Here is a 57,201-nt window from a genome sequence, read left to right on the forward strand (position 1 = left end):
AAGGGGACGGGGACGGGATCGTCGCTCTGGTGGAGGAGGCGCTGGGTGAAGGCCTTTCGGCCATGGAGGTCGGCAACGAAGGGCTCCTCCCCGGCCTGGAAGAGGTCGGCCGCCGCTTCGGCAGCAACCGCGTCTTTCTGCCCCAGGTCATGCTTTCGGCCGAAACCATGCAGGCTGCCTTCGCCCGACTCAAGGAGGAGATGCAGGGGGAGACTGCCGCCAGGCTGGGCAGGATCCTCATGGCCACCGTGGAGGGGGATATTCACGACATCGGCAAGAACATCGTCTGCATCCTCCTGGAGAACCACGGTTTCGAGGTAATCGATCTGGGGAAGAACGTGCCGGCTTCGCGCATCATTGAGGAGGCCAGGGCGCGCGAGGTCGACGCCGTAGGACTCTCGGCCCTGATGACCACGACGCTTAACCAGATGGAGATAACAATTGCACGGCTCAGGGAGGCCGGAATCAAGGTCTTCACCATGGTCGGAGGGGCGGTGGTCAATCAGGAATACGCCGATTCCATCGGCGCCGACCTGTACGCCGCCGACGCCCTGGAAGCGGTGGCCAAGGTGAAGGAGATGTTCCGCCAAAAGACGGAATAGGTGCTTGCGCCGTTTGGCGGAAGTGTGCTAACAATAGCGGCCGTTGTACATTTTTCCCGAGAGTTGGACATGGTTGTCGGATTCAATCACAATTTTCGCTATAAAGGCGAAATATACCACGTCCAGACCGAGGACAGCGGCCGAAAGAGCCCTCACATCATAACCCTCCTCTATAAAGGCGGAAACATTCTCGCCTCCAGGAAGACCTCCTACGCCGACATCTGCAAGATCGACAACCTGGATCAGGTCGTCGAAGAGTTGATGAAAGAGCAGCACAAGGAGATGTTGCGCAGGCTCAAGAGCGGAGAATTCGACGCTCTCATCGAGAGCAGAAAAGCCGGCGCAGTTGCACCGGAAAAGGCTGCCGAAGCGGCGACAGTCCCTGCTCCCGAGCCCCCATCGGCGCCGCCAGCAAAGGAGGCGCCGATCAAACCCGCCGCCTCTTCCCCCGCCGCGGCCTCCGAGCCACGCAGGAAAGCAGCTTTTGAATCCAGTCTGGACGAAATCATTCTCTCCTACCTGGTCGGGGATGACGACGATAAAGATATCTGAGGTTACTGAAAAAATTTACAAGGAGTACCTGCAGCATGCTGACTGAACAGACGATCCGGGAGCTTGAGCAGACCGCCCGGCACCTGCGCATTGAAATTCTCAAGATGCTCAATGCCGCTAAATCAGGGCACACGGGCGGCAGCCTCTCGGCCATCGACGTATTGACGGTCCTCTACTTTCACAAGATGCGCCATGACCCGAGCAATCCTGCCTGGGAGGAAAGGGACAGGTTCGTCCTCTCCAAGGGGCATGCGGCGCCGGCCCTTTACGCCTGTCTTGCCGAAGCCGGATACTTCTCCCGCGACGACCTCAAGACTCTGCGTCGGCTGGGCAGCCACCTGCAGGGTCATCCCGATATGAACAAGACCCCCGGAGTGGAGGTCTGCACCGGCTCACTTGGCCAGGGGCTCTCACAGGCCGTGGGACTTGCCCTGGCCGCCCGCCTCTCGGGCAAAAGTTCCCGGACCTACTGCGTGCTTGGCGACGGAGAAGTGCAGGAGGGGCAGATCTGGGAGGCCGCCATGGCCGCCGCCCACTACCATCTGGACAGTCTTTGCGTCATTCTCGACCAGAACGGCCTCCAGATCGACGGCGAGGTCGAGAAGGTGATGAACGTCGGGCCTCTGGGTCCCAAGTTTCTCGCCTACAACTGGCATGTCCTGGAGGTGGACGGGCATGACATCCAGGCGATCTGTCGGGCTCTTGACGATGCCGAGCGAACCGAAGGTCAGCCGACCATGATCATTGCCCGCACCGTCAAAGGAAAGGGTGTCCCCTTCTTCGAGCACAAGGCCAGCTATCACGGGGTTCCGCCAAGCGATGAAGAGCTCGGTCAGGCCCTGGAGCACCTGGGGCATTCGTGAAAAATCGTCCTTTGTCCTTTGTCATTGGTCATTTGTAAAGGCTTTAACCAAGGGCAAATCAGGGACAAAGCATCCGAAATTTACTCCTTTGATCATTTTCATGGGTTTTCGCGTTTGCCAATGACAAATGACCAAGGACCAATGACGAGGTTTTAAAAAATGATTGCGACACGAGACGCCTACGGCAAGGTGCTGGTCGAGCTGGGCCGGGAGAATTCAAAAGTGGTGGCTCTGGATGCGGACCTCTCCGGATCGACCAAGACCGGACTGTTCGCCAGAGAGTTCCCCGAACGGTTCTTCAATGCCGGCATCGCCGAGGCGAACATGGTCGGAATGGCGGCGGGGCTTGCTGCGGGGGGGATGATCCCTTTCGCTTCGACCTTTGCCGTTTTCGCCGCGGGCCGGGCCTTCGAACAGATCCGCCAGTCCCTGGCCTATCCGAAAATGAACGTCAAAATAGTGGCCACCCACGGCGGAATCACGGTCGGCGAGGACGGCGGTTCTCATCAGTCGATTGAAGACCTGGCGATCATGCGCGCCCTCCCCAACATGACCGTGCTGTGCCCCGCCGACGGCCCTGAAACGGCAGCGGCAATCCGGGCCGTCACCGCCTTCCGGGGGCCCGTTTATATCCGTCTGGGCCGCTCCAAGGTTCCCGTGGTTTTCGAGCAGGGCTGCGACTTCGAAATCGGCCGCGGCGCTACCGTCAGGGAGGGGAGCGATATGACCTTCATTACCACCGGACTGATGACCGCCCAGGCTCTGGAAGCCGCTGAGATACTGGCGGAAGAGAGGATTTCCGCCCGCGTCGTTCATCTCGGGAGCATCAAGCCTCTCGACGTGGATCTGGTCCTGAGGGCCGCCCGGGAAACCGGGGCCGTGGTCACGGCCGAAGAGCATTCCGTCGTCGGGGGCCTTGGGGGGGCGGTGTGCGAAGTTCTTTCCGAGGGGTACCCCGTACCGGTGGAACGCGTCGGACTGCGCGACGTCTTCGGCCAGTCCGGAACCGCCGAAGAACTGCTGGCCCACTACGGGCTCACTCCCGCCCATCTCGTGGAAGCCGCCGAAAGAGTGTTGAAAAGGAAATAACAGGTGAAAGGAAAAAGGTTAAAGGTAAAAGGGCGGACCTTGAACCTTGAACCTTGAACCTTGTGCCTGCCAGTGGAGGTCCGTTGTTCTTCAAGAGCCTCATCAGTCGGGTCATCATTCTCAATATCCTCCTGCTGACGATCGTCATCGGGACCTTTACGCTTTTCCATATCCGCAGGGAGCAGAAGCATCTTGTCTCGGCTACCCGGGAGAATGCCGAGCTGTTGCTGGCCACCATCGAAAATTCGATCTTTAATTCCATGCGGGTCGGCAACAGCGAGAATGTCCAGAAGATTCTGGAGATGGTGGGGCGCAGTCCGGGTCTCACCAATATCCGCATTTTTCATCCCGACGGAACTATCCTTAAATCGGCTCATCCTCAGGAGATCGGCCATCTTCTCAATACCTATGATCTGGCGTTGTTCCAGAATGGCCGCCGAGATGGCATATTCCGGGCAAACGGAGAGGAGGTCCTTGGGATCATCAGGCCCATCGTCTCGGACAGGCGTTGTTTTTTATGTCACGGGGCCGGCCAAAAAGTCATCGGCGTATTGAACCTCAACTTCTCCCTCGCCGAGACTTCCCGAAAACTGCGCGACTCCTCCCTGGCCTTCATGCTCTCCACTGCTTTAATCATCATACTGCTGTCGGCGGGGGTCTCATTTATCCTCCTGCGCTTCGTCAAACGTCCCATTCAGAATATCTCCGACAAAATGGCCCAGGTGGAAGAGGGGGACCTCTCGGTGCGCCTCATCCCCCTGTATTCGGATGAAGTCGGCAGTCTGATGAGCAGTTTCAATTCCATGGTGGTCAATCTGGAAAAAGCCAAGCAAGAGCTCCAGCAATGCCATTATCAGCAGATGGAGCGGGCTGATCGCCTGGCCTCGGTGGGGGAGATGGCGACCGGTCTCGCCCACGAGATCAAGAACCCCCTGGCCGGGATCAGCGGCGCCATTTCCGTGCTGGCCGACGATTTTGCCGAAACCGATCCACGCAAGGAAATCGTCCGGCAGGTGCTCGAACAGATCAAACGACTGGACAAGACCGCCACCGATCTTCTCTTTTTCGGTCGGCCGGGCACGCCGGAACTTGCCTTTACGGACATCAATGCGCTGGTGCAGAAGACCCTCTTCTTTGTATCGCAGCATCCGGAGGCCAAAAACATCCATTACCACACGGAACTGACCCGCGACTTGCCGGCGATCTGGGTGGATGAGAAGCAGATTCAGCAGGTTCTGCTCAATATCATCATTAATGCCGTGCAGGTGATGACGGGCGGCGGCACGCTGACCATTCAGACCGAAGCCCGGGCCCATGGGGGAAGGAACTGGGTCGGGGTATTGGTCACGGATACCGGAAAGGGCATAGCGCCTGAGGAACTGGATAGAATTTTCGTTCCCTTCCATACGACCAAAACCCAGGGAACGGGGCTCGGGCTCCCCATCTGTCGGCAGCTCATGGAGCAGCATCACGGAACTATCGAGGTCGAAAGTCGTCTGGGCGAAGGAACGACATTCATCATCGAGTTGCCCGTAGCTGATGGGCGGCCCATTTAACGGGAAAGAGGACGACGGTGCGCAAACATAAGATTCTCGTAGTCGACGACGAACAACTCATCCGCTGGTCTTTGGAACAAAGTCTCAAAAAACAAGGCTATGAGGTGACCACTGCCGCTTCCGGCGAAGATGCCCTGAGGGTCCTGAGGGAGGAAACTCCGGATCTGATGCTTCTGGATATTCAGCTTCCCGGCATGAACGGCATGGATGTCCTGGAAAAGGTCAAGGACCTGGAAGAGGACATCATCGTGATCATGCTCACGGCTCTGGGAGTCCTGGAAACCGCGGTGAAGGCCATGCGCATGGGGGCCTACGACTACATCAACAAACCGTTCAACCTGGACGAGCTGGCCATTGTCATTAAAAAGGCCCTGGAGACCGGCGAGCTCAAAAGAGAAGTGGCTCAGCTTCGTTCCGAGCAGTCCCGCAATTACGGCATCTCCAAGATAATCGGCGTCAGCCGGCATATGAAAAACGTGCTTTCGATGGTGGAGAAGGTTGCCAGAAGCGACGCCAGCACCGTTCTGATTCAAGGAGAAAGCGGCACCGGCAAGGAGCTGATCGCCAAGGCCATCCATTACGAGAGCTCCCGGGCCGACAAGCCCTTCATGGCCATCAATTGTGCCGCGGTTCCCGAAACACTGCTCGAGAGCGAACTGATGGGGCATGAGAAGGGAGCCTTCACCGACGCCAAGATGCTGAAGAAAGGCCTCTTCGAGATGGCCGACGGGGGCACCATTTTCCTGGACGAAATCGGCGACATGGATCCGGGCATGCAGGCCAAGCTGCTGCGCGTGCTTGAGGAGCGCTCCTTCCGTCGGGTGGGAGGAACCAAGGATGTCCAGGTCGACGTCCGCATCGTCTCCGCCACCAATAAGGATCTGCTCGCCGCCATCGAGGATAAGTCCTTCCGAAACGACCTCTATTACCGCATCCAGGTAATTCCCATTTTTCTTCCCCCCCTGCGGGAGCGGCGGGATGATATCATGCCCCTGGTTCAGCATTTTATCTCGCACTTCAATCGGGAATTCGGCAAGAACGTTAAGAGCGTATCCAAGATGGCGGAGAAATTTCTGGTCGAATACAACTGGCCGGGCAACATCCGCGAACTGAAAAACATCATCGAGCGTGCCATTATCCTGGAAAATGAAGAGACTATGCTGCTGGAACATCTTCCCCAGGAGATGGTGGCCAAGACCGGCGGCCCGGGCACCGGACCGCTCTCCCTCCGGCTGCCGCCGGAAGGGATCGATATCGAAGACGTGGAGAGGGAGCTCATACGCCAGTCACTGGAGGTTTCCGAAGGGAACCAGTCGAAGGCGGCCAAGAAGTTGAATCTGGGCATCGACGCCTTCCGTTACCGGATGAAGAAGTTCGGATTCTTATGATTGCCTGTCCATCGGCGGTTTTTCAGAGGCGGGGCAAATTTGCTCCGCCTTTTTTTCTTGGGGATGGGATCTTAATCAGCGAAAGACGGGTCACGATTAGAAACATTTATGGTATCATGACTGAATTCATTTGCGACTCAGGAGGCTCCATGGAAAAGATGAAAGCGAAGATCAACGGTTTTGTCATGGCCTGGGACGACGTCGGCTCTGGTCCGCCCGTTGTCCTGATCCACGGGTTTCCTCTCTGCCGCCGCATGTGGGAGCCTCAGGTTTCCGCCCTGACGGCGGCCGGCTATCGGGTCATCGCCTGCGACCTGCGGGGATTCGGAGAGAGTGAATCGGTCGGCAGCGGCCTTTCGATGGATCTGCTGGCCGATGACGTCGCCGCCCTTCTTGACCATCTGGGAATCGAGCGGGCCGTCATCGGAGGAATGTCCATGGGAGGGTATGTGCTGCTCAACCTTATCGATCGTCATCCGCAGCGGGTTGCAGCGGCCTTGTTCATGGTGACCAGGGCCGCTGCCGACGACGAGCCCGGAAAACTGCGGCGAACCTCTCTGGCCCGGGAAGTGGCAAAGGGACGACCGGAAGTCGTTACCGAGGCCTTTGAGGAGATTCTTTTCGCCTCGGATGTTCCCTCCACCCGGCCGGACCTTATCGCCCGGGTGAGAACGTGGATGGAGGCAACCGCCCCGGAAGGTCTGAAAGGGGGGCTGCTGGCAATGCGGGACCGCAGGGATTATGTCGATCTGCTGGGGAATTTCAACGTCCCATCCCTGGTGATCGGTGCGGAACGGGACCGGGCCGTCCCCCTGGAGCACTCGAGGGTTCTCGCGCAGGGGCTCCCCGCAGCACGCCTCTGCATCATCCCCGGAGCGGGACACATGGCCAATCTGGAGAATCCCGAAGCCTTCAACCGTTGCCTGCTCGATTACCTGAGGGGGGCTTGATTGACCTAATACCTTGAAATCATAATCTTCCTCTCGCCCGTTCGCTCCGCTCACTAGAGCACGCAGAGACCGCCGAGGGAACCAATCCCTGGATGGTTTCTCTGCGTCCTCTGCGGTCTCTAGCGACTGCAAGAAGCGGGCGAGAGATGCTTTTATTCATCTCAAGACCACTTCCATCCCATCGTACGCCACTTCCACCTCAACTCCGCGCTCGCGGGCGAATTCCTGGATCTGTTCCAGCACTCCTTCGTTCTCTCCGGTTACGATGCCGCTGCCGCAATGGGTGACGATCATTTTCGGCACTCCTTCCTTTCGGCACCAGGTGAGCTGTGTTCGAACCGGGGTATGGCCGAAGAGCTGATCGCCAGCCCGGCGGACCATGGATTCGCTGACCGTCGCACCGTCGCCGATATAGAGGCTGCAACCGGCCAGGGCTTTCGAGCGGTCAAGGATATAGACCAGATCGGGAACGTAGAACACCGTCCTTCGGTGCGCGACGATGCGGTACCCGACGGCCGGCGCCCGGATCGAATGCTGCACCGGAAACGCCTCGAAGAGGATGCCGGACACCTCAAAAGGAACCCGTGCCCTGATCACTCGCCGATCGGCAAGAGGGAACCTCTCCATCCGCTCCCATGATTCCGCGGTGGCATACACCGCGCAGGGGGCTCCCTCCTCGAGGCCGAAGGCGTGGTCCGGATGGGCGTGGGTAATGAGGACGGCCCCGGGCTTCAATTCGTCCAGCTTTCCGAGCCAGTCCTGGCCGCAATCGATCATGACCTTACTCCCCCGATAGGAGACGGCGAGCGAGCTGTGCATGGCGTGCCGTTCGTTTCGGGGTTCGATGTTTCCCTTTGTGCCGAGAAAGGTCAGTTTCATCCCTTTTAGCGCCCTGGGCTTCCTCTTTTTACCTGTTGAAACATAGACCTTTTCCAAAACGGAGCCCGCGGCTTTTCATGGCCGGAGGAGAAGGTAGACTTTTCGGAACGGTAAAAGTCTATCAGATCCGACGGATCGATGGAAAAACGATGAAAACTCCCATTCGGCTCACCTGGACCGTTGAAGTTGATGACGCGCTCCTGCATCCGCTGAGGGAATCCCTGGGCGCGATTTTCGGCTGCTCCGTTCAACCCGGCGGCGGCTTTACCGTGCTGCCGGAGGAGTTTCACGCCGGCCGTCGGCAGTACAGTGCTTCGGCCATCCTGCGCCGCCTGAGACCATTGCGGAAGCACGGCGAGTACCTGCTGGCGGTGACCGGAGACGACCTTTTCGCTCCAGGTCTGAATTTCGTCTTCGGTGAAGCTGACGCCAGGGCGGGCTGCGCGATCATTTCCCTGGCCAGGCTGCAGGCGCCCCGTCTCGGTTTCCCCCTGACTTCGGAACGCCTCCTGCGCCGGACTCTTATCGAGGCGGTCCACGAGGTGGGTCATCTGCAGGGCCTTGGACATTGCCCGCGGACATCCTGCGTCATGCACTTTTCCAACAGCCTGGCCGATACGGATCGAAAAACGCCCGATTTCTGTCCCTCCTGCCGGGAGGCCCTGCCGCCGTCAGGCGCCGAACTGATTTGAAAAAAACAGACGATGACCGACGACCGCATCTGCATACCCACCGCCTGGGAGACTCTCGAGCCGGAACGCCTGACCGGGACCATCCTGGTCATCGGCGCCTCCGACCGGGGAAAGAGCACCCTGGTGCGCTGGCTCGTGGAAAAGCTGCTGCGACGGCAGCCAAAGGTGGGATGGCTCGACGGTGACATCGGCCAGAGTACCCTGGGCGTTCCGTCGACCATGAACCTGGCGGTGCTGAAGCAGTTTGACCCCAATCCGCCGCAGCGGCAGGGAACGTTCTTTGTCGGCTCCACCTCGCCGCGCGGGCACATGCTTCCGACTCTGGTGGGAGTTGAGCTTCTGAACGAACTGGCCCTGAAGAAGGGTGCCGCAGCCGTGGTCATCGATACCACCGGGCTGGTGGCGGAGGACGCCGGAGGCGGCGCGCTGAAGCAGTGGAAAATCGAACTGCTGCGCCCTGACACCGTCATTGCCCTGCAACGCGACGGCGAGTTGGAGCATCTTCTGGCTCCTATGCGACGCGAGCGGCGTTTTACTCTTCACGAAATTCCAGTGGCCCAAGGAGTCGTGGCAAGATCCGCCGAGGAGCGGGCGGGACGCCGCCGTCTGTTGTTCCGCCGCTATTTCGAAAAGTCCCAGACTATGCAAATCGACCCCGCGCACATTCCGGTTTACGGGGGAGAGACGTGTCGCCCGGGTCGGCTTGCGGCTTTCCACGACGGCAGGGGATTGACTCTGGCGCTGGGGACGATAGCGGCGACAAAGACGGGAGGTCTTGAGATCCTGACTCCCCTGGACGACTTATCGGAGGTGGCCGGCCTCCGCCTGGGGTCGATTCTGCTCGATCCGGCAACAGGAAATGAGTTCCAATAGCAGTCGCCGGAGAACGAAGGATCCCTTCTGTCAATTGCGGCGAGGAGAGGCGGGTAAAAAAATGCCCCGCAATCAGGAGGGAGCGATCACGGGGCCAAAAAACTTTACCCTTGGGCTGAAGCCCTGTCCTTATCCGGCCGGGCGCCTCAGGCGGTGCGGGACGGCTAACGTCTTTCGAAAGTCAGGCAGTCCGGTTGATCTTCCTTCATTCCGACGTGAATATTGGAAGCCGTGCATTCGTAATCCTCGTTGTAGCTGCATTCATAGGACTTGCAGGCTCCCACTCCAGCAGTCACTTCCTTGACCCCGCCGTGCGTGGATGATTCGAAGAAGGTGTCGCATACGGGCTCATCGGGATCTTCCCCGATGGTGATCGCCATTGCGTGGCAGGCTTTGTTGGTATTGTAGGCGCAGTCGGCTACCGAGCAATCCATTACTTTGGGCATTTTCATGGCCATGTCTATTGCCTCCTTTTTTGTTGGTTGAAAAGAAGTCGCGTGTAGATATGAAACTAACAGCCAGGGGGGTGGTGTCAAGACGGGGAGGCGAATTTTTCCAAAGCCGGCTCGGGGGAGTCAAGAGGGGCATGGAGGAGCACAAGAAAAGAAAAGGGCGGCGCCTTTGGCGCCGCCCTTTTCTTCGGAGAGGAGGAAAGTGCGAAGGTGGTTGGGGTTCAGCCGAAGACCCCACGGAGTCAATGTTTAATATGCATCGATCCGTTGCAGGTTTTCGACGAGCCTTCATGGGAACTTCCGCCGCAGCAGCCGCCATCGGAGGAGCAGCCGCAGCTGCCGCCGCTTTTGCTCTTGGAAAATTTTCGATAGAGGTAGAAAATCGCGGCTGCGACGATGCCGATAGTGATGAACGTATCCAGAAAACCCATACGGCTCTCCTGTCGGAAAGGTTGAAATTCAGGGCTAAATCAGGAACAGAGTTCCGAACTGGTAAACCCCCACCGCGATGACGAAGCCGAGGGTCGTATTGAAGCAGGTGGAGAACAGGGCCCAGCGCCAGGAGGACTCCTTGGCCATGGTCACCACGGTGACGAAGCAGGGCGCGTAGAGGAGCACGAAGACGATCAGGGCGAGGGCGGTGAATTTATTCCAGGTGGGATCGGAGGCGATCCGCCTGGACAGGGAATCCGATGCCTCGGGATCGACTTCTCCCAGGGAATAGGCGGTGCCGAAGGTCGCAACGATGACCTCCTTGGCCGCAAAGCCGCCGACCAGGGCGATGTTGGTGCGCCAGTCGAATCCGGCCAGCTGGCTGATAGGCTCGAACATGGTCCCGATGCGGCCGGCCAACGAATGGCGCAGGGCGGCCTGCCCCTGCAGGTTGTCGATTTCGGTCAGCAGCGTTTCCTGCTGCTCTTCGGTCTGCACCGAAGCCGCGATTGTCTGCCGCTGTGCTTCGAAGCCGGCGACCTCCTCTTCGGAGAGGCCGGGGAAGGTCATGGCCGCCCAGAGCAGGATCGAAACGGCCAGGATCACCGTCCCCGCTTTTTTGATGTACTGCCAGGCCCGCTCCCAGGTATGGGTCAGCACGCCCCGGAGGGTCGGCATGCGGTAGGGGGGCAGTTCCATGACGAAGGGGGTGGGATCGCCCTTGATGATGGTCGAGCGCACCAGCTTGGAGACGAGAAGGGCCATGGCCCAGGCGAAGAGGGTGATCGAGAACATCACCTGCGCCTCGTTCTCGGAGAAGAACGCCGCCACCAGCAGGAGGAAGACGGGCAGCTTGGCGCCGCAGGGCATGAAGGGGGCGGTCAGCAGGGTCGCCAGCTTCTCCTTGGGACTGCGCAGGGTGCGGGTTGCCATCAGTCCCGGGACGGCGCATCCTCCCATGATTCCGCCGGAGACGATGAAGGGCATGGCCGAGCAGCCGTGCAGGCCGAAGATACGCAGCACCCGGTCGAGCATGTAGGCGACGCGTGCCATGTAGCCGGAATCCTCGAGGAAGGAGATCATCAGGAACATGATGGCGATCAGGGGGACGAATCCCAGGACGCCGCCGACGCCGTCGATGATTCCCGAGACCACCAGCGACTGCACGAGCCCTGCGGGAATGATCGCAGTAGCCGTGTCGCCGAGCCAGCCGAAGAAGGTCTCCAGCCACCCCATCGGGATCTCCCCGACGGTAAAGGTGATCTGGAACATGGCGTAGAGGACGCCGATCATGATCGCCGGACCGAGGAGACGGTTGGTCAGCACGTCATCGAGTCTGGAACTGAAATCGATGCGCTCCTGCTGCGTCTTTTCGTGGACGATGATGTCCTGCTTCAGGATCGAATTGATGAGGCCATAGCGGTAGTCGGCGATGATCGCATCGGGACTCGTATTGAGGGTCTTGCGGCAGTGCTCCCGGGTTTTCTCGACGCACCGCTCGAGCGCCTCGGCGGGGCCGCCGATCGCCTTTCCCGCCTTCATCACGTCCTCGTCCGCTTCCAGGTACTTGAGGGCTATCCAGCGGGCCGGGTACCGCTCGGTCATGAAGTCCGTGGCCTCGATCTTCTCGACCATCTCGGCCAGGGCGGGATCGAGGTCGGGGCCGTAGGAGATCTCGAGAGGCTCCCATTTGCCTCCCCTTTCCCGGGCGTGGGCGAGAGCCTTCTCGATCAGCTCCTTCTTGCCGGTGCCTGAGCGGGCGACGGTTTCTACCACGGGGCAGCCGAGAAGGTTGGACAGGCGGATGCGGTCGATGCGAAGCCCCTGCTTCCTGGCCTCGTCCATCATGTTGAGAGAGAGGAGGACGGGGATGCCGAGTTCGAAAAACTGCACCGCCAGGTAGAGGTGGCGCTCCAGCCGGGTCGCGTCGACGATGTCGACGACGATGTCCGGGCGCTCGTCCACCAGGACCTTGCGCGCCACCAGTTCCTCCTCCGAATAGGCCGAGAGGGAATAGCAGCCGGGCAGGTCGATGATGTTGACTTTCATGTCCTCGACATTGACCGTTCCCTCCTTTCGCTCCACGGTGATGCCGGGATAATTGCCGACCCGCTGGCGCGCGCCGGTGATGGCGTTGAACAGGGTCGTCTTTCCGGAGTTGGGATTTCCCGCCAGGGCGATCGTTGCCGTGCCGCTCATTTGTTTTCCTCCATTTTCTCGATCATGATGCAGTCCGCCTCGTTGTTACGCAAGGTGAGCGTGAAATCACGCAGGCGCACGGCGACCGGGTCCTTAAGAGGAGCCCGGCCGATCACCTTCACCTCGGTTCCGGGAACCAGACCCATGTCGCGGAGCCGCCGGCTGATTTCCCCGCTGGCATCTATCGATGTGATGCGGGCTTTTTCGTTCACTCCCAGCGTCCGTAAAGAACTTGGCATGACCTTCACTCCTTCAGTATGAGAATGTACTGAAATTCAATTGATCTGATACGATTTTGAAAATCGATGTCAGTATAGCGAGCGGGCTGGCGAAGTCAAGGGAAAAGTGATATTCGTTTTCACTTGCATGTTCTTCATATATCTTTTGGAACTGGAGAGGCAAGCATAAAGGAGGGGAATGTGTGAAGAGATCAGGGGCAGGAGGCGTCAGCTTGTCGACGAATTGAGGATGCAGAAAGGCGATAAGCCCCGCCGATAGAGGACGTTTGGTGTCAGGATTGACTTTCTGCCATTCTCACGTATCCTCACCCTCGAAACTGTCCGAGAGTCACGTCTCAACCTTGCCAGGCGTCTTGGATCACAGGAGATTGTACTGCTCTTTCAGGAGGAAAAATCCATGAAATTTATACTCGTTCTCCTCCTTAATCTCTTCCTCGTCCTCCCCGCCCTGGCCGCATCCCCCGTCTGGGAGGTGAAGTCGGGCGACTCTGTCGTCTATCTGGGGGGGACCTGCCACGTCCTGCGCGACAGCGATTTCCCTCTGCCGGCCGGATTCGACCTTGCTTACCGGCAATCGTCGGCGATCGTCTTTGAGACCGATATTGGTGAACTGGAGAATCCGGTATTCCAGCAGAAGATGATGTCCGAGCTGTTCTACCGGGATGGTCGATCGCTCCCCGATGATCTTTCGCCGCAGGCCTATCAGGCGCTGAAGAGCTATTGCGAGCAAACGGGCCTACCCGTGTCGGCTCTGCACCCGATGAAGCCGGCCATGGTTGCCCTGACCCTCGTTGCCTACGAGCTGCAAAAGCTCGGCTTCACACAGGCCGGCGTCGACCAGTTCTTCTACGCCAAGGCGAAGGAAGACGGGAAGAGGATCGAGGGGCTGGAGACGACCGACGAACAGCTCGGCTTTCTTGCCGTGCTGGGTAAGGGGATGGAGGACGAGCTGATCGAGCAGTCCCTCGCCGAACTCAGCCGGACGGGCGCGATCTTCGAGGACCTCATCGGGGCGTGGAAAAGAGGGGACGAGAAGGAAATGAGCCGGTTCCTGGTGGAGTCAACCCGGAATGAATTTCCGGAGATCTACCAGACCCTGTTCGTCACCCGGAATGCGAAATGGCTCCCCCGGATCGAGAAGTTTCTCCACACGCCGGAGAAGGAGCTGGTGCTGGTGGGTGCCGGCCATCTGGTCAATAGTGAGGGCCTGATCGAATCCCTGAGGAAGAGAGGGTATGAGGTGAAACAGCTCGATTAAAGGTCGGCGGGACGGGACTCTGATAGCTTTTGGTAAAAAGAGGGCATTCCCAAGTCGGGAATGCCCTTCACTTTTTACGCGGTACGGCTGGTGATTTCCAGGAGGTGGTACCCGAACTGGGTCTTGACCGGGCCATGGACTTTGTTCAGTTCGCCGGAAAAGACCACCTGATCGAATTCCCGGACCATTTGCCCCGGCCCGAAGGAGCCGAGATCGCCGCCCTCACGGCCGGAAGGGCAGGAGGAGTGCTTCTTCGCCACCTCGGCGAAATCGGCTCCCCCTTCAATTTCAGCTTTCAGCTTCAGGCATTCCGCTTCGGTCGCTACCAGGATGTGGCGGGCAGTTGCTCTAGCCATTCGTTCTCTCCAATTCAAGATTTTTTTGTGGGACTGGCTCTGTGGTGACCGCCACTATAACAGGCCACCGTCCCTTGGATCAACCGTCCTCTGGCGACTGGGCGTTTTATAGGGGCAGTTTATAGGATGTTTGAAAGGGAGTCCTCGGTCATTTATCCTTGGGCAGGCGCTCCGGACTTCCAATGGCCGTGGCGCCGGCGGCTTTGGCCACCCCTTTGAGCATGCCGTCGAAAACGAGATTGTGGAAAGGGGTGACGCTCCACCAGTAGAACAGCCCCGCAAGCCCGCGGGGCAGAAAAAGGGCGGTCTGCCGCAGTTCGCTCCCCCCTTCGGGCCGTTCCTCCACCGCAAGTTCCAGCACAGCCTGCCCGGGCAGCTTCATCTCCGCAACCAGGAGCAGCCGGTGGGGGCGCTCCACCGCCACCACCCGCCAGAAGTCCAGGGCATCTCCGGGGTAAAGTTCGGCGCCGCTGCGACGCCCCCGGAGCAGGCCGACGCCGCCCACCATCTGATCGAGGAATCCGCGCAGTGCCCAGAGCCAGTTGGCATGGTACCAGCCGGTCTTGCCGCCGATGCGGACAATGGCCGGCCAGACCTGCTCCGGAGTGGCATCCAGAAGGAGGCGGCGGGAGTCGGTATAGACGGTTCCTCCGGCCCATGCCGGGTCGCCGGGGATGGACCACTCGGCCGGAGGGACGATGCCGCCGTCGCTCCAGGAGCTCTCCACATCCTGTTGACGCTGCCGATCCAGGGCCCGGCGGATTGCCTCGCGGCAGCTGAAAAGATCCTGGGGGATGAGCTGGCGGATGCGGGTTTCCCGGCAGACGACCCGATTGCGCAGCCCCTCGGCCAGGGGACGTGCCAGGGATGGGGGTACCGGCGTCACCAGATGGATCCAAAGGGCGCTGAGACGGGGCGTGAGGAACGGCACCGGGATGATCAGCCGTCGCCCCAGCCCCGCCTCCTCCGCATAAAGGTCCATCAACTGCCGGTAGGTAACGATCTCTTCCTGTCCGATGTCGTAGGTCTGGCCGACCGTCTGCGGACATTCCAGGCACCCTGTGAGGTATCCGAGGACATTGCGCACTCCGATGGGCTGACAGGGGGTGTGCACCCAGAGGGGTGTGACGATCACCGGCAAGTGCTCCACCAGGTAGCGCAGAATCTCGAACGAGGCGCTCCCCGAACCGATAATCATTGCCGCCCGAAGCACGGTAACCGGTACCGGACCCTGTCGGAGAATGTGCGCGACCTCCGCCCGCGAATGCAGGTGATGGCTGAGGCTTTCTTCCTCTTCGCCGAGGCCGCCGAGATAAATGATCCGTTCCATCCCTGCCGATTCGGCGGCCTTGACCATATTGCTGGCCGCACGACGGTCCGTGCGGGCGAAGTCATCGATATCCGGATGCATCGAGTGAACGAGATAATAGGCCGCCCAGCAACCCCGCGAGGCCTGCATCAGGGAATCCGGGTCGCTGACATCGCCGCGGACGATCTCGAGGCCGGGATTCTTCGCCCAGGGCCGCCCTCTCAGTTTCGCCGGATTGCGGGCCAGCGCCCGTACCCGGTAACCATTTTCCAGCAGGCGGGGCACCAGCCGCCCGCCGATATAACCGGTAGCCCCGACCACCAGGATCGGTTCCGGTCGTTTCCATGAAATCATTATTTCTCCCCAGCAGGCAGGCAGGCTACACTGCTGATCGCTGTCCCGAAAAAGTTTGGTTTAAGACATGGGGCGGGTCGCAGGAAATTGTTTGCGAGAGTCCAGTATAGACCGGGGGAGGTTTCCGGATGAAGTTTTATTTTAGTGCTGGAATCGGCAGGAGGGGGCGAATGTTCATGCAAACTTAAGTGCTTGTTTATTGGTATTAAAACTTTTGTCGGAAGGAAAAAAATATTGAATAAGTGAAGGGTTGCCATGTATGGTATGGGACAATGCTAACTAAAAATCCTCACATATTATTAGTCGAAGACTCGGAAATTCACGCCGAACTGATCCGGGAATCCTTGCTTTCCCGGACCCCGAGCATCCGTCTGAGCATTGTCTCCACCCTGGCGCTGGCGCGGGCCTTTCTGGCGGAGAATCTTCCCGACCTGGCCCTGATCGACCTCATGCTTCCCGACGGCAAGGGGACGGAACTCCTTAGCTCCGACGGAGGGCAGGCCACCTTTCCCGCCATCCTTCTGACCTCTTCCGGAGACGAACAGACGGCCGTCGAGGCGATGAAGGCCGGCGCTCTCGATTACCTGGTGAAGAGCACGGCGACCCTGGCCGAGCTCCCCCGCATCGTCGAGCGCACCCTGCGCGAATGGGACCACGTCGTCCACCGCCGGCGGGCGGAGGCGGCCCTGAGGGAGAGCGAGGGGCGCTTCCGCTCAACTTTCGAGCAGGCGGCCGTCGGCATGGCGCATTCCGGCCTGGACGGCCGCTGGCTGCGGGTGAACCAGCGTCTCTGCGATATCCTTGGTTACCGCAAGGAGGAGTTGCTGCGCAAGACCTTCCAGGAGATCAGCCACCCCGATGACCTGACGGAGACCCTGGCGCAGGTCGAGCGGCTCTGCCGGGGCGAAATCGACTCCTACCGTATTGAGAAACGATATCTGCACCGGGCCGGGCACAGCGTCTGGGTCAACCTGACCGTGGCCCTGCAGCGGGACGCGGCGGGCGAACCCCTCTACTTTATCGCCGTCGTCGAGGACATCAGCGACCGCAAGCGGACGGATGCCGAGAAGGAGCGGCTGCTGGCAGAACTCGACGCCACCATCAATTCGATCGCCGACGGGGTGGTCATCTACGGCCCCGAGAGGACGATCGTGCGTATGAACCCGGCGGCTGAAAAAGTTTTCGGCCCTTTCGAGGAGCAGATGGGGGAGCCGCTGGCCGAACGGGTGCCCCGGCTGAGGGTGGAGACGGCCGAGGGGGCGCAGCTTGGGCTGAAGCAGACGCCGGGATGGCGGGCCTTGCAGGGAGAGACGGTGCACGGCGTCATCATGGTCCTCTATCCTCCCGGCCGTGCGGCGGTATGGGTCTCCGCCAGCGCCGCACCGATCCGTACCGGCGACGGCCGACTGCTGGGGGCGGTGACGACCTTTACCGACATCACCGCTCTGCACGAGCTGCAGCAGGACCGAGACCTCTTTCTGCACACCATTTCACACGATCTGCGGATCCCGCTGACGGTCATTCAGGGATATGGGCAACTTCTGAGTGAGACGCTCACGAGGGAGGGGATGGGTGCAAGCGCGGGTCTGATGTGTGACGAAATACTGAAGGGCGCCCTGAGGATGAAGCGGATGATCGCCGCTCTGGTCGACATGGCACGTCTCGAGGGTGGACAGCTGGAACCCAAGACAGTCGCGCTCCCCCTCGGCCCCTTCGTGCTGCAGCTGTTTGACAGGCTGAAAGGGGCCCGGTTGAAGGGTGCCCTGGATCCGGATCGCCTCACGATCACGATACCGCAGAAGCTGCCCCCTGTCATGGCCGACCCGGACCTGCTGGAGCGCATTCTCCTGAATCTCCTCACAAACGCCATGAAATATTCGCAACCCGAAACCCGGGTCAGACTTGAAGCCCGTCAGAAGGAGGATGAAATCGAAATCGTGGTGATCGATCGGGGCGTGGGAATCGCCCGGGAGGATCAGTCCCGCGTGTTCGAGCGCTTCTGCCGGCCGAAAAGCGTCCAGCGTGTGGACAGTGTCGGGCTTGGCCTCTACATCACACGGATGCTCGTAGAGGCCCAAAAAGGGCGCATACGCGTGGAGAGTGAGCCGGGCAAGGGAAGCGCTTTCTTCTTTACCCTGCCGGTTGCCTGAACTCAGCCCCCTTCCCACCGCCGCCGGAATCGGCTATCATCTCCACCTATGAAAACCCTCCTCCTTGTTCTCTACCTGCTCACCCTCGCCTCCGGTCTCCTGCTGCGCTCCCTGAACCTGCGCCATCTCAAACGGCACGGCCACCGGATTCCCCCGGGTTTCGAGGATGCGATTGACCCGGAAGTGCTGCGCCGGACCACTGACTACACCCTGGCGCAAAGCCGGGCCGTGCTGGCAGAGTCCCTTTTCGGCGGCGTCCTGCTGATCCTCTTTCTGTTCGCCGGAGGGCTTCCCTTCTACGACCGGTGGATCGGTTCGCTGACCGCCTCGTTCATCGGCGGCGGCGTCCTCTTCTTTTTCGGCCTGCACCTTGCCCAGACGGTTCTCGATATCCCCTTCAGCCTCTACCGGAACTTCCGCATCGAGAAGCGCTTCGGCTTCAACACCATGACGCTTAGGCTTTGGCTTGCCGACCTGGTGAAGTCGGCGGCCGTCTCCACGGCGCTGCTGGCCGTGCTCGCCGCCGGCGCCTTCGCCCTCATCCAGGTCAGCCCGGGGGGGTGGTGGCTGTGGGTGTGGGCTTTTTTCGCCCTGGCGACTCTTTTCCTCATGTTTCTCTCCCCCTCTGTGATCGAGCCGCTTTTTCACACCTTCGAGCCGGTGCGCAGGGAAGGGCTGGAGGAGAGAATCCGGGAGCTGATGAACCGGGCGGGGCTGAGGGTAAGTGCCGTGCTGCAGGTCGATGCCTCGCGCCGAAGCCGGCATTCCAATGCCTACTTCACCGGCATCGGCCGGGTGAAGCGGATCGTTCTTTACGACACTCTGATCGAACAGATGGAGGAGGAAGAGATACTGGCCGTCCTGGCTCACGAGGTGGGGCACTGGAAAAAGGGGCACATCCTGAAGCGGCTACTGGTTGCCGAGCTTCTTTCCCTGATCATCTTCTATCTTTCTTTCCGTCTTCTCGGCTGGGACGGACTGCCGGCCCTGCTCGGCCTGGAGGAGGCCTCCTTTTTCTCCCGCCTGGTGATCCTCAGTTTCGTCGGATCCATCGCGGCCTTTCCATTCACCCCCCTGGCCAGCTGGAGCTCCCGCCGCCACGAATGGCAGGCCGACCGTTTCGCCCGTGAACTGACCGGCCAGCCCCGGGCTCTCGCATCGGCCCTGGTCAAGCTCTCCAGGGAAAATCTCGCCAATCTTCACCCTCATCCCCTGTACGCGTGGTTTCACTATTCCCACCCACCGGTCGTGGAGCGGATTCGTTCGTTAAGTGCAGGATCCGAAAACAATTAATTAATCATTTATATTGATATGCAGGCAGAATCTGCTTGAATATTGGGAAAAAAGACGTCTCTCTGCATTGACCGCGGCAGAATTCGCCTCCTTTACCTTATTAAAACGATCGTGAAAAAGTATTGTATGCAGTACTTATTATCATGTATGTTGTCGACTATGGTGCCGAAGGCCTACAGAATTCTGCTGGTGGAGGACTCGGAAGTACATGCCGAGCTGATCCGGGAATCTCTTCTTTCCTGGAAGGCGGGCATTCGGCTCGATGTTGTCACTTCGTTGGCAGCCGCTCGGGCCTACCTGGCGGATCATGCCCCCGATTTTGCTCTGATCGATTTCATGCTTCCCGACGGCAAGGGGACGGATCTGCTCTCCCTTGAGCGCAAAAAAGGGGAGTTTCCAGCGGTCCTCCTCACCGCCAGCGGGGATGAGCAGACCGCCGTGGAGGCGATGAAGTCCGGAGCCCTCGACTACCTGGTGAAGGACGCAACCACTCTCTCCGAACTTCCCCGCATTGTCGAGCGCACCCTGCGGGAATGGAGCAACATCGTCAGCCGGAGGCAGGCCGAGGAGGCCCTGCGGCGCAGCGAGGAAAAATATCGTCGTCTGTTCGCGAACATGCGTGAGGCGGTCGCCGTCGACCGTGTCGTTTACGACGAAAACGGGCGCGTGGCCGACTGGGTCGTCACCGACCTCAATCCCGCTTACGAAAAGGTGTTCGGCATTAACCGACAGACGGCAATCGGACGGCGGGCAAGTGCGCTTTACGGTTCATTCCTCGATCTCGAGCCTCTTCTGCAAACGGTGACCAGGGTCATCGAGACGGGCAGGCCGGAGCAGTTGGAGTATTTTTACCCCCTCTCGCAAAAGCACATCCTTGTTTCCTTTTTCACCATGGGCGACGGATACTTCGCCACCCTGACCAGGGACATTACCGAGCGCCGGCACATGGAAGAAGACCTCCGCCGCCTGCTGGCCGAACAGGAGGCGACTCTTAACGCCATTGCCGATGCGGTGATCATCTATGATTCGGATGGCAGGATTCGGCACATGAATCCGGCGGCCGAAAGGCTGTTCGGCTATTCGCCGGAGGATCGCCTCATGTCGATTGCAGAGCGGATTTCCCGATTCAAGATCGAGACGCCCGACGGTCGTCCCTTCCCGCTGGAAGATCTTTTGCGTCGGGTCGTTGCCGGGGAGAGGATAAAGGGGTCGGTTCTCGCATTCCGGCGATCAGAGGGACGGGAGGTCTGGTTAAGCTGCAGCGCCGCCCCCATTTACACCGAAGACGGGCAGCGGATCGGCGTGGTGGGCACCTACACCGACATCACCTCCCTGCACGAGCTGCAGAAGGAGAGGGACCTTTATCTGCACACCATTTCCCACGACCTGCGCACCCCCCTGACGGTCGTCCAGGGTTACGGACAGCTGCTGCGCGAAGCGTTGGAGAAGGAGCGGGCCGGGGCCAGCCTGGGGATGATGTGCGACGAGGTGCTCAAAGGGACTCAGAGGATGAAGCGGATGATCGACGCTCTGGTCGATCTGGCCCGCCTGGAAGGGGGGCAGGTGGAGCCGAAGGCGTCGACACTTCTCCTCGGTTCATTTGTACAGCAGTTGGTCGTCCGGTTGGAGAGGCTCCGCCTGAAGGGTGTCCTGGACACCGGCCGCCTGACCATCGACATCCCGCCCAGCCTCCCACCTGTACTGGCCGATCCGGATCTTCTTGAGCGCATTCTCCTGAATCTCTTGACCAATGCGATGAAATACTCGGCGCCGGAAACCCCGGTGAGGCTGGAAGCCCGCCGGAATGAGGGCGAAGTCGAAATTGCCGTCATCGATCAGGGAGAGGGAATCGCTCGGAAGGATCAGCCCCACATTTTTGAGCGGTTCTACCGCCCCGGGGAGCACAGGAGGGAAGACAGCGTCGGCCTCGGTCTCTATATCACCCGCAAACTGGTCGAAGTTCATGGAGGGCGCATCTGGGTGGAAAGCGATCCGGGAAGGGGCAGCACCTTCTCCTTCACCCTGCCCGTCTCAGGCCTTGCCGTTTCTGCGAAAGAATAACCCTTCCGCTTCCGGCCAGGGATGAAAGAGCTCCCGCTCCCGGGAGGAAAGCTTTTCCTTGAGGCCGATCATCAGGGCGCCGCCGGGGCGCAAAGCCTGCCACAGCCGTTCAGCGGCAAAACGCCTCCGGTTTCCCGTGTAATAGGTGAAGGGAAGATAGCGCGCGAGCACCAGGTCCATTCCCATCGGGAGGGGATCGGTCATCAGGTTGTGCCTGAACAGGACGACCGTGTCGCGAACCTCGGGGGCGAGATGAAAAAGGTGGCCTTCCCTCCGGAAGGCGCTTTGCATGAAAGGCTCCGGAACTTCCCTCAGGGAGCTTCGGGAATACACGGCGCGCTCGGCGCGCTCCAGGGCATCCGGATCGATATCGGTGGCGAGGACCTGCAGCGAGCGGCCGGAAAGCTCAGGGGGCAGGCCGTAGAGCCAGAGCATCGCCAGGGAGTAGGGCTCCTCGCCTCCGCAGCATCCGACACTCCAGGTCTTCAGGGGCCGTTCAACCGGCATCGATTCCAGCAGCTCAGGCAGCACTCTCTGTCTCAGCAGTTCCCAGCTTTTTCGCTCCCGGAAAAAGCGGGTCACCGTAATGCGCATCAGGTCGGGCAGGGCATCCGCCTCGCGCGGGTCGGCGCGAAGCCGCCCGAGATATTCCCCGTAATCTTGTAATCCGAGCTCTTCGAGCCTTGCATTCACACCGTGCCGCGCAGCGCGGCGGCGATACTTTCTCCACTCCAGGTCGAGGGGAGGACACGCCTTTTGCAAAAAGTCATCGAAGCGCATACCGTCGGGCTTTCTGCCGAAACCAGACTGTTCTTCTATATCGTGATGGCGAAAAACACCCCTCCCGCCAGCCAGCAGTATATGGCGAAGCCGAAAAGGCGTCTCTTGCGGATCACTCCCATGAGGAGGTGGATGGAGAGCAGGCCTGTTATGAAGGCGACTCCCATACCGGCCAGGTAGAGGGGAAACTCTGAGGTGGGGATCCCGTTCAGGTCCCGGGCCGACAGGATGGCGGCGCCGAAGACCGCAGGCAGGGCCAGGAGAAAGGAGAAGCGGGCCGCGGTTTCACCGTTCACCCCCTTGAGCAGGAGGGCGGCAATGGTCGATCCGGAGCGCGAAATGCCCGGGACGATCGCCATCCCCTGCACCGTTCCCACCACCAGGGCATCTCCCCAGGTGAGACTGTCCTCCTTGCGCCCGGTGATGCGGAAGCGCTCGGAAACGAAGAGCAGGGTTCCGGTAACCAGCAGCATCAGGGAGACGGCGGGTATATTATGGAACAGCCCCTCGAAGAAGTCCCGGAAGGTGAGGCCGATGACCGCCGTGGGGATCGAACCGGCGAGCAGCAGCAGAAGAAGTCGGCGGTGCAGCGGGGCAGCCTCGTCCCTGCGAAAGGGGGAGGTGAGAATTTCGACGAGTTCCCGGCGGAAGTAAAGAACGACGGCGCCGAACGTCCCCACGTGGAGAAGCACATCGAAGAAGACGCCGGGCTGTTTGAATCCGGGAAGAAAATACTGGGCGATGGCCAGATGCCCCGAGGAGGAGACGGGGAGAAATTCAGTGAGCCCCTGCAGGGCGCCGAGGAGGATGGATTGCAAAAGTGTCATAATGCGGCCTTTGAGTAAATCAGAGGACAGATTACGGAAGACAGAGGACAGTACCTGACTGGGTTTTCCGTCCTCCGTCTTCTGTCCTCCGTCCTCATCTTCGAATTTAAAGTTCCATAATCACCGGCAGGATCAGCGGGCGGCGTTCGATGGTGCGGTTGAAGAAGCGGCGCAGGGTCTTGCGCACTTCCACCCGCAGTTCCTCCCAATCCGCCATGGCTTCCAGGCTGTGCTCGGCCAACATGGCGCGGACAGCGGCTGCTGCCTCTTCCAGATACCCCCGGCTTTCATCTTCCGGGACGAAGCCGCGGGTCAGAAGCTCCGGACCGTAGATGATCTCGCCGCTGCTCTGGTTGAGGGTGAGCAGAACGATGACCATGCCGTGGTTGGCCAGATGCCGCCGGTCCCGCAGTTCCATCATCCCTACGTCCCCGACCCCCTTGCCGTCTATAAACACCCGGCCGGTCTCCACCCGCGCTTCCCGGCGCAGGCCGTCTTTCGAGACCGTCAGGGGCATTCCGTTTTCCAGGACGGTGACGTGCGCCTCCGCCACGCCCGTTGCCCGGGCCAGCTGGGCGTGTTTGACCAGGTGGCGGAATTCGCCGTGCACGGGAACGAAATAGCGTGGCCGGGTCAGGGACAGGACCTGCCTGAGATCTTCCCGTCCGGCGTGTCCGGACACATGCACCTCGCTGGTCGTCTCGTAGAAGACCTCCGCCCCCCGGCGGTAGAGATGGTTGATGAGGTCGGAGATGGCCTTCTCGTTCCCCGGGATGAACTTGGAGGAGAGGATGACCGTGTCGCCCTCCTCGAGGCGGAGCTGGCGGTGATCGTCCATGGCGATGCGGGTCAGGGCGGAAAGGGGCTCACCCTGGCTGCCGGTAGTGATGATGAGAACCTGTCCGCGGGGCAATTCCCGCATCTGCCGCAGGTCGATCAGCGCATCGTCGGGGATGAAAAGATACCCCAGCTGCCGGGCGATGGCCACGTTCGCCACCATGCTGCGCCCATTGATCAGGATCTTGCGGCCGCAGGCCGCTGCCGCATCGACCACCTGCTGGATGCGATGGATGTTGGAGGAGAAGGTCGCCACCATCACCTGGCCGTCGCAGTGCGGCAGGATCTCTGCAAGGGCCTCCCCCACCACCTTTTCCGAAAGGGTGCGCCCCTCCTTCTCCACGTTGGTGGAATCGGAGAGGAGCAGAAGCACGCCTTCCTCTCCATAGTCCGCCAGCCGTTCCAGATCGGTGCACTGGCCGTCCACCGGAGTTGGATCCAGCTTGAAGTCGCCGGTGTGGACGATCAGCCCGGCGGGAGTGCGGATGGCCAGCCCGGTCCCGTCCACGATGGAGTGGGCTGCCCGGTAGAATTCCACGTCGAAGACTCCCAGTTGGGTCCGCCGTCGCACCTCCACCCGGTGCATCTGCGCCCGATCGTCCAGGCGGTGCTCCTCGAGCTTGTTGCGCAGCAGGCCCAGGGTCAGGCCGGTACCGTAGATGGGGGGATTGCCCAACGCCTCCAGCAGGAAGGGGATCGCTCCGATATGGTCCTCGTGCCCGTGGGTAAGCATCAGGGCGCGGATGTCCCCCTCGCGTCCGGCCAGGCAGCTGATGTCGGGGATGACCAGGTCGATCCCCAGCATGTAGGACTCGGGGAACATCAGGCCGCAGTCGATCAGGAGGATCTCCCCCCGGCACTCCAGGGCCATCATGTTCAGGCCGATCTCCCCCAGCCCCCCCAGGGGGGTGAGGCGAACAGCGTCGGGATGTAAAGGTTCCAGGTTCAAGGTCAAAGGTCCAAGATAAAAGGTTCAAGGCTTGCCCGGGCATAGCCGCAGGCGACGCCTGATTCAAGGTTCAAGATAACGCGTAACCGCCTCGGCGATCGGGCGGCGCACGGCCTCCTGGAGCTGTTCGCGACCGACAGCGGTACGGTCGGTCGTCTCTACGGCGGGGAAAATGCGGACCCGGATCTTCCCTCTCCGAATCCAGCGGCTGTTTTTGGGCATGACGTCCCCGCATCCTTCGATGGCCACCGGAACGATCGATGCACCGGCCTGCTGTGCGAGCATGAAGCCGCCCTTCTTGAAGGGGAGAATGCTGCCGTCGGGGGAGCGGGTTCCCTCGGGAAAGACGATCACCGAAGTCCCGTCGGCGATGCGCCTTGCGGCTTCCGTCATGCTGTGCAATGCCTTTTTCCGGTCGGAGCGGTCCAGGGGGATATAGCCGCTGCGGCGCATGGCGAAGCCGAAGAGGGGGATGCGGAAGAGCTCCTCCTTGGCCAGCCAGCGGAATTGAACCGGCAGTCCAGCATATAAAGCGAGAATATCAAAATTGCTCTGGTGGTTGGCCATATAGATGACGGCCCGGTTTCTCGGGATGTTCTCCTGCCCCTCGGCCTCCAGCCGCACCCCCGCCAGCATCAGACCGAGGCGGGCCCAGGTGCGGGCATAGGCATGAAGATAGTCGGGACTGATAAAGGAAAGGGGAATGCCGGTGAAGATGACGAAGAGAGTCCAAGGGATGAAGACGGCAAAAAAAAAGATGGTGCGAAACATCCGGTCAATCTCCGTAACGCATTGAATGGGCAAGTTTACGAGAGTTGAAGGCAGGGAGTCAAATCTTTTCCGGAATTTATCCTCTCTCCAGCCCCCTTGCCACGATCTTCCAGTCCCCGGAGATGATCGCCGAGGTGGCGCCGGTGCGGGAAGGACATGGTGAGGGCTCTTTTTGTGGCGGTGCGGGGGAGGAAGCAGGGGGCGGTTGAACGTGAATTTTCTTCAAATTCAATCCCCAAAATGATACTTTATGCATCAACTTTCCAGCGCCGCCAGTGGCGGCCGTACTCACCAACACCCCGACTGGAGAAGCCGCACATGCCCCGCACCTTTTCCCCATCTTTCCGCAACGCCCGGGAACTCGCCTCCCACCAGCTCAAGGGTCTGCAGTGGACGGTGCGCCACGCCTTCGAGGGTTCCTCCTTTTACCGCGAGCGGCTGGAGGAGGCCGGGATCGACCCCGAATCGATCCGCTCCCTCGACGATCTGCGCCGGCTCCCCTTCACCGACACCGACGACTTGCGCGACGGCTACCCCTTCCCTTTGCGGGCGGTCCCTTTCGAGCAGATCGTGCGCATTCACGCCTCCTCCGGCACCACAGGCAAGCGCAAGGTCCTCGCCTACACCCAGAAGGATCTCGACGACTGGACGCACTTTTTCGCCCGGGCTTATGAGATGGCCGGGGTGACCCCCCTCGACCGGGTGCAGATCGCCGTCGGCTACGGGGTGTGGACGGCGGGGATGGGGTTCCAGCTCGGCTGTGAGAAGCTCGGCGCCCTGGCGGTTCCCGCCGGTCCCGGCAACGTCGACCTGCAGATCGAGTTCCTGCTCGACTTCCAGAGCACCGTCTTCTGCTCCACCGCCTCGATGGCGCTGCTGATGGCCGAGGAAATTCACCACCGGGGAATCGCCGACCGGATCCACGTGCGCAAGGTCATCTACGGCTCCGAGCGCTCTTCGGTGTCGATGCGACAGAAGATTTCCGAACTCTTCGGAGGCGCCGAGCTCTTCGACATCCCCGGCCTCACCGAACTGTACGGTCCCGGCACCGGGATCGAGTGCCCCGATCATGACTGCATCCACTACTGGGGAGACTACTACCTGCTCGAGGTCGTCGACCCGGAGACGCTGCGGCCTCTTCCCGACGGCGAGTGGGGAGAGATGGTCGTCACCACCCTCTGCAAGGAGGCTGCGCCGCTCATCCGCTACCGCACCCGCGACATCACCCGGATCATCCCCGGCCCCTGCACCTGCGGCTCGATCCTCCCGCGCCACTCCCGCATCAAGGGGCGCAGCGACGACACTTTCAAGTTCCGCGGGGTGAACATCTACCCCTCGAGCATCGACACCATCCTCTCGCAGATCCCCGGCCTCGGCTCGGAGTACCAGGTCCACCTCTCCCGCGATGCGGAGAGCGGCCGCGATCACCTGCGGCTGGTCGTCGAACGAGGCGCGGGAATCGAACGCGGGCAGCTGCCGCAGTTGATCCAGGATACGGCGCACCTGATGAAGAAGCAGCTCATGGTCACCCCGGAAGTGGAGGTGGTGGAGTACGGCTCCTTGCCGCGCTCGGAGAAGAAAAGCAGGCGGGTCTTTGATGAACGCCTCGAAGATTCAGTTGTCTGAAGGCATCTTCATAAGTCTTCATGTTTTTTGCAAGTATCCGCTGTTATTGATTTTTATTATTTGCATGTTGACAATGACAGGGGATGTGAGGCATGCTGACCGACAGTTTCGATTTGGGAAAATGAATATTTTTTTCGGCATTTAACAGAGAAGAACAAGGGAGGCGATCCCCTATGTCCGTGAACAAAGTCATACTGGTGGGAAATCTGGGCAAGGACCCTGAACTGCGCTATACTCCTTCAGGCGCGGCGGTGGCGACTTTCTCCCTGGCCACGTCCGAGCGCTACAAGGACAAGAGCGGCGAGCAGCAGGAGAAGACCGAGTGGCACAACATCGTCGCCTGGCGGCAGCTTGCCGAGATCTGCGGCAAGTACCTGCACAAGGGGAAGCAGGTCTACATCGAAGGCCGTATTCAGACCCGCTCCTATGATGACCGCGACGGCAACAAGAAGTACATCACGGAAATTGTCGCCGATCAGATGCAGATGCTGGGTCGGGTGGGAGAGGAAAACGGAGGCTACAGCCGCCCCGCCGGCGAGTCCCGGCCGAGCCGTCCCGCCGCGCAGTCTCAGACTCGGGAGGACTATGCCGAACCGCCGTTCAATCCCGACGACGATATTCCCTTCTAAATTTCGAGCTTTTTTCACCAGATTTCCAAAGCCGCGGGTTTTCCGACCCGCGGCTTTTTTGCGGTTTTGCATGCCGAGTTTTCACGGATCAGCCGGGGCAGGGTGGCTGACCGGAAGTCGACCTCCCCTCCCTTGACCTTGGCCGTTTCAGCACTTAAGTTTATAGTGATGCGAGGCCGACCTCACCGCGCAGATGGGAGGCATCATGGAGAATACGCTGAACGAAGCCAGACGTGCCATCCGGTCCAATCCCAAACTGGTTGGCGTGGTTTCCCGAGAAGTGGAGGGGGAACTGCACCTGTTTCGGGGAGACGACTTGTTTGTCCGGCTCCTTCCCGGGGACAGGGAGGGGGCGTGGCGCATGGAATATTTCCGCAACCGGGAGAGCTGGGAATGCCTCGATTTTACCGGCACTCTGAAAGAATGCATCGAGTTCCTTTCGGAGAATGAACATTATTTATTTTGGGAAGGTTGATTCTCGGCGGATGCAAATCCGTTGCACCTCGCTGGAGATTCTGATAACTTCCAATTTTACGGTAGCGTGCGGGTGATTCGGAGTCCTTTGGTATTTCCGAAATTCTTTGGCCCCTGCCGCTTTCCATCCATTGGTTATCGAGAGGAAATTGGCGCCGGATATGCTGGATGAGCGTAGAAAACTGCTCAAGGGAGTTCTGGGCGATCCTGACGAGGGAGTGCGTTTTGCCGCTGCGGCCGCCCTGGAACACCTCGAATCCGTTCTGAGTCTGGAACAGATCCTGTCGTCCCTGAACGATGAAAACAGGGGCATCCGGGTCAGGGCGATCTATGCCCTGGAGCGTGTGGATTCGCCGAAGGTCTTCCCGCCGCTGCTGTCCGCCCTCAAGGATTCCGATGCCGACGTCCGCTCCGCCGCCGTTCAGGTGCTGGGGAAAAAGAAAAATCCCAAGATTCTCGGCAGTCTTGTCCGCCATCTCAAGGATCCCCATCCGGCGGTGCGGGTTCACGCGGCGGAAGCGCTGGGGAACTTCGCCGACCGGCGCCTCGTCCCCTACCTTGGCGCTCTGGTCACGGAGAAAGATGCGGAATTGGTCCTTAGCGCAGTCCGTTCCCTCGGGGCTATCGGTGCACCCGAGGCGGAGAAATATCTCATCAGACTGGTGAAGGATCCCCGTCCCGCCGTCCGCCGCGAGGCGGTCGGCGCTTTGGGGATTCTGTCATTGGACGGCGAGTAAGAATCGTACGTTCCAGGGAATGCAAAAAGGAAGGCCGGATCCTGTCGATCCGGCCTTCCTTTTTGCGTCAATCGAAGTAGTCGGTGATCTCGACCCCCTTCACAAAGGGATCGACTTCGGCGACGATGCGGTGGGCCTTCTTGCCGATGAGGGTGAGCCGGGCAGGTACCGCCAGCCGCTCTCCGTTTTCGTCGAAGAGGATCTTGAGCCGGACCGAGTCGGGGTCATGGGTGTCCACCCAGACGACCAGGCCGATTTCGTTGCTGTCGAGACGGACCAGACTTCCGACCGGATACGTTCCGAGGGAAGCGATGAAGTTTTCCGTGAATTGCGGATGTAGAGCGGTGCCGGTCAGTTCCCGGAGACGCTCAATGGCATTGCGGGGAGTCAACGGCCGCTGATAGGAGCGCAGGGTGGTAATGGCGTCGTAAGTGTCGGCAATAGACGTCATGGAAGTCATCGGGGAGAGCTTCTCGCCGCTGACTTCGGCGGGATAACCCGTATGGTCGTAACGAAGATGATGCCCGAGGACGATATCGATGACCTCCGGGGTCACCCCTTCCATCCCTGCGACGATATCCGCGCCGGTGCGGGGGTGACGCTTGATCTCTTCGAATTCTTCCTCGGTGAGCCGTCCCGGTTTGGTGATGATTCCCACATCAATTTTCAGCTTGCCCAGATCGTGAAGGAGGCTTCCGAAGCCGAGAACGCGAAGCTGCTCTTCGGTGAGACCGCAGGAGCGGCCCACTGCCAGGGCGATGACGGAGACATTCACCGAATGCGTAAAGGTGTAGTTGTCATAATCCTTGAGCATGGAGAGGGCAAAAAGGGCGTGGGGCTCGGACAGGGTCAGCTCCGCCATGCTCTTGACGACATTCAGCGCTTCGGTGGAGGAAGGGATTTTCCCCAGACGTACGTCCTGAAAGATCGTATCCACCACCTTGAGAGCGCGCCCGTAGACCTGTCGGGGACGCTTCTCCTCCTCTTCTTCTTCGGGCTTGACCACGGAGATATGAGACAGCTGCCGCTTGGCCAGGGTGTGTTCAAAAACCCTTCCTTTCCCTCCTCCACTCACAAGGAGGCTCAGAAGGGTCCGGAGTTCATCTTCAGCAAGTCCGAAGCGGAATTCCAGTCCGTTGATTTCCAGGTTTTTCAGGAGCTGAACGAGTTCCTCGGCGGCGGGGACGGTTTCCGTGAACAGATGATCCTCTATGAACAGCGTCCCCTCCAGGAGTCCCATCCGGATGCGGTCCTTGCCGCGCATAAAGACGCACAGATCTTCATAGAGGCTTAAAATCTGCCTCTCGACCGCCGGATGGCGCAGCGGATAGAGGCGCAACCCCTTGATGGCGCCGGTAATGCCCTGCACCACTTTCCTAGCGAGTTCCGGAACCATTTTCCCTACCTTTCCTGAGCTGTTTGAGTGCCTGGACGGCGGCCCGGGCCACTGTTTCGGAGCGGTCGTCGACTGCCTTTTCCAGATCCGGAACCGGCACCAGGCTGCCGATCTCACCCAGAGCCAGTGCGGCGGCGGTGCGCATCTCGTCATACTGGCCGCGCCGCCAGAATTTTCGCTTTTGCAAAATGGACAGAAGTATCGGCACGGCCTCTTCCGAGCCGATCTCTCCCAGGGCTTTTATCGCCTCCCTGGTGATCTCCCCGTATTTTAGCCCGGAATCGGGGCGAATGAGCAGATTGATCAGAGCCGGAACAGCGGCGGGATCTTTGATGGCCCCAAGGGAAAGGAGGGCCTGCCGGCGAAGATCCAGATCGCGCCCTTCAAGTGTCTTCAGAAGAATCCCCACGGCTCCGGCACCTCCGATGCGGGTGAGTGCCCGGATCGCTTCCCGCCGCACCCGCAGGTCCGGGTGCTCAAGCAAGAGGGTGAGATGGTCGGCGGTCTTCTGGTCGCGAATATCCCCCAGGATGCTCACGGCGTTGCGGACAACGTACCACCGCTCATCGGTGAGATATTCCACGAGAATCGGAACCGCTGCCGATCTTTGCCGGACGAGGGCTTCGGTAAGAATTCTGCGGGTCGGCGCGTCCCTTTCCGCGGCCAGGCGATCCATGAGGTAACGGATGGTTTTCCCCTTGAGAAAAGCCAGAATCTGGAGGAGGGTCTTCCGGAGATCCTGAGCCAGTCCCTTGCTGCAAAGAGCCGTCGTGAGAAAATCAAGGGTTTCCTCGGTGGTCAGCTGGTTGAGGGCATGCAGGGAGTGGACTCGGCGGGTTTCAGAGAGACGGGGATTGGAAGCATTCATGCAGAGCAGGGTATAGGCCCTTAAAACCTGCAGGCGTCCCGCGTCGGTCAGATTGGGGGGGATCAGCGGGACGAGTTCCTTAATCAACTGCTGATAGCGTTCATCATCTTTCTCCCGCCGCAGTCTTTCAAGGAGTTCTTCCAGGTTCCCGCTGACTTCGGTCAATAAGGGAGAAGGCTGCTCTTCTCCTTCCATGCCGCTCTCGGGGGCAGCCTCCTTCGCGGCTTCGATTTCGTCTTTGCGGGCGAGGACCTGCTCGAGATCAATTTCATTGACCCACAGGGTGGATATCCGCGCCTTCGAAAGAATCTCCTGTATGCCGCCGCGGGCCTGGATATCGGCCGGGGCGAGGCTGAGGCACTGGGTGAACATCCTCAGATCCTTCCGGGTAAGGTCCGGCAGTATCATGAGGCGATGAATGCGCCGGGCAAAGAGGGCGAGGGCCAGCTTCTGCAGGATGGGATTGGCTGGTGCGACCGCGTTCTCCCCCACATAAAAACCCTCCTTGCGGATTCCGAGGCTCAGGTGGGCGTTTTCCCCCAGAAGAGAGACGAAAGCCGATTGCACTTCTTTGGCGGTGGCACTGAGGGCCGGGTGCCCGGGAGGATAGAAGCGGTCGGCCTTGACCAGCTTGATGAGCCCCTTCAGGGCCTCTTCAAGCTGTCTGGTTTTCGGTTCCGCTTCTTTCACGACCAGGGTTCTCCTTGCAGGTACAGGCTTTCAACCTTCCTAAGATAACCCTTTGCGGCGCGCTTGTAAATGGCTTTCGGGCCTCATGAAATCAGTCTTTCTCCTCCTCCAGAACGCAGAACCCGCTGTCGTGCAGGCCATGATCTCGAGGCAGATACATCTCCTCCAGGACCTTGTGGAAGTTTTCGGTGACCAGCTTCCTTTTGACTTTCAGGGTCGGCGTCATTTCTTCCTTTGAGAAGTCCCGCGACAGGAGGGTGAACCGTTTTATCCGTTGAAAAGAGGGAAAACCCTCCTGTAAAGCATCGATGCGCCGCCGGATGAGCTGGAGAACCTGCGGATGATTGACCAGGTCGCAGGGGTCGAGAAAATCAATCTTCTTGTGGCGGGCATAGGATTCGAGGTTCTCCAGGTTGGGGATCAGCAGGGCGGTCAGATAGGGTTTGCGGTCTCCGTAGACCATGGCGTTTGCGAGGAATTTGTCGCTCTTGAACAGGTTCTCCAGATGCTGGGGGGCGACATTCTCGCCGCCGGCGGTGACGATCAGATCCTTCTTGCGGTCGGTGATGGCCAGAAAACCATCGGCGTCGACGATGCCCACATCACCGGTTTTGAACCATCCGTCGATGAGCGCCTCTTCCGTGGCTTCAGGGCGGCCCCAGTATCCCTGGAAAACCCCGGGACCTTTCACCAGGATTTCGCCATCTTCGGCAATGCGGACTTCGGTTCCGTCGATGGGCCGGCCGACGGTGCCCAGGCGGAGAGCCCCGGGGGAATTTGCGGCAATCACCGGGGAGGTTTCGGTCAGTCCGTATCCCTCATAAATGGGGAGCCCGGCCGCCAGGAAGAATTCGGCGACATCCTTTCCCAGGGGAGCGCCTCCGGAGATGAAGAACCGAAGGCGGCCGCCCAGATGCTCTCTCAGTGGCGCAAAGACGATGGTTCTGGCCGTTTCGGCCAGCAGGCGGTGGAGCCGCCCGGGTTCCTCGCCGGCCAGTTCCTTCCGCACCAGGGCCCGGCAGCTGTTGAGAGCGGCGAAAAAAATCTGCTTCCTGATCCAGCGCCCCGAAAGGACGCGCTCCAGGACCCGGGCATACATCTTCTCGTAGAGGCGCGGAACGCTCAACAGGATCGTGGGACGCGCTTCCGTCAGATTCACCGGCACCGAGTCGACATTTTCGGCGTAAGCGATGGCCGCTCCCTGGTAGAGCATTAAATAGTATCCAGCCATCCGTTCGAAGACGTGCGACAGGGGGAGAAAGGAAAGACATTCATCCTCCTCGCCGATATCGAAGAGGCAGCAGCAGGCCTTGATGTTGGAGATAAAGTTCCCGTGAGTGAGGGTGACCCCTTTGGGCGGACCCGTCGTCCCGGAAGTGTAGACGATGGAGGCGATGTCGTCGGGATTCCCCTGACTCAGCAGGCGATCGACCTCCGCATCCGCAACGTCCTCCGCCGATTTCAGGAATTCATCGCGGGAAAGAATCTCCGGGCTCCCTTTCTCTCCTTCCAGGAGAATGATTCTCTCCAGTTCCGGGAGCTGGTCCAGGTGGGGAAGAAGCTCTCCGACCATCAAGGGGGAATGGACGAAGAGAAAACGGCTGCCTGAATCCTTGGCGATATGCAGGAGGGTGGAGAGGCCTTCAGTGTGGTAGACGGGTACCGACACGGCTCCGCAGCTCAGGGCGCCGAGGTCGATATAGGCCCATTCGGGGCAGTTGGGCGCCATGAGCGCCACCCGCTCCCCGTGTCGCAAACCGAGGGCCAGGAGGCCCCGGGCGAAAAGGCGGACATTCTCCTCCAGCTTTTCCCAGGAAATGTCCCGGTATTCCCCTTCTTCCTTGCGGCGAAGGGCTGTCCGGCTCTTCAGCCGCCGTGCCTGATGCAGAACCATGCGGGGGAGAGTGTCACTCATAATGCCTCCAATTCCAGGAAGATGGATCGCTCTTTTTAATTATAACGTAGGATGCGTCCATCGGCTCAAAGATGAACCAGGCCAACTTTCGTATGATTCGAAAAAGATTGACAGGTCCGGGTCCGATGGGGCATTAAAGGCTCGAGAGCGCAATTGGGGAGTGAATGAATCATGATCCTTGGAGTCACCGGAGGCATCGCCTCGGGAAAAAGCACCGTCACAAAGATCTTCCGTTCCCTGGGCGCGGCGGTGGTCAGCGCCGATGAGCTGGCTCGGGAGGCGGTCCGCCCCGGCGGCGAAACCCTGCGTCTGCTGGTCGAGCGCTTCGGGGCGCGGATTCTCCTGCCGGACGGTACCCTGGACCGCAAGACTCTCGCCGCACGGATCTTTGCCGATCCACGGCAGCGGGAAGACCTGAACCGCATCACCCATCCCGCCGTGGCGGCCCTGTCGGTGGAACGTCTCGCCCAGCTGGCCGCCAGGGGCGAGCCGCTGATCGTCTATGAGGCTCCCCTGCTCTTCGAGGCAGGCGCCGAACGCCGGGTGGATGCCGTGCTGGTGGTGAGGATCGATCCCCTTCTGCAGTTGCAGCGGCTCAGGGAGCGGGACGGCATCGACGAAAAGGAGGCCAGGGACCGCGTCGCCGCCCAGATGCCTCAGGAGGAAAAGGTCGCCCGCGCCGATTACGTGATCGATAATTCCGGTTCTCCGGAAGAAACCGAGGCGCAGGTCAGGAATCTTTTTCGGCGGCTGACGCATTCCCGTTCTCCAGACAGCGGAGGAAGTCAAAGGTGAGCCGCAGGGTCTGACGCAGTCGGGGGTTCTCCCCCGTCGTGAGAATGTGCGGCACTTCCGGTCCGAAAAAATGACATTCCTTGCGCCGGCCGGGAAGAGCGTCGAAGAGTTCATAGGCGCTGTCCACCTGAATGGTCCGGTCGCCCGCCGCGCCGATCATCAGCACCGGAGCGGTCACTCTCTCCAGGTGATTCCGCACGCGGCGGATCAGCCGGTACAGCTGATAGACTCCGTTCACCGGCCTGCGGTCGTAATAGAAAGGGGCAAGCTCCCGGGGAACGAAGTGGCGCTGATAGGACCGGAAGAAGCGGACGAGGCCGGCGGCCGGAGCGAGCCGGTGGCGCAGGCGCAGATACGGGGACAGCAGGATCAGTCCCGAAATCGGCAGACGACCGGCCGCCGCCAGCAGCAGAAGCCCGCCAGTGCTCTGGCCGATGCCGTAGATCCGCAGGCCGCGTGCCGACAGCATCCGGCATCCCTCCTCAACCGTGCTCAGCCACTCTTCATAGCGGCGTCCGGCCAGATCCTCCGGAGTGGTTCCGTGCCCCGGCAGGCGCACGCCCAGGGCCGTGAAGCCCGCTTCGGCAGCGGCTTCGCCGAAAAGCCGCATCTCCCAGGGGCTCGCGGTAAAGCCGTGAACCAGAACCACTCCCGCCTTGGCCGGCTGCCGGGGCTCCATCAGGAAAGGGAGGTTTTCCTCCCGGACAACCCCGTCCCGCCTGCTCCTCTCCTGTTCGATGTCTCTACTCATTCGCAATCATCCCGATCCGCCCGCTGGGAACGCAGGGCCCGCTCCGTCATAACAAAAAAGATCCCCCTGGAAGCAGGAGGATCTTTTTGTCGATGCATACGCAGGATGGTTCCGGCTACTTGTGGAAACCCAGCCGCGTGGAAAGCTCTTCCGAGGCCTCCATGACCAGGGGAATCAGTTCCTTTTCCAGGCGCTCGTCGGGGAGTCGCATGGATGGTCCGGAGATGCTCACCGCACCGACGATGCGGCGGGTATAGTCGCGAATCGGGGCGGCGACGCAGCGTACGCCGGGATCGAGTTCCTCGTTGTCGATGGCATAGCCTTGTTCGGCCACCTGCCGGAGCTCGTTCTTGAGAGCCTGGCGGTCGGTGAAGGTGGTGGGGGTGTAGGCTTTCAGTTCCCGGGGGGAAAGGACGGCATCGATTTCCTCTTCGGACATGTAGGCCAGGTGGACCTTGCCGGAGGCGGTGCAGTAGGAAGGAAGGCGTGAACCCACCCGGGAGACGACCCGGACGGTCAGGTCGGTTTCCACGACGTCGAGGTAGACACTGTAGCCTTCCTTGAAGATCGCCACATAGGAGGTTTCGTTGCACTCCTTGACCAGCTTTTCAAGAATCGGCTTCGCCTGCCGCAACAGCCCCATCTGCTTGATGAAGGTCTGCCCCAGTTCCAGGGACTTGAGCCCGAGGCGGTAATTCTCCGTCGCCCTGTTCTGTTCGATGTACCCGCGGGATTCCAGGGTGGCCAGAAGGCGAAAGACGTTGTTCTTGTGCAGCTTGAGGCGTTTGCTGAGTTCGGTAACCCCCAGCTCGTCCACGTCGCCGTGGAACTGCTCAAGAAGGTCGAGAGCGTGAGAAACTGCCTGGATGATATACTCGGATTTCTCTTTTTTCGCCATGGTGAGTATTTCCCTCTTTCAGAGATTTCAACGCAAAAAGCATCCCTATCTTATAAAATTCTGCATAGAATGGTCAAGCAATAATGGGAAAAACCGCGCGATATGTTTATTCTTCGCTCCCGGTGCCGAGTCCGGCGGGCTTTTCGAATTGCAAAAAATATAGAATGTTGTTTTATAAAAGTCAACATGGATCGGACGTCATCCATAAGTATACGTAAATAAATACAGGAATCTTCTCCTTCGGTGGATTCAACCCCTCTCCTCCCGCCTCCTTCTCCCCATCACCTCAAGGGCCAGCGGCACGGTTGTCGCCGCGCCCACCAGCACCAGGGTCCATCCCGCCGCTTTTCTCTGTTTTCCGTTCAGGCGCTCGCCGAGCAGAAGTGCCAACCCGGCCCCGAGCATACCTCGGGTCACGGCGATCAGGCTGATCACCGGCAATGTTACCGTTACCTCGCGCATGGCTGCCTCCTTTTTTTCTGCAAGTATAAAAGGGGTGCGGCGAGTGCGAAAGGGGGGGGATGGAAATTAACTTCCGGATGCGCGGCGGCTTCGCCCGCTTCAGCCGGACCCGCATCGTTTCCTCCTCCTCATTCAGGCAGGCCGGCGAGGAATCGGCGCAGACCGTCCTTGCCCCCGCCGATCCAGGGAGCTCCGTGGGCGAGGAGGAGATGGTCGAACTCCCTCTGCAGATGGTCGGTGAAGACCCGCTTCAGGCCGCGCCTGACCTCCCCCGGATCGTGTCCCATAAGCTCGTCGGGGACGAAGCCCAGGCGGTCGCCGTAGCGCACGATGGCGTCGCCCAGGGCGAGGACTCCCTCCCCACGCGGGATGAGCAGCGCCGTCTCCTCGGGACAGAGCACCCCCACGGCGAGAGCGAGAATCCCCCCCGGCAGTTCCGTTCCGTGAGAGAAGGGCGTGACCTCCTCCCCCTTCGTAAACTCATGCAGCCCCGCCTCGTGACACCAGACCTCGGTGCCGAAGGCCTCGCGGAAGCGGCCGCTGTGGCGGTAGTGGTGGCGGTTGGTGAGGAGGGCGTGGGCCGGCCGGCCATGCTCCTCGAACCATTCGAGCCCCTCGGCCGGGACCCGCGGATCGATGAGAATGCGCGGCTCGCGGTCGGCGATGTAGCCGGAGTGGACCTCCTGGCCGATCCCCTCGTGAAAGGTGGTCCAGTGAAAAATGCCGGGCAGAATCTCCTTCATCGCAGTCTCCTTTCGGGTGTCGCTTCAAAGGAAAATCTAGTGCCGAATCGCCTTATGTCAATGGTTGGAAGACGAGCGAAAAACTGAGACCGCAGAGTTTTCAGGCTGATCAAAAATGTCCAGATGCAAGGCGGACGAAATCCTTCGGCATAAGGCGTACCTGGAAGGTACGTCGTTGACGAAGGATAAGGACAACGCCGCAGATGGGCGTTTTTCATCAGTCTGCTACCGCTTGCGGCGGAAGACGTCGGTCTTGAGGCTGGTCACCCGGTCGAGGAAGAGGAGGCCGTCGAGGTGGTCGAGTTCGTGCTGGATGGCGACCGCCTCGAAGCCGGAGGCGCGGATGACCCGCTCCCGCCCCTGGCGGTCGAGAAACTGCACCACCACGCTCTCGGCGCGGGTGACGTTGCCGGTGTAGTCGGGGACGCTCATGCACCCCTCGCGCATCGTCTCCTGTCCCTCGCGCTCGATAATCCCGGGGTTGATCATCACCAGCCGGCCGTGGTTGTTGTCCCGTCCCGGCTTGCTTCCGGAGACGTCGACCACCACCACCCGGCGGGTGATGCCGATCTGGGGCGCCGCCACTCCCACCGAATGGCCCGATGCCGTCATGGTGTCGAGGAGATCCTGGACCAGGGCGTCGGCCGCTTCATCGAGGGCCGTAACCGGCTCGCAGACGGTTTTGAGGATGGGGTCGGGGTAGAGGATGATGTCGCGGACGGCCATGTGATTACAGTTCCACCGGCGTGATGGAGCGCACCGAGATGTCGACCTGCAGCTCCTCCTTGAGCCCGTCCATGATTCCGGAGATTTCCTCCTCGCTCACCCCGGGGGGAAGAACCGCCTCGATCATCATCACGTAGACCGGCCGTTCCTCGCTGCCGACCAGCTTGGTGTTGAGGTCGGTGATGTTGACCTTGCGCTCCCCGAGTTCCCTTGTCACCCGGTAAACGATCCCCGGCTTGTCCGAGCCGTAGACAGAGATCATGCAGATCTCCCCCTCCATTTTCGGATGCTTTTCACCCCCCGGCTTGAGGGTTCGCAGAAAGACCGAAAGCCCGCTCTCCTCCAGGGGGGCGAAGGCGTCGCCGAAGCTTTCCCGGTCGGTGCGGTCGGGATGGGAAATGATCAGGATCATGGCGAACTGACCGCCGAGGATGCTGCAGCTGGAGTCGGCGATGTTGCATCCCAGCCGGTAGAGGATCTCGGTGACCTGGGAAACGATGCCGGGGCGGTCCCGGCCGATGATGGTCAGGGCAAAATGGCTCATGGGGCTCTCCTGGGCAGGGGATCGAAAGTCGGCTGCGGCGACGGTTTCAGGACAGAAACTAGCATAACGGGATCGAAAATACCAGAGACGCAAAACCTTGAGCCTGTCGCCTCGATCCTTGAACCTGCCTTTTCATTGACATCCCCCTGCCCATGAAGGTATCTTAAGGCTCATTTATTTGTGATGCAGAGGGTGGGATGAGAGTTGGGGAGAGAACGAGAAGGAATGGATGAAACCGCTTGGTGCCGCTAAGGCGCGGGCGGTTTTTTTTGTCTCACGCGGAGCCGCGGAGAGCGCGGAGGGACTATGAAGGCATTGGATGATATCACAGGGGAAATAATCGATGCCTCGATCAAACTGCACAGGAATCTAGGGCCAGGATTACTGGAGAGCGTCTATGAAACCATTCTTTCTCAGGTTTTGTTGAAACGAGGATTGGTGGTCGAGCGGCAGAAGCCGATTTGCTTCGAATACGACGGCATTCGTTTCGATGACGGTTTCCGAGTCGATCTGCTGGTGGAGGGATGCGTAGTTGTCGAATTGAAATCGGTGGAGAAAATAGCGCCGGTGCATGGTAAACAGTTGCTGACTTACCTCCGTCTTATGAATCTTCCAGTTGGGCTTCTGATCAATTTCGGAGCGACAACTCTCAAGGAAGGACTGCATCGCATTGTCAACAACCTTGATGCCTCAGTGTCTCCTGGGTTACGGGTGAACTCGTGAAGAGGTGAATCAGACTCACGCGGAGACGCGGAGATTGCGGGGAAACCATGAAAGATCTGATTGCTTCGATTTTTCTCCCTTGGGTCTCTCCGCGTCTCCGCGCCTCCGCGTGAGAAGGTCCTGTATAAATTATCCTTTTCTTTGACATGAACCGCCGTTGCGGGTACTTTAGGGCATTCTTACATTTTGATTGCTCTGGAGTGTTTCAGATGAGAGTGCTGGGGGAAAAACTGTAGAGATTGATGAGGCCGCTTGGCGCCGTGAGGTGCGGGCGGTTTTCTGTTTACAGGCGAAACGCCAAGAACAAGAAGGAGGGGGAGCAATGCTTATACCGGTAGAACGTATCGAAAAATCGATCCTGTTTCTCCGCGGCCAGAAGGTAATGCTGGATTCTGATCTGGCTGATCTCTACGGGGTGACGACCAAACGCCTGAACGAGCAGGTGCGCAGGAATGCCGAACGGTTTCCACAAGACTTCCTGTTTCGGCTCAATGCCGAAGAGAAAGAGGAGGTGGTCGCAAATTGCGACCACCTCGCCAAGCTTAAATTCTCTCCGGTCCTCCCGTATGCTTTTACCGAGCATGGCGCCATAATGGCTGCCTCGGTGTTGAATACCCCTCGGGCGGTGGAGGTCAGTGTCTATGTGGTACGAGCCTTCGTCAAACTGCGGGAGATGATCACCTCCAACACTGAAATTGCCCGGAGGCTGGATGAGCTGGAGCAGAAGTACGATGCGCAATTCCGGGTAGTCTTCGACGCCATCCGGCAGATGATGATGCCGGAGGGGAAGGGGCGGAAGGAGATCGGTTTCAGGGTGGAGGAGGAAGGCGCGGCGTATCTGTGACTCTTCTTCGCTGATTTTGGGGGCAAAATGGGGGTTTTAAGCGCTGTGGAGTGATAAGAAGCCGCTCTTTGTTGTTTGAAAACGGATACTTGGTTTGGGCCGACCCCGATAACCCCATGGTGAAGTGTCCGAGGTGTCGGGAGGCTGTGGAGGGTCGTGCTAAGTGATTGATGTTGCCTGTGCGATTATCGAAATGGATGGATTGGTTTTAGCGGCTCAGCGCAGTGAAAATATGAGCCTACCGCTGAAGTGGGAATTCCCAGGAGGCAAGATTGATCCAGGGGAGTCTGCCGAGGAATGTCTGCGCCGTGAATTGGTTGAAGAGATGGGGATTCACGTGTCCGTGGGGAAAAGCCTGCCGGCCACCACACACCAATATCCCAAGTTTGCGGTCACGCTTTATCCGTTTGTCTGTTCCATCGCGTCCGGTGAAATAGTCCTCCACGAACACGCTGCCATCGATTGGCTGCCGCCTGAGGAACTTCCCACACTGGACTGGGCCGAAGCAGATGTGCCGGTGATCGAGTCGTATCTTGCAGGCTGTGAGTTTTGCACCCCATGAACCCTGTTGCCCCCGGCATATACGAAGCGCTCATTGATGAGTGCCTTCGCGATACGCTGGATCGGCATCCGGAGCTGCGAACCGTCTTCGGCAAAATCGACCCGGAAGAGCAGCCCGCCCGTTACGCGGCGTTCGTGGCCAAGGTGCTCGAACAGGCTCTGCGCGAAGAATCCGATCCGGAGAAAAGATTGGCCCTCTGCAACCAGCTCCTTGGACAAGTGGCTCAGGAGCCGGGCAGAAGTCATTTGGAAAAGCATCGACTCGTTCAGGAACAAAAACCGGTCCTTCTTGAAATCACGCCGCCGCATTACGGCAAATCAGGCATTCCCCGTCCCCACACTCCCCTCGCCGAAAGCTCTCTCTTCACCGGATCTCCGCAGGAACCACAGCTTGGCCATGAACTGCTGGAAGAGATGCGGTCCGCCGATGGGGTGGATATCCTCGTTTCGTTCATCAAGTGGTCGGGGCTGCGTCTGCTGCTGCCGGCCTTCGAGGATCTGCGCGACCGGCAGGTGCCGGTCCGGCTGATCACCACCTCCTACATGGGCGCCTCCGATGCCCCGGCGGTGGAGTGGCTGGCGCGGCTGCCGAATGTCAAGGTGCGCGTCTCTTACGATACCGAGCGTACCCGGCTCCACGCCAAGGCGTATCACTTCAAACGCAACAGCGGTTTCTCTACAGCCTACATCGGTTCGGCGAACATGTCCCAGGCGGCCATCACCAGCGGCCTGGAGTGGAACCTCAAGGTCACGGCGCAGGACATGGCGCATATCCTGGAGAAGTTTTCCGTCGAGTTCGAGACCTATTGGAACAGCCGCGAGTTCGTCTCCTTCGATCCAGAGAGGCCGGAGCTATTTCGTGCGGCCATTGCTCGCGGCAAGAATGGAAACACCAATATCCCGGCAGTCTTCTTCGATCTGCGCCCCCACCCATTTCAGGAGCGCATCCTGGAGGCGCTGGAGCGGGAGCGCACCGCCCATGATCGTTGGCGCAACCTGGTTATCGCCGCCACCGGCACGGGCAAGACGGTGGTCGCCGCCTTCGACTTCAAGCGTTTCTTCGAACAGAGGCAGAATCAGGCCAGGCTGCTCTTCGTGGCCCATCGTCAGGAGATCCTCCAGCAAGCCCAGGCCACCTTTGCCAATGTCCTGCGCGACCAGAATTTCGGAGAACTGCAGGTCGGTCAGTTTCAGGCCACTCGCCTGGAGCATCTCTTCTGCTCTGTTGGCATGCTCACCAGTCGCCGCCTCTGGGAGCAAGTGGGGAGCGGGTACTACGACTACATCGTGGTCGACGAGGCCCACCACGGCACCGCCAGCAGTTACCGGCCGCTCTTCGACCACTTTGCCCCGCAGATTCTCCTGGGACTGACCGCCACCCCGGAGCGGATGGACGGTGACAACGTGGCCGCCGATTTCGGCAATCGTTTCGCCGCCGAGATTCGTCTCCCGGAAGCTCTGGAGGAAAAACTCCTCTGTCCCTTCCACTACTTCGGCGTTGCCGACCCGATCGCCATCAACGGTGAGCAGTTCTGGCGCAACGGCAGGTACGATGCTTCGGCACTGGAAAACGTCTATGTGCTGGATAACGTCCGCGCCAAACAGCGCGTCGATGCCATCATTGCGGCGCTCCACCGCTACGAGCCCGACCTTGCCGCCCTCAAGGGAATCGGTTTCTGCGTCACCATCAAGCATGCCGAGTTCATGGCAGAGACCTTCACCAATATGGGAATCCCTTCCGCTGCCTTTGTTTCCGGGGTAGACGATGGCCGTTGCCGGGAACTGCTGGCTGATCTGAAAAGCGGCCGGCTCACCTTCCTCTTTACCGTGGACAAGCTGAGTGAAGGGGTGGACGTGCCGGAAGTCAACACGGTGCTTTTCCTCCGCCCCACGGAGAGCCTGACCGTCTTCCTCCAGCAGCTCGGGCGCGGCCTGCGCCATGCGCCGGGCAAGGACTGCCTCACCGTTCTCGACTTGGTCGGTCAGGCCCACCGCCGCTACCGGGTCGATACCAAACTGAAAGCGCTCCTCCCCCGTCACCGCTTTTCCATCGACAAGGAAGTAGAGCAGGATTTCCCCCACCTCCCGGCCGGCTGCTCGATTCAGCTCGACCGCCTCTCCCGGCAGTACGTGCTGGAGAACATCAAGGAGAACTTGGGCCGCCTGGCGGTGCAGGTTCCTGACCGGCTGCAGACTTTCACCAACGAAAGCGGCAAGGAACTGACCTTCGGCAACTTCATCCGCTACCACGATTACGAGCCGGAAGTGCTGCTGGCGAAGGAGTCCTGGTCGGGGTGGAAGGCCAAGGCACAGCTGGCGGCGATCCCCATGGACCCGGATCTGGCGCGGCTGAAAAAGACCCTGCTGCGCGCCGCATTTATCAACGGTCCGCGGGAGCTTGCCCGGTTGCGGCAGGTGCTTGCCAAGGTGGCAGAGGGTGCCATTGATGAGGCGTTGGCCCTGGCCGGGGATGCGGCCATGCCGGTGTACTATCGGTTCTGGGGAGACAAGGGGAGCAATCTCGGCATCACCTCTCTGGATGATGCCTTCCGCCGCTTGGCCCGCAATCCGTCGATCCTTGCCGATCTGGACGAAATCCTCGCCTGGTCGCAGGACACCACCGAGGTCAGCGGTCAGATTCCGCAGCTCCCCTTCGCCTGCCCCCTGGAACTGCACGCCCATTACGGCGGCAAGGAGATTCAGGCGGTCTTTGGCCGGGCAAATCTGGAGACAGCCGGGCAGACCGGCGTGGGCTCGTTCCACTTCGCTGACGTAAAGACCTATGTGCTGCTGGTTACCTTTCAGAAGACCGAGAAGGAGTTCTCGCCGAGCACCATGTATGCCGATTACCCGATCAGCAGGGAGCTCATGCACTGGGAGTCGCAGGCGAATACCGCGCAGCATCACATTGACGGGCAGAACCTGATTCACCATCGGGAGCGGGGTTACACGATCTTGCTCTTTGCCCGTGACCAGAAGAGACGGAACAATGCCACGGTGCCGTTCACCTATCTGGGGCCGGTGGATATGGTGAGTTTCGAGAGCGACCGGCCGATCAAGATGGTGTGGCGGTTGCGGCATCCGATGCCGGTGGAGATGTTTGAGGATAATCGGCGGGGTGGGTAAATGCCTCTATCTGCTTCTATCAAGGGACAATTATGAAAGTTGATTCAAGTCTCAAGCCTAAGCGAGGCAGTTCACGTCGTAAAGGTGATGAGTTTCAAGATCTAACCGCCCTAAAATCAATCTTGAATTATTATATCGAAGGTAAAGATTTCAAAGCGTTTCTCGAATACGAGAAGACGGACGCTATAGATGACATTGTAATTTTTTCCGGAAACAAAATTCGTGCAATTCAAGCAAAATACGCAGTAGACCCTTTGGCCGTTTATATTCAAAATGATTTTACGGAAAAGGACAGCCGTACATATTTTGGGCGCTATGCTGCTGGATGGCGTAAGGCACGTCAGATTCATCCTGGGATGGACATAGATATCGAACTGGTCTCAAATCGTGGCCGTGACTCGTCGCTCAAAGGGATAATCGGAGCAGTGGGGGTGTTTCTCCCCGAATTCGTTGAAGGAAGGAAACGCAAAGAAGCCAAAAAATTTCGCGACGATCTTCAGAAAGCATGTGCATTTACAGGGACTGATGCATCAACACAATTTCAAGAGTTCTTACGGTCGTTTCAATTTCAACTCAGTCAGAGGTCACTTAAAGAATTACGCGAACATATCGAAGGTGAACTGCTTGATCACCAACTAGGAATAACCGATAGAGCGGTTTATCATAAGCTAAAAGATCTTGTCGAACGACATGCCATAGAGATTCATGATCCAATAACACCATCAATCCTTGATGAGATATTTCGCCAGGCACAAAGTAGATTTCTCCTGCCGCAGCAATTCCAAGTCGATCAACAACGATTTGTTCAATTGGAGTCGTTTGAAGTAGCACTATCGCGTCTGATTAAAGAAACGGAATCTGGGTACATTGTAATAACAGGTCTACCCGGCAGCGGAAAATCCACCTCCCTTAGTCAATTCTTCAATACGCTAGAAAAAGGCCAGCAGTACGCAATTTGTCGCTACTTCTGTTTCGTTAGTCCAAATGATGACAACGCTCGTTTACGCCTCGAAGCCGAGTCTCTTCGGATTAATTTGCTTTCAGAGTTTCATAATCAATTTGGTCATTTACTTCCTCGCCGACACGATTACAGTGAGCGCCGCTTTACTGAAGTCCTCGCTGAACTTGGTCAAATCCTGTCGGGAGACAACTCAAAGCTGGTAGTGCTGCTGGATGGTCTTGATCACGCAGAACGTGACCCGCACGTTAAGGACAGTGTGTTACGTGCGTTGCCGACGAGCTTACCGCCGGGAGTAATAGTTGTAATTGGCACTCAAGAGCTGAAAAGCTGGGAGCCTTTGGCCTTAAGCGAAGGGCGTAAGCAACGTCACATCCCAATTCCTCTCTTTTCTTTGCCCCAGACGAAGTCCTATCTCCTTGAGAAGCACGGCTTGGTACTGCAAGACGAAGCAGTCAGAAAAATCTTTAATAAAAGTGATGGTCTACCTCTCTATCTTCGTTATGTAACTATCTGGCTTTCTGCGCATAACGGAGATGTCGAGAGTCTTGATCATATGCCAGAAGCTGTAAATGGCGACATACGAGATTATTACGAACGGTTATGGGCGAATCTTGAGCGCGATGGGATGGCTCTCGCTCGATATCTTTCCGGTGTGCTGGCTGTTCTGCGCTTTCCAGTCGGCGAGGCGGAATTATTTGAGTTCCAAGACGAAGTTCGTTTGTTGGATCTTCCGGCTACGATGAAAGCCGTTTCCCACCTTCTGCGCCATCAGGCGGGACAGGTTTCCATTTTTCACGACAGTTTTCGTGTTTTTGTCCTTGCAAAAATCGACGCGGTAACCCGTCGCCGCATAACTCGAACTATCTCAGAGAAATTGAAAACCGAGCGAGGCAGTGCGCGTTGGTTTGGGTTTGCTTTCAGTTATGCACTTGATGCTGGCGATGAACAATACGTTCTGTCTGAGGTTAATCGCCAGTTCGTTGACTTTGCGCTTCAACATTGCAGACCTGCTGATGATATTTTTTCAGCTATTGACACTGCCGTAAAGGCGGCAGTCCGCCAGAAGGCTCTAATTGAACTGTCTAGGTTGGGTTCTTTGCACTATCGGACGCATGAACGGCTCGAACATCAATTTGACCATAGTATGCTGGCAAAAGTCCTGCTCAAACTTGGTCGTGTGGAAGATGTTCTAGGCTATTGTTGTCACTGGCATGAAAGACATTGGCTGGTGGATACAGATGTAGCCATGCAAGTTATGGTTTGGTGTGCGGCAACAAGCCGACTTGAACTCGGGGAAAAGTTATTTGACATATTCTGTGAAACCCATGCACATCATGAATGGGAGCAGCGTTCTGATTTTGTAAAACTTGCTCGTGTAGTGGCCATTTATTCAAAGAGACCTCACAAATTCCTGCAGTGGATATCAGGATTGAAGTTCACTCCTGATCTTATTGAGAGGAAAGATTATTTTGCCCCTGGATATGCACCGCATCTCGCTGCATTTCTTGAATCATATTTTCTTTACCGGCCAAACAGCGATTGGCCGCGCCTTAAGAAGATAAGTCGGATCTTTCCCAATCACCTTGTCAGGCATTATATCCTGCGTTTGGTCGCACGCCATTGTTCCCAAGAAATTCTTCGGACAGAGCTTGAAGAATATCTTACAAATACTCCGGTCGGTGAAAATCTTGAGATTGCAGGTTACGCTGTAATGGCAGGTTTGCCCGGCGAACAAGTCCGGAAATTGGCAGGACCAGTGAAGTTACCCCCAAATAAGATAATCGGTGATACTCGCCGTGAATCCCAAGAAGCTGACGTAGATGCGTTTTGGTGGTCCGCGTTAGTGCTTGGCTATGAGGATGACCAAAAGACTATCAACCAAGTAAAACATCACATTGGCAATGATGGGACAATGTGGTCTGGATTTCTCAGCTTTATGCTACAAGCTGGGCTTTGTCTTGGCCGAGTAGCAGCAGGGAAACCTGATGACCTTTACATAAGAGCTGTTTCGGCACTAGACGAGCTCGCTTTGGCTGGTACAGAAGATCAGCCCCAAGAAATGGACACCTTGAGGGCTTGCAGACCGATGTTGCCAGAGTTGCTCTCTCGCCTTACGGGTTGTATCGCTGTCGTAAGCCCGCGTGATCTTGAAGATTGGTTCGATAAGCTTCTGAGGTTACGTCAGAGCGAAATATGGACGTCCCATTGGGGTATTGGCGAATCTTACGTCGACTACTCGTTTGAGCTAGCAATTTGGGAGAGGCTGACTGATATTCCCGGTGCAAGTGTGAAGCTCCTTCCCATTCTTCGCGATTGCGCATCTACCTATACCGATACAAGATCTCTTAAAGCCGGCTCCAGATCAGATCACTTCCTGTGGCTGTCATACATTGCCGCAAAATCCGGGTGGAGAGCAGATGCAGAAAAATGGCGTGAGAAAGCAATCGCATGCTCCCTCACATATGGATATCGTAAGGACGCTACTCTCGATTGCCTGATAGATGTACTTGATCTTCTCAATGAATTTGAACCTGCCCTGACGCTTCCCCGCGCTGCCGCCATTCTTGAAATGGTGAAGTGGATGAACGCTGCAACTGACGGTAGAGGAACGAAGCACTTCGAGCAATCCGCATTCAATGTAGTCTTGAAAAGAAGCCGTGAAGCGGCGTTCAGCCTTATTCGATATTTCAGAGAGCATGCTGGTCGTTGGAAGATGCTCGATTGCCTGGAAAAATTCATCCTTAGTGTTGAAACGGGTGATCCTGAGCTGCTATGGGTTCTCAAGGATGTTTTTTCACCCCATTTTGTTGAACGTGGTCGCCATCCGAAGCAACTTGAGCGCGCTGCTCGCCACCTTAAGGATTTAGGAGCACGCTTAGAGCCTGAACAATCTGAGATATGGCGTGTGCGTTTCGAGGCGTTCATTCGCACGCATATCGATCCAGGCTGGTGGCCGGATGACATATGGGCAGTTGTTCAGAAAGATGAAAAAAGGGCCGCATACCACGCTCGTGAACCATATGGTGATGACTCTGCAATACCAAAAGAACTAATTTTAAATGGCCAGCCGATTCAGAAAGAAGAGCTCGAGCAGAAGCTGTCGAGGTCGGTTGAGTCATATTGCCGTACAATGGAGCTACTGCGAGCTGAAAATGGGCATTTCTATGAACCTAAGCTTGTAAATTCTGCTTTTGAGTATCATGCATCGCGATCAAGTTCAATCTCTGAAGCACATCGTCTAAGGACAATCGCAGAAGCGGATGATTCCGTGAAATCTGAAGCCCTTCTCATTCTCGCACATCGCCTATTCGATTATGGAGAATACGATTCAGGCTATGAAACTTTACTTCTCGCTTATCAACGAGATACGAAGTATTACCCGGGTGAAGAAGATGCTGCTCCGATTCTAAAAGAACTGTGCGACCGCGATCAAGGAAGAATAGCAGATTTCATAGTACAACGATGCGATGAACATTTAATGAAAAGTTATGGTGGATTTGATATACCGCGGTTTATCGCTCGTTATTTCTCTGCTTGCGGTGATGTGGCATCACTTCGGAAAGTTTTCGAGGATTACCTGCGGCATTGCCAAGAATTATTTGAGCACTTGCCTCAACAGGAATTGTACGGATGGCTCCGCGATTATGTTGAAGGGAAAACGATCGAAGATGAGGAAATTGTAAATTTCCTCATTGATTTGCTTGGTGAGCCTGAGATCGACCAAGCAAAGCGTCTTCTTCGTGTGCTTACGGCACTTTCAAAGTCGCTGCCCGAAATTGTTTGCCGAATCTGCTGCCACCGGCTTAAAGATGCTGAACCACTTTTGCGAGAGCGTCTTGAAATACTGCTAGATGCCGTTTCTTGCTTGGCCCCCGACGTTATCGCGCCGCATTTGGGGTTGCTTGTCCCATTACTTCAGAAGCCGAATTTTCGATTCCGGATGACGATTATCGACGTCGTTAAACGGGTTTCGAAATCACTATCGCTGCCAGAATCGGTAGTTGAGGCTGTCAACGAAGCTGAACGCACTTACTCTCCGTTGATCAAATATCCCTATCGTCGTTTTCTTCTAACTCCACCGTCATCTGGTTTTATTGCATTCCTTAAGAGAGGGGCGCTGTTTAGCCTGCTAAAGGAGATTCAAGGTGTTAGCGACCTTCTGCAGGTGAAATTGAATATAGTGATTGCATACATTGAGCAAGGTCTTATGAAACAAGGTTGGAAACTTGCTGATGAACAAGATCGACTTAAAGATGAATGGGAAGGAAAGGCACATGGTGGTCATGTGATTTGGTTCATTCCATCTTTTCATACACTGGTTTCTGAACTTCTCCAGAGCTTCATCCATGAGGCTTTAGAAAATGGAAGCTACGGAAATGATGTACTAAATGCCATATTTAACGTTGTGAGAAGTGGCGACCCATCCTTTGTTGCAGAGTTGTCACGACAAAAGCCTTTAAATATCCAAGCCTTGAATGTGAAAAATTCATCAGAGTGGATAAAGGAAATTGAACGGCAATCGCCGAAGCAGGTTGATGTTTTACCTCCAGATGAATGGACGACTGTTTATGAGGAAAGATTTTTGACACAGACAAGCGATTCGAGTTCTAAGCTCTGTTCCGAATTAAAGGTCCGCACCCTCCTTGTCTCGCCTGAATATAGCTCTGATGAAGATTTATGGCCTGATCCCTCAGATTGGTCTGATGTTATTCCTTGTGTACATCCGGAAGAAAGGCTTACGATCGATGCTGCTGCTAATATTATTTCGAAAGGAGCAATTTTTGTAGAATCAGATCAGAATTATCCAATGTATCCATTTGTAGCTCTCCATGTGAATAACCAGGGTTTTGTGGGTTATAGACACATGCCATATATTCATCCGATGTGGGTCGGTAGATACAGCCTTGAAGTCGAGGGGTGTCAAATTAAACACGATGAACAAATTATTGCTTATTTTGAGGAATGGCAGGAGGGCTATGAAGATGAAGCGTACAGCCGCGACCTTCTATCTGCCGGCATCCGTTTAATCGTAAAAACGGACTGGATACGTAGGATGCTCAAAGCCGCTAGTTATTCAATGGCGATGTGGACTTCAGAAAAGCGTATGAAAAGAGATGCTTGGACAAGAAAGGCTCCTTCAGAGATTTCGGAGCATGAACGGTATTCAGTTTATATTCCCTATGGGCCAGCTAAATAACCTTGGTGGGAATCGCCCGGGGTCAGGTCATAGGAACGAGTGCCAAACCTTTCTGGTACAGGTCCGGTTTCCCTTATTGTCAGATACTTAGGGATATACTTTTAATCGAATGTTTTGAAGACTCGCGCTGGGGATCGAATGACCTCTCCTGAGACCTATATAAATAACTTCACCCACCTAAACCGCGCCCCCGGCCCCGTGTGGGGCGAAGCCACCAGAAAACGCGCCCCGCACAAACCGATCCTGCTGCTTGCAGTGCTGGATCTGGTGCATCGCGGCGCCATCACCTCGCCATTCATCGACGTCACCGGCGATCTGGTGGAGCTAAACGAGCTGTTCAACCTCTATTGGCGGCGGATCATCCCCCTGGGGCAGACCAGCAGCATCGCCTTTCCCTTCTCCCGTCTCGACAGGGAACCATTCTGGGAACTGGTGCAGCAACCGGACTGAATTCCGGGGACAGTATATTTAACTTTACCGGCTTTCACAGGGATAGTGGGGGTCGGACCAAAATAACTACCTTAAATTATTAAGCAATATATGAAATTCAATGGCCAAAACGGGCTTACAGGCCGATTTTCAGGGGCAAAATAGCCGGCTTAACGACCTCCCGCTGGAAACGGCGGGGCTGGTGCTGTTAACTTACCCCCTCACCCGCTTGCCCGCCACCCTGTACACCGTCAGATTCTCCCGCTTCCTCTCCGCCACGACGATGACCACCACCCGGCTGTCATCCACCTGGTAGACCAGCCGGTAGCCGGCATTTTTCAGCTTGATCTTGTAGCAGTCGGGCATTCCCTTGAGCCGGGCCGCTTCGATGCACGGCCGGACCAGGCGCTCGGCAAGCTTCTTCTTGAACTGTTCACGGATAGCCCTATCGAGCTTCTTCCACTCCGGGAGCCTCTCGGAATCGGGGGATCGTCACGAGAAGATGGGAAATCGAGGACAGATTTTCGTAAATTTGAGAGCGAATAGTGAATCTATTTGTCGAAAATTTGCGGAGATCTGGCCCGATTTACCTCTTTCGCAGTAGATTCATCCCTGAGTCGAGAGGCTCCTTGGGCCGATTCCTTGAACTCGAGACAGGAACGCTAGCGGGGTCGGACCAAACTAAATGCCTTAAATTTTAAGCAATGTATGAAATCTGACGGTCAAAAACGGGTTTAGAGGCCGATTTTCAGGGGCAAAATAGCCGGCTTAACGACCTCCCGCCAAACCCCAGCTCAAAACCAACCTAATCGAACCTCTCCAGCTCCCCCCGTCGATCCGCAAGGAAGAAACGAGAGACACCCTCCCGGCCCCAGCGTCCGGACCTGAAGCTCCCCCTGTTCCACATCCAATACCGGCCGATCTCCAGGATGGTTTTTGTTTTGCCGGTGCTTGGGCGCGTGCTATATATATGTAAAATCAACTTCTTGTGGAATGATTGTCGGAGTCGCCATGGACAGGCTCATCGAAGAACATCGTGAAGAAATCAAGCACCTTGCCGCCCTGCGAGGCGCCAGTCGGGTTCGGGTTTTCGGTTCCAGGGCGCGCGGAGAGGCCCGTCCGGACAGTGATGTGGATATCCTGGTGGACCTGGAGAAAGGGCGCTCCGCCCTGGCACTGGGGGGGCTGCTGATGGACCTGCAGGATCTTCTGGGCAAGAGGGTCGATGTGTTGACACCGGCGGCCCTGCACCCGAAAATCCGGGAAAACATTCTCAAGCAGGCTGTTGACCTGTGATGCTCAGCGAACGAGATCAAGTTTATGTCGAGCACATGCTCGAATGTATCGGCCGCATAGAACGATACGTCGACGATGATCGCGGCCGGTTCATGCAGTCTGAGATCGTTCAGGATGCCGTCGTGCGAAACCTGCAGACGTTGGCCGAGTCTAGCCAGCGCTTGTCCGATGTCGCAAAACGATCCCAGCCCGGAATCGACTGGCGCGCCATCGCCGGCTTTCGCAACGTCCTCGTGCATGACTACCTGGGCCTTGACCTCGACACGATCTGGCTGGTGATCGAACAGGACCTCCCGCAGCTCAAAAATGGTCTCGAAGCGATGATAGAAGGGGAATAGTCCTCGTCTCCCATCAACCCCAACTTCCTCCTCGTCCATCGGTCTCCATAAAAATCCCTGCCAAAAACAGTCCTGCTGAGCCTAATCGGGAAATCCACTTGATTTTTTCTTCCCGACTCTTTATTTTAGGATGAACGGTAAAGATAAAATAAAGGCGAATCTTATTTTAGGCTTGAGGCAGGCAGGATGAAGCGAGAGCTCCAGGGCAGATACGTGACCATATCGACGGTGGGTGAGAAGGCCCAGGCCTTCGTGCCCGCGCCGCTGCCGCCGCGTCCGCCCATCGACTGGACGCCGGAGCTGCGCAGCAAGTTCGACCAGGCGCTGCTGGCGCTCGGACGGCTGGACAGCGTCTCGACTCTGCTGCCGGACACCTCTCTGTTTCTCTACATGTACGTCCGCAAGGAAGCGGTGCTCTCCTCCATGATCGAGGGGACACAATCCTCGCTGTCGGACCTGCTGCTGTTCGAGCTGGATCAGGAGCCGGGTGTCCCGCTGGATGATGTGCGGGAGGTCAGCAACTATGTCGCGGCCCTCGATCACGGCCGGCGCCTGCTGGAAGAAGGGCTGCCGCTGTCGCTGCGGCTGTTCCGGGAGATCCACGGCGTGCTTCTGACCAAGGGCCGGGGCAGCAATCAGACCCCGGGCGAGTTCCGGCGCAGTCAGAACTGGATCGGCGGCACCCGGCCGGGTAACGCGGCCTTCGTTCCACCTCCGGCCGAAGAGGTGCTGGAGTGCATGAGCAAGCTGGAACTCTTCCTCCATGACCAGCCGGAGCCGACCCCGGTGCTGCTCAAGGCGGCGCTGGCCCATGTACAGTTTGAGACGATCCACCCGTTCTTGGACGGTAACGGCCGTCTGGGGCGTCTGCTGATCACGCTGCTGTTGTGCGAGCAGAAGGTGCTGCGAGAGCCGATGCTCTACCTCAGCCTCTACTTCAAGACGCACCGCCAGTATTACTACGAGCTGCTCAACAACGTGCGACTGACCGGCGACTGGGAAGCCTGGTTCGACTTCTTCGCCGAGGCGGTCATCTTCACCGCCACCCAGGCGGTGGAAACCGCCCAGCAGCTCCTCGACCTGTCCAACCAGGATCGAGACAAGATCAGCGGTCTGGGCCGGGCGGCGGCATCAACCCTGCAAGTTCACCGGGCTCTGATGGAGCATCCCCTCGCCACCTCGGGCTCGCTGGTTGAGAAGACCGGCATCACCTCGGCGACGGTCAACAAGGCGCTCGGCCACTTGGAGCAGCTCGGCATCGTGAAGGAGCTGACCGCTCGGAAGCGCAACCGACTGTTTAGCTACGCGGGCTATATCGAGATCATGAGCCGTGGCACGGAGCCGCCAGGCAGGTAGGGGACACCTGAGGGGACGCAGTCAAGTTGTCAAATAGGACTGACGCCATGCTGCGGAGATCGGACCAAAGTAACTGCCTGATGAAGGATGCTGTAACCGGGGGTACGTTACGGGGGCTTCAGGGGTCAGGCAAACAAGCACCTTGCCGCCCTGCGAGGCGCCAGTCGGGTTCGGGTTTTCGGTTCCAGGGCGCGCGGATAGGCCCGTCCGGACAGAATAGCTATCCAACAGAGAGGGATTGTATGGGCAATTACCCCGTCGTCGTCCTTGACTTCGAGACGACCGGTCTGTCACCCGATCAGGGAGACAGGGTGATCGAGGTGGGGGCGGTGCTGATCGAAAACAATCGAATCACCGACCGGTTCCAGAGCCTGATGAACCCGGGCATGAGGATAAACAGCTTCATCGAAAACTATACGGGCATTACCAACGACATGCTGAAGGACGCTCCCCCCGTCCCCGAGGTCATGAAGGAGTTCGCCTCCTTCCTGGGGGATCATCACCTGGTGGCCCACAACGCCAGTTTCGACCAGCGGTTCCTGGACGCCGAACTGCGGCGCGTCCGCAGGCGCCGGGTGCGGGATTTTGCCTGCTCCATGCTGATCTCCAGGCGCGTCTACCCCGAGGCGCCGAATCACCGGTTGGAATCGCTCGTCCTTCATAAGAAAATCAAGAGTACGGGAGCCTTCCACCGCGCCCTCGCCGACGCGGAAATGACGGGACACCTCTGGGTCAGCATGATCCGTGACCTCAAGGAGACGTACAGGATCCGGAATGTCCCCTTTCATCTGATGCTCCGGTTGTCGAAAGTCGCCAGAAAAGGCGTTCCGAATTTTCTGGAAAAATTCGCCCTCGAGGAAGGGTAGACCTGGGAGGTAACTCATGCGTCTCTCTACAATTCTCATCCTGATCCTTCTGCTCTCGGCTTGTTGCCCCAAAACGCCGCCTGCACCGAGCACCGAAGAAGCCCTCGCCCGGGAGGCGGAACTGCTGGTCCGCGCCAGCCTTACGGACCGGCTGGTGCAGGATACGGTCGCCTACTACCTCAACCAGGCGGGCTCGATGCTGTCCGGGCAGGGGCTTCCGCTCGAGAAGGCCGAAGCCGAGGTGAGGGAAACCATGCAGCCGCTGATCGAGACCGAGCATCAGCGGCTGGTCGAGACGCTGGTGCCGATCTATCGGCGCTACTACACCGCAGAGGAAATCCACCAGCTGCTCTCCTTCTACCAGACCGAGGTGGCGCGCAAGTCGATGCGGGTCAGCACGCAGATCGCCGCCGAGTCCCAGCAGTACGTACGCTTGTGGAGCGAGAATTTCGGCGAGGAGTTCCTGAAGCGGATCGATGCCACAGTGATAAAGTAGACCCATGACCGGCGAGCTTCTCGACCATCCTCTCATCACCCAGCGCTACTTCTTTCCCCGCCCGAGTGCCCTGGCCGATCCGCTCTGGGTGGACGCCGGTGACGTTCGCCTGGCCTGCCACCTCCACCAGGTGGAGGGCGCCGCCCGCACCCTGGTCCTCTTCCCAGGCAACGGCGAGATCGTCGACGACTATTTGGGGGACTTCGTCGAGTTGATCGGCCGCATGGGGTGCAGCACCTTCCTGGTCGGTTACCGCGGCTACGGGCGTTCGCAGGGGCAGCCGCAGCTGGGGCGGATGCTGGCCGACGTGGACTCCATCGTCCGGGTGGCCGGGGACCCGCGCCGCCTGATCTTCTTTGGCCGCTCGGTCGGGTCGATCTTCGCCATCGAAGCGGCGGCCCGTTTTCCGGAAGCGGCCGGGCTGGTGCTGGAGAGCGGCATCGCCGACGTGCTGGAGCGGCTGCTGCTGCGGGTCGATCCGGAGGAGCTCGGGGCGAGCCCGGAGGCGCTGGCCGGGGCGGTCGCGGAGCGCCTCGATCACCGGCGGAAGCTGGCCCGCTTCCCCGGCCCGGTACTGGTGATGCACACGCGCCATGACGGCCTGGTCGATGTCAGCCACGGGGAGCGGCTCTACCGGTGGGCGGCGGGAAAGAAACAGATGGAGGTTTTCCCGCGGGGCGATCACAACAGCATCATGGCCGTCAATGCGCGGGAGTATTTTGATCTGCTGGAGCGGTTTGTCGAGGAACTTTCCTGTTGATCGTGCCCGGCTGGGCGTTGGCGTGAAAGAACCATGCGAAGACATCGGCCATGATGCCGGGAGGGTAGCCTTTGCCCCTGATTGAAAACAACGTTGACCTCCAGCCATACAACACGTTCGGCCTGCCCGGTCGGGCCTCCCGCCTGGTACGGGTGAGGAGCGAGGACGATGTGCGCTCGGCGATCGCTCACCCCGAGCTGGGCCGCATGCCCCGATTCATCCTGGGGGGCGGCAGCAACGTCATGCTCACCGGTGATGTGGATGCCCTGGTCGTCAAGGTGGAGGTGCCGGGGCTGAAGCTGGTGGAAACCCGCGAGGATGAGTGGATCGTGGAGGCGGGGGCCGGCGAGTCGTGGCACGGTCTGGTGGAGTGGACCCTGGCCCGTGGGCTGCCGGGCCTTGAGAATCTGGCCTTCATCCCCGGAACGGTCGGCGCCGCCCCGGTGCAGAACATCGGCGCCTACGGCCTGGAGCTCTCTGAGCGCTTCGAATCGCTGGACGCGGTGGAGCTGGCCAGCGGCCTCACCCGCACCCTGGATCGCGAAGAGTGCCGCTTCGGCTATCGCGACAGCATCTTCAAGGGGGACGCGGCCGGCTCCTTTCTCATCACCCGGGTTCGGCTTCGTCTGCCCAGGCCGTGGCGACCGCTGCTCGGCTACCCCGACCTGTCCACCCTGAAGGAGCAAGGCGCCACCCCTTCTGTAGCCCCGACCGAGGTTTTTGACCGGGTCTGTACGGTACGCCGGGCCAAGCTGCCCGATCCCGCGGTGCTCGGCAATGCCGGCAGCTTTTTCAAGAACCCGGTGATCTGCGCCCGGCAGTTCAGCGCCCTCATCGAACGGGAACCCGCCATCGTCCACTATCCGCTCCCCGGAGGCGACTACAAGCTGGCCGCCGGCTGGCTGATCGAGGCCTGCGGCTGGAAGGGCCGCAACATGGGGAGGGCGGGGGTTCACGACCGGCAGGCTCTGGTTCTGGTCAACCGCGGAGGGGCGAGCGGCCGGGCGGTGATGGACCTGGCCGCAGCCATCCAGCAGAGCGTCTTTGAACGGTTCGCCATCCGCCTGGAGCCGGAACCGACCGTGTTTTGATGAGCAGGCAGGGGTGCAGGCTCAAGAGCCGACGACCTCTTCCCCTGTGTTTCCCTCGCCACTCTGGTATTCTCTTCCATATAGCTTTCATCTCTGCCGATTCCGGTTCTCCGGCGCCGGCGATCCAATTCACACGGGAAGGGAGTAACCGATGAACCTCTCTGAACTGTTCCAGAAACCAGGCCTCGGCAT

52 protein-coding genes and 1 pseudogene (1 of these 53 running past the window's edge) are annotated in these 57,201 nt (G+C 58.6%); 32 read left to right on the forward strand and 21 right to left on the reverse strand.

The features are described 5' to 3' along the window. The 7 genes from DTF_RS27480 to DTF_RS0119950 form a co-directional block, all read left to right on the forward strand. Positions 1–602 (forward strand): cobalamin-dependent protein (locus DTF_RS27480; protein ID WP_035058364.1); only part of this gene is annotated, 602 nt, incomplete at its 5' end. Positions 603–671: 69 nt separating this feature from the next. Then, on the forward strand, positions 672–1,154 hold the full coding sequence (locus tag DTF_RS0119925; RefSeq protein WP_027716741.1) for a hypothetical protein: 483 nt from the start codon (positions 672–674) through the stop codon (positions 1,152–1,154). Positions 1,155–1,189: 35 nt separating this feature from the next. Next, positions 1,190–2,017, forward strand: coding sequence for a transketolase (locus DTF_RS0119930; protein ID WP_027716742.1), 828 nt, complete (start codon positions 1,190–1,192; stop codon positions 2,015–2,017). Between the two features lie 159 nt (positions 2,018–2,176). Continuing rightward, positions 2,177–3,106 (forward strand): transketolase family protein, encoded by a 930-nt coding sequence (locus DTF_RS0119935; protein ID WP_027716743.1) that lies wholly within the window; start codon positions 2,177–2,179, stop codon positions 3,104–3,106. A gap of 83 nt (positions 3,107–3,189) precedes the next feature. Beyond that, positions 3,190–4,662, forward strand: a complete 1,473-nt coding sequence (locus DTF_RS0119940) for an ATP-binding protein (RefSeq protein WP_027716744.1) — start codon at positions 3,190–3,192, stop codon at positions 4,660–4,662. A 17-nt stretch (positions 4,663–4,679) separates the two neighbouring features. Beyond that, positions 4,680–6,050, forward strand: a complete 1,371-nt coding sequence (locus DTF_RS0119945; RefSeq protein WP_027716745.1) for a sigma-54 dependent transcriptional regulator — start codon at positions 4,680–4,682, stop codon at positions 6,048–6,050. Positions 6,051–6,199: 149 nt separating this feature from the next. After that, on the forward strand, positions 6,200–7,000 hold the full coding sequence (locus tag DTF_RS0119950) for an alpha/beta fold hydrolase (RefSeq protein ID WP_304412890.1): 801 nt from the start codon (positions 6,200–6,202) through the stop codon (positions 6,998–7,000). A 156-nt stretch (positions 7,001–7,156) separates the two neighbouring features. Here the strand turns inward: DTF_RS0119950 and DTF_RS0119955 are convergent, their stop codons facing one another. After that, positions 7,157–7,879 (reverse strand): MBL fold metallo-hydrolase, encoded by a 723-nt coding sequence (locus DTF_RS0119955; protein WP_027716747.1) that lies wholly within the window; start codon positions 7,877–7,879, stop codon positions 7,157–7,159. Between the two features lie 149 nt (positions 7,880–8,028). Here DTF_RS0119955 and DTF_RS0119960 point away from each other — a divergent pair, with 149 nt between their 5' ends. Together DTF_RS0119960 and DTF_RS0119965 are read left to right on the forward strand one after the other, a co-directional pair. After that, the gene (locus DTF_RS0119960; protein ID WP_035058486.1) at positions 8,029–8,571 is read left to right on the forward strand and encodes an archaemetzincin family Zn-dependent metalloprotease; all 543 of its coding nucleotides are present in this window, start codon (positions 8,029–8,031) and stop codon (positions 8,569–8,571) included. Between the two features lie 12 nt (positions 8,572–8,583). Then, entirely contained in the window at positions 8,584–9,444 is an 861-nt protein-coding gene (locus tag DTF_RS0119965) for a Clp1/GlmU family protein (RefSeq protein ID WP_027716749.1), read from the forward strand. Between the two features lie 164 nt (positions 9,445–9,608). Here the strand turns inward: DTF_RS0119965 and DTF_RS0119970 are convergent, their stop codons facing one another. The 4 genes from DTF_RS0119970 to DTF_RS0119985 form a co-directional block, all read right to left on the reverse strand. Further along, positions 9,609–9,902 carry a DUF1540 domain-containing protein gene (locus tag DTF_RS0119970; RefSeq protein ID WP_027716750.1) on the reverse strand — a complete coding sequence of 98 codons (294 nt, stop codon included), beginning with the start codon at positions 9,900–9,902 and terminating at the stop codon, positions 9,609–9,611. A gap of 236 nt (positions 9,903–10,138) precedes the next feature. After that, entirely contained in the window at positions 10,139–10,327 is a 189-nt protein-coding gene (locus DTF_RS24780) for a FeoB-associated Cys-rich membrane protein (RefSeq protein WP_035058367.1), read from the reverse strand. Positions 10,328–10,361: 34 nt separating this feature from the next. After that, entirely contained in the window at positions 10,362–12,527 is a 2,166-nt protein-coding gene (gene feoB, locus DTF_RS0119980; RefSeq protein WP_027716751.1) for a ferrous iron transport protein B, read from the reverse strand. Then, positions 12,524–12,766 carry a FeoA family protein gene (locus DTF_RS0119985; RefSeq protein ID WP_027716752.1) on the reverse strand — a complete coding sequence of 81 codons (243 nt, stop codon included), beginning with the start codon at positions 12,764–12,766 and terminating at the stop codon, positions 12,524–12,526. The genes feoB and DTF_RS0119985 overlap by 4 nt, the downstream gene beginning before the upstream one ends. 397 nt (positions 12,767–13,163) lie before the next feature. Here DTF_RS0119985 and DTF_RS0119995 point away from each other — a divergent pair, with 397 nt between their 5' ends. Next, entirely contained in the window at positions 13,164–14,024 is an 861-nt protein-coding gene (locus tag DTF_RS0119995; protein WP_027716753.1) for a TraB/GumN family protein, read from the forward strand. A gap of 74 nt (positions 14,025–14,098) precedes the next feature. Here DTF_RS0119995 and DTF_RS0120000 read toward each other — a convergent pair whose 3' ends face one another. Further along, on the reverse strand, positions 14,099–14,398 hold the full coding sequence (locus tag DTF_RS0120000) for a peptidylprolyl isomerase (RefSeq protein WP_226989432.1): 300 nt from the start codon (positions 14,396–14,398) through the stop codon (positions 14,099–14,101). 130 nt (positions 14,399–14,528) lie between these two features. Then, the gene (locus DTF_RS0120005; protein ID WP_035058370.1) at positions 14,529–16,043 is read right to left on the reverse strand and encodes an SDR family oxidoreductase; all 1,515 of its coding nucleotides are present in this window, start codon (positions 16,041–16,043) and stop codon (positions 14,529–14,531) included. Positions 16,044–16,315: 272 nt separating this feature from the next. On the opposite strand from DTF_RS0120005, the gene DTF_RS0120010 reads away from it, so the two are divergent. The 3 genes from DTF_RS0120010 to DTF_RS0120020 all read left to right on the forward strand — a co-directional run bounded on the left by DTF_RS0120010 (position 16,316) and on the right by DTF_RS0120020 (position 21,547). Then, positions 16,316–18,193, forward strand: coding sequence for a PAS domain S-box protein (locus DTF_RS0120010; protein WP_027716756.1), 1,878 nt, complete (start codon positions 16,316–16,318; stop codon positions 18,191–18,193). Between the two features lie 48 nt (positions 18,194–18,241). Beyond that, positions 18,242–19,486 (forward strand): M48 family metallopeptidase, encoded by a 1,245-nt coding sequence (locus DTF_RS0120015; protein ID WP_027716757.1) that lies wholly within the window; start codon positions 18,242–18,244, stop codon positions 19,484–19,486. A 159-nt stretch (positions 19,487–19,645) separates the two neighbouring features. Then, positions 19,646–21,547: an ATP-binding protein gene (locus DTF_RS0120020; RefSeq protein WP_027716758.1), complete on the forward strand. Its 1,902-nt coding sequence runs from the start codon at positions 19,646–19,648 to the stop codon at positions 21,545–21,547. On the opposite strand, the gene DTF_RS24785 is transcribed toward DTF_RS0120020, so the two are convergent. The 4 genes from DTF_RS24785 to DTF_RS0120040 form a co-directional block, all read right to left on the reverse strand. After that, positions 21,518–22,327, reverse strand: coding sequence for a protein-glutamate O-methyltransferase CheR (locus DTF_RS24785; RefSeq protein WP_051361511.1), 810 nt, complete (start codon positions 22,325–22,327; stop codon positions 21,518–21,520). The genes DTF_RS0120020 and DTF_RS24785 overlap by 30 nt on opposite strands. Before the next feature lie 35 nt (positions 22,328–22,362). Further along, complete coding sequence (locus tag DTF_RS0120030) at positions 22,363–23,154, reverse strand: undecaprenyl-diphosphate phosphatase (RefSeq protein ID WP_027716759.1); 792 nt, start codon at positions 23,152–23,154, stop codon at positions 22,363–22,365. A 106-nt stretch (positions 23,155–23,260) separates the two neighbouring features. After that, a complete protein-coding gene (locus DTF_RS0120035) occupies positions 23,261–24,940 on the reverse strand; it encodes a ribonuclease J (protein WP_035058373.1) in 1,680 nt (559 codons plus the stop codon). A gap of 63 nt (positions 24,941–25,003) precedes the next feature. Continuing rightward, positions 25,004–25,711: a 1-acyl-sn-glycerol-3-phosphate acyltransferase gene (locus DTF_RS0120040; protein ID WP_027716761.1), complete on the reverse strand. Its 708-nt coding sequence runs from the start codon at positions 25,709–25,711 to the stop codon at positions 25,004–25,006. Between the two features lie 318 nt (positions 25,712–26,029). On the opposite strand from DTF_RS0120040, the gene DTF_RS0120045 reads away from it, so the two are divergent. From DTF_RS0120045 to DTF_RS24790, 4 genes are all read left to right on the forward strand, one after another. Further along, complete coding sequence (locus DTF_RS0120045) at positions 26,030–27,337, forward strand: phenylacetate--CoA ligase family protein (RefSeq protein WP_027716762.1); 1,308 nt, start codon at positions 26,030–26,032, stop codon at positions 27,335–27,337. Between the two features lie 173 nt (positions 27,338–27,510). Continuing rightward, positions 27,511–27,966, forward strand: a complete 456-nt coding sequence (locus tag DTF_RS0120050) for a single-stranded DNA-binding protein (RefSeq protein WP_027716763.1) — start codon at positions 27,511–27,513, stop codon at positions 27,964–27,966. A 205-nt stretch (positions 27,967–28,171) separates the two neighbouring features. After that, a complete protein-coding gene (locus tag DTF_RS0120055) occupies positions 28,172–28,441 on the forward strand; it encodes a hypothetical protein (protein WP_027716764.1) in 270 nt (89 codons plus the stop codon). 160 nt (positions 28,442–28,601) lie between these two features. After that, positions 28,602–29,177, forward strand: a complete 576-nt coding sequence (locus DTF_RS24790; protein WP_035058384.1) for a HEAT repeat domain-containing protein — start codon at positions 28,602–28,604, stop codon at positions 29,175–29,177. Between the two features lie 67 nt (positions 29,178–29,244). Here the strand turns inward: DTF_RS24790 and DTF_RS0120065 are convergent, their stop codons facing one another. The 3 genes from DTF_RS0120065 to DTF_RS0120075 form a co-directional block, all read right to left on the reverse strand. Continuing rightward, positions 29,245–30,573 (reverse strand): HD-GYP domain-containing protein, encoded by a 1,329-nt coding sequence (locus DTF_RS0120065; protein WP_027716765.1) that lies wholly within the window; start codon positions 30,571–30,573, stop codon positions 29,245–29,247. Next, positions 30,554–32,131 carry a HEAT repeat domain-containing protein gene (locus tag DTF_RS0120070; protein ID WP_027716766.1) on the reverse strand — a complete coding sequence of 526 codons (1,578 nt, stop codon included), beginning with the start codon at positions 32,129–32,131 and terminating at the stop codon, positions 30,554–30,556. Before DTF_RS0120070 ends, DTF_RS0120065 begins: the two co-directional genes overlap by 20 nt. Positions 32,132–32,222: 91 nt before the next feature. Then, on the reverse strand, positions 32,223–34,046 hold the full coding sequence (locus DTF_RS0120075; protein WP_027716767.1) for a long-chain fatty acid--CoA ligase: 1,824 nt from the start codon (positions 34,044–34,046) through the stop codon (positions 32,223–32,225). A 168-nt stretch (positions 34,047–34,214) separates the two neighbouring features. Here DTF_RS0120075 and coaE point away from each other — a divergent pair, with 168 nt between their 5' ends. After that, positions 34,215–34,841, forward strand: a complete 627-nt coding sequence (gene coaE, locus DTF_RS24795; protein WP_051361512.1) for a dephospho-CoA kinase — start codon at positions 34,215–34,217, stop codon at positions 34,839–34,841. On the opposite strand, the gene DTF_RS0120085 is transcribed toward coaE, so the two are convergent. The 6 genes from DTF_RS0120085 to DTF_RS0120110 form a co-directional block, all read right to left on the reverse strand. Beyond that, entirely contained in the window at positions 34,777–35,592 is an 816-nt protein-coding gene (locus tag DTF_RS0120085) for a carboxylesterase (protein WP_027716768.1), read from the reverse strand. The genes coaE and DTF_RS0120085 overlap by 65 nt on opposite strands. Before the next feature lie 115 nt (positions 35,593–35,707). Continuing rightward, the gene (locus DTF_RS0120090; protein ID WP_027716769.1) at positions 35,708–36,490 is read right to left on the reverse strand and encodes an IclR family transcriptional regulator; all 783 of its coding nucleotides are present in this window, start codon (positions 36,488–36,490) and stop codon (positions 35,708–35,710) included. A 249-nt stretch (positions 36,491–36,739) separates the two neighbouring features. Beyond that, the gene (locus tag DTF_RS0120095; protein ID WP_027716770.1) at positions 36,740–36,952 is read right to left on the reverse strand and encodes a hypothetical protein; all 213 of its coding nucleotides are present in this window, start codon (positions 36,950–36,952) and stop codon (positions 36,740–36,742) included. Between the two features lie 128 nt (positions 36,953–37,080). Beyond that, positions 37,081–37,695: a hypothetical protein gene (locus tag DTF_RS0120100; RefSeq protein WP_027716771.1), complete on the reverse strand. Its 615-nt coding sequence runs from the start codon at positions 37,693–37,695 to the stop codon at positions 37,081–37,083. Between the two features lie 225 nt (positions 37,696–37,920). Then, a complete protein-coding gene (def, locus tag DTF_RS0120105; RefSeq protein WP_027716772.1) occupies positions 37,921–38,421 on the reverse strand; it encodes a peptide deformylase in 501 nt (166 codons plus the stop codon). A 4-nt stretch (positions 38,422–38,425) separates the two neighbouring features. Beyond that, the gene (locus DTF_RS0120110) at positions 38,426–38,965 is read right to left on the reverse strand and encodes a glycine cleavage system protein R (RefSeq protein ID WP_027716773.1); all 540 of its coding nucleotides are present in this window, start codon (positions 38,963–38,965) and stop codon (positions 38,426–38,428) included. 306 nt (positions 38,966–39,271) lie between these two features. Here DTF_RS0120110 and DTF_RS26335 point away from each other — a divergent pair, with 306 nt between their 5' ends. From DTF_RS26335 to DTF_RS0120140, 6 genes are all read left to right on the forward strand, one after another. Beyond that, positions 39,272–39,688 (forward strand): GxxExxY protein, encoded by a 417-nt coding sequence (locus DTF_RS26335; protein ID WP_027716774.1) that lies wholly within the window; start codon positions 39,272–39,274, stop codon positions 39,686–39,688. A gap of 322 nt (positions 39,689–40,010) precedes the next feature. Beyond that, the gene (locus tag DTF_RS0120120) at positions 40,011–40,532 is read left to right on the forward strand and encodes an ORF6N domain-containing protein (RefSeq protein ID WP_035058390.1); all 522 of its coding nucleotides are present in this window, start codon (positions 40,011–40,013) and stop codon (positions 40,530–40,532) included. A 163-nt stretch (positions 40,533–40,695) separates the two neighbouring features. Continuing rightward, positions 40,696–41,094, forward strand: a complete 399-nt coding sequence (locus DTF_RS0120125; protein ID WP_027716776.1) for a (deoxy)nucleoside triphosphate pyrophosphohydrolase — start codon at positions 40,696–40,698, stop codon at positions 41,092–41,094. After that, the gene (locus DTF_RS0120130; protein ID WP_027716777.1) at positions 41,091–44,219 is read left to right on the forward strand and encodes a DUF3427 domain-containing protein; all 3,129 of its coding nucleotides are present in this window, start codon (positions 41,091–41,093) and stop codon (positions 44,217–44,219) included. Before DTF_RS0120125 ends, DTF_RS0120130 begins: the two co-directional genes overlap by 4 nt. A gap of 32 nt (positions 44,220–44,251) precedes the next feature. Next, positions 44,252–50,377, forward strand: a complete 6,126-nt coding sequence (locus DTF_RS0120135) for an AAA family ATPase (RefSeq protein WP_027716778.1) — start codon at positions 44,252–44,254, stop codon at positions 50,375–50,377. A gap of 138 nt (positions 50,378–50,515) precedes the next feature. Continuing rightward, positions 50,516–50,827, forward strand: a complete 312-nt coding sequence (locus DTF_RS0120140; RefSeq protein WP_027716779.1) for a hypothetical protein — start codon at positions 50,516–50,518, stop codon at positions 50,825–50,827. Positions 50,828–51,019: 192 nt separating this feature from the next. Here the strand turns inward: DTF_RS0120140 and DTF_RS24805 are convergent. After that, positions 51,020–51,289, reverse strand: a pseudogene (locus DTF_RS24805) (type II toxin-antitoxin system RelE/ParE family toxin); the annotation flags it as partial. Between the two features lie 528 nt (positions 51,290–51,817). Here DTF_RS24805 and DTF_RS0120150 point away from each other — a divergent pair. The 8 genes from DTF_RS0120150 to DTF_RS0120185 form a co-directional block, all read left to right on the forward strand. Next, positions 51,818–52,102 carry a nucleotidyltransferase family protein gene (locus DTF_RS0120150; protein WP_027716780.1) on the forward strand — a complete coding sequence of 95 codons (285 nt, stop codon included), beginning with the start codon at positions 51,818–51,820 and terminating at the stop codon, positions 52,100–52,102. A gap of 35 nt (positions 52,103–52,137) precedes the next feature. Beyond that, positions 52,138–52,440 carry a DUF86 domain-containing protein gene (locus DTF_RS0120155; protein WP_226989433.1) on the forward strand — a complete coding sequence of 101 codons (303 nt, stop codon included), beginning with the start codon at positions 52,138–52,140 and terminating at the stop codon, positions 52,438–52,440. 186 nt (positions 52,441–52,626) lie between these two features. Further along, entirely contained in the window at positions 52,627–53,796 is a 1,170-nt protein-coding gene (locus DTF_RS0120160) for a Fic family protein (RefSeq protein ID WP_027716782.1), read from the forward strand. 242 nt (positions 53,797–54,038) lie between these two features. After that, positions 54,039–54,662, forward strand: a complete 624-nt coding sequence (locus DTF_RS0120165; protein ID WP_027716783.1) for a PolC-type DNA polymerase III — start codon at positions 54,039–54,041, stop codon at positions 54,660–54,662. Positions 54,663–54,678: 16 nt separating this feature from the next. Next, on the forward strand, positions 54,679–55,158 hold the full coding sequence (locus DTF_RS0120170) for a DUF2059 domain-containing protein (RefSeq protein ID WP_027716784.1): 480 nt from the start codon (positions 54,679–54,681) through the stop codon (positions 55,156–55,158). A 4-nt stretch (positions 55,159–55,162) separates the two neighbouring features. Continuing rightward, positions 55,163–55,918 (forward strand): alpha/beta hydrolase, encoded by a 756-nt coding sequence (locus tag DTF_RS0120175; protein ID WP_027716785.1) that lies wholly within the window; start codon positions 55,163–55,165, stop codon positions 55,916–55,918. A 71-nt stretch (positions 55,919–55,989) separates the two neighbouring features. Then, on the forward strand, positions 55,990–57,009 hold the full coding sequence (gene murB, locus DTF_RS0120180; RefSeq protein ID WP_027716786.1) for a UDP-N-acetylmuramate dehydrogenase: 1,020 nt from the start codon (positions 55,990–55,992) through the stop codon (positions 57,007–57,009). A gap of 151 nt (positions 57,010–57,160) precedes the next feature. Beyond that, positions 57,161–57,201: the 5' portion of a pyridoxamine 5'-phosphate oxidase family protein gene (locus DTF_RS0120185; protein WP_027716787.1), read on the forward strand. Its footprint extends 331 nt past the window's final position; only the first 41 of its 372 coding nucleotides appear in the window; its start codon is at positions 57,161–57,163; the stop codon falls past the right edge of the window.

Source organism: Desulfuromonas sp. TF, assembly GCF_000472285.1.
Classification (GTDB): domain Bacteria; phylum Desulfobacterota; class Desulfuromonadia; order Desulfuromonadales; family ATBO01; genus ATBO01.

What these genes read in the sequence shown, in the direction of transcription:
- DTF_RS0119925 (WP_027716741.1), top strand. Translation starts at nt 672, where the DNA reads ATGGTTGTCGGATTCAATCACAATTTTCGCTATAAAGGCGAAATATAC.
- DTF_RS0119930 (WP_027716742.1), top strand. Translation starts at nt 1,190, where the DNA reads ATGCTGACTGAACAGACGATCCGGGAGCTTGAGCAGACCGCCCGGCAC.
- DTF_RS0119935 (WP_027716743.1), top strand. Translation starts at nt 2,177, where the DNA reads ATGATTGCGACACGAGACGCCTACGGCAAGGTGCTGGTCGAGCTGGGC.
- DTF_RS0119950 (WP_304412890.1), top strand. Translation starts at nt 6,200, where the DNA reads ATGGAAAAGATGAAAGCGAAGATCAACGGTTTTGTCATGGCCTGGGAC.
- DTF_RS0119955 (WP_027716747.1), bottom strand. Translation starts at nt 7,879, where the DNA reads ATGAAACTGACCTTTCTCGGCACAAAGGGAAACATCGAACCCCGAAAC.
- DTF_RS0119960 (WP_035058486.1), top strand. Translation starts at nt 8,029, where the DNA reads ATGAAAACTCCCATTCGGCTCACCTGGACCGTTGAAGTTGATGACGCG.
- DTF_RS0119965 (WP_027716749.1), top strand. Translation starts at nt 8,584, where the DNA reads ATGACCGACGACCGCATCTGCATACCCACCGCCTGGGAGACTCTCGAG.
- DTF_RS0119970 (WP_027716750.1), bottom strand. Translation starts at nt 9,902, where the DNA reads ATGGCCATGAAAATGCCCAAAGTAATGGATTGCTCGGTAGCCGACTGC.
- DTF_RS24780 (WP_035058367.1), bottom strand. Translation starts at nt 10,327, where the DNA reads ATGGGTTTTCTGGATACGTTCATCACTATCGGCATCGTCGCAGCCGCG.
- feoB (WP_027716751.1), bottom strand. Translation starts at nt 12,527, where the DNA reads ATGAGCGGCACGGCAACGATCGCCCTGGCGGGAAATCCCAACTCCGGA.
- DTF_RS0119985 (WP_027716752.1), bottom strand. Translation starts at nt 12,766, where the DNA reads ATGCCAAGTTCTTTACGGACGCTGGGAGTGAACGAAAAAGCCCGCATC.
- DTF_RS0119995 (WP_027716753.1), top strand. Translation starts at nt 13,164, where the DNA reads ATGAAATTTATACTCGTTCTCCTCCTTAATCTCTTCCTCGTCCTCCCC.
- DTF_RS0120005 (WP_035058370.1), bottom strand. Translation starts at nt 16,043, where the DNA reads ATGATTTCATGGAAACGACCGGAACCGATCCTGGTGGTCGGGGCTACC.
- DTF_RS0120010 (WP_027716756.1), top strand. Translation starts at nt 16,316, where the DNA reads ATGCTAACTAAAAATCCTCACATATTATTAGTCGAAGACTCGGAAATT.
- DTF_RS0120015 (WP_027716757.1), top strand. Translation starts at nt 18,242, where the DNA reads ATGAAAACCCTCCTCCTTGTTCTCTACCTGCTCACCCTCGCCTCCGGT.
- DTF_RS0120020 (WP_027716758.1), top strand. Translation starts at nt 19,646, where the DNA reads ATGGTGCCGAAGGCCTACAGAATTCTGCTGGTGGAGGACTCGGAAGTA.
- DTF_RS24785 (WP_051361511.1), bottom strand. Translation starts at nt 22,327, where the DNA reads ATGCGCTTCGATGACTTTTTGCAAAAGGCGTGTCCTCCCCTCGACCTG.
- DTF_RS0120030 (WP_027716759.1), bottom strand. Translation starts at nt 23,154, where the DNA reads ATGACACTTTTGCAATCCATCCTCCTCGGCGCCCTGCAGGGGCTCACT.
- DTF_RS0120040 (WP_027716761.1), bottom strand. Translation starts at nt 25,711, where the DNA reads ATGTTTCGCACCATCTTTTTTTTTGCCGTCTTCATCCCTTGGACTCTC.
- DTF_RS0120045 (WP_027716762.1), top strand. Translation starts at nt 26,030, where the DNA reads ATGCCCCGCACCTTTTCCCCATCTTTCCGCAACGCCCGGGAACTCGCC.
- DTF_RS0120050 (WP_027716763.1), top strand. Translation starts at nt 27,511, where the DNA reads ATGTCCGTGAACAAAGTCATACTGGTGGGAAATCTGGGCAAGGACCCT.
- DTF_RS0120055 (WP_027716764.1), top strand. Translation starts at nt 28,172, where the DNA reads ATGGAGAATACGCTGAACGAAGCCAGACGTGCCATCCGGTCCAATCCC.
- DTF_RS24790 (WP_035058384.1), top strand. Translation starts at nt 28,602, where the DNA reads ATGCTGGATGAGCGTAGAAAACTGCTCAAGGGAGTTCTGGGCGATCCT.
- DTF_RS0120065 (WP_027716765.1), bottom strand. Translation starts at nt 30,573, where the DNA reads ATGGTTCCGGAACTCGCTAGGAAAGTGGTGCAGGGCATTACCGGCGCC.
- DTF_RS0120075 (WP_027716767.1), bottom strand. Translation starts at nt 34,046, where the DNA reads ATGAGTGACACTCTCCCCCGCATGGTTCTGCATCAGGCACGGCGGCTG.
- DTF_RS0120085 (WP_027716768.1), bottom strand. Translation starts at nt 35,592, where the DNA reads ATGAGTAGAGACATCGAACAGGAGAGGAGCAGGCGGGACGGGGTTGTC.
- DTF_RS0120090 (WP_027716769.1), bottom strand. Translation starts at nt 36,490, where the DNA reads ATGGCGAAAAAAGAGAAATCCGAGTATATCATCCAGGCAGTTTCTCAC.
- DTF_RS0120095 (WP_027716770.1), bottom strand. Translation starts at nt 36,952, where the DNA reads ATGCGCGAGGTAACGGTAACATTGCCGGTGATCAGCCTGATCGCCGTG.
- DTF_RS0120100 (WP_027716771.1), bottom strand. Translation starts at nt 37,695, where the DNA reads ATGAAGGAGATTCTGCCCGGCATTTTTCACTGGACCACCTTTCACGAG.
- def (WP_027716772.1), bottom strand. Translation starts at nt 38,421, where the DNA reads ATGGCCGTCCGCGACATCATCCTCTACCCCGACCCCATCCTCAAAACC.
- DTF_RS0120110 (WP_027716773.1), bottom strand. Translation starts at nt 38,965, where the DNA reads ATGAGCCATTTTGCCCTGACCATCATCGGCCGGGACCGCCCCGGCATC.
- DTF_RS26335 (WP_027716774.1), top strand. Translation starts at nt 39,272, where the DNA reads ATGAAGGCATTGGATGATATCACAGGGGAAATAATCGATGCCTCGATC.
- DTF_RS0120120 (WP_035058390.1), top strand. Translation starts at nt 40,011, where the DNA reads ATGCTTATACCGGTAGAACGTATCGAAAAATCGATCCTGTTTCTCCGC.
- DTF_RS0120130 (WP_027716777.1), top strand. Translation starts at nt 41,091, where the DNA reads ATGAACCCTGTTGCCCCCGGCATATACGAAGCGCTCATTGATGAGTGC.
- DTF_RS0120135 (WP_027716778.1), top strand. Translation starts at nt 44,252, where the DNA reads ATGAAAGTTGATTCAAGTCTCAAGCCTAAGCGAGGCAGTTCACGTCGT.
- DTF_RS0120140 (WP_027716779.1), top strand. Translation starts at nt 50,516, where the DNA reads ATGACCTCTCCTGAGACCTATATAAATAACTTCACCCACCTAAACCGC.
- DTF_RS0120150 (WP_027716780.1), top strand. Translation starts at nt 51,818, where the DNA reads ATGGACAGGCTCATCGAAGAACATCGTGAAGAAATCAAGCACCTTGCC.
- DTF_RS0120155 (WP_226989433.1), top strand. Translation starts at nt 52,138, where the DNA reads ATGCTCGAATGTATCGGCCGCATAGAACGATACGTCGACGATGATCGC.
- DTF_RS0120160 (WP_027716782.1), top strand. Translation starts at nt 52,627, where the DNA reads ATGAAGCGAGAGCTCCAGGGCAGATACGTGACCATATCGACGGTGGGT.
- DTF_RS0120165 (WP_027716783.1), top strand. Translation starts at nt 54,039, where the DNA reads ATGGGCAATTACCCCGTCGTCGTCCTTGACTTCGAGACGACCGGTCTG.
- DTF_RS0120170 (WP_027716784.1), top strand. Translation starts at nt 54,679, where the DNA reads ATGCGTCTCTCTACAATTCTCATCCTGATCCTTCTGCTCTCGGCTTGT.
- DTF_RS0120175 (WP_027716785.1), top strand. Translation starts at nt 55,163, where the DNA reads ATGACCGGCGAGCTTCTCGACCATCCTCTCATCACCCAGCGCTACTTC.